Here is a 42005-nt window from a genome sequence, read left to right on the forward strand (position 1 = left end):
GGCTTCCTCATGGCGGTCCAGCTGGTCCATCGCGTGGCGCGCATCGACCACGGTCACCACCGCGTCGAGCATGTAGTTAGCGCCCACTTCTTCGTCCACGAAGAAGGTTTGCGCCACCGGGCCCGGGTTGGCCAGGCCGGTGGTTTCGATGACCACGCGGTCGAAACTGATCTCGCCGGCAGCACGCTTCTGGGCCAGGTTGGTCAGCGCCACGATCAGGTCGCCGCGCACGGTGCAGCAGATGCAGCCGTTGTTCATCTCGACGATCTGCTCGCCGGTGTCGCGTACCAGGATTTCGTTGTCGATGTTTTCCTGGCCGAATTCGTTTTCGATGACGGCAATCTTCAGGCCGTGTTCCTCATGCAAGATGCGGTTGAGGAGGGTGGTCTTGCCTGCGCCGAGGAAGCCGGTAAGGATGGTGCTTGGGATGGGTTCCATGTTCGCTTTGCTGTCGGTTGCGCCCGCATCGGGGTGGAAGAATCGGGCGATTATGCCGGATTTCGTGCAACATCACCATTAACCGTGCAGCGTCTTGACATTGGTCAAGTCCATGCCCGCTACTGCCTGGCGATCTTTACTTGGCTTTTGCGCGCGGGTGGGCTTTGTCGTAGACCGCGGCCAGGTGCTGGAAATCGAGCGCCGTATAGATCTGGGTCGAGGTGATGCTGGCATGCCCGAGCAGCTCTTGTACCGCGCGCAAGTCGCCCGAGGATTGCAGCACGTGCGAGGCGAACGAGTGGCGCAGCACGTGCGGGTGGACGTGCACCGGCGTGCCCGCGCGCAGCGCATGCGCTTTCAGGCGGCTTTGCACGACGCGCGGCGTGACGCGCGTGCCGCGCGCCGACAGGAACAGCGCGGCGCTGCCGTCGCGGGCGGCGGGACGCACGGCCAGCCAGGCGGACAGCGCGCTGCGCGCCGGCCCGCCGACGGGCACGCGCCGCATGCGTCGGCCCTTGCCGGTGACGACCACTTCGCCGGCCTGCAGGTCGAGCCAGCCGAGCGAGGCGGGCGTGCCGTTGCCGCCCTCGGTGTAGACCATGTCCAGCCCAGCGAGTTCCGATACCCGCAGGCCGCTCGAATACAGCAGCTCGAACATCGCGCGCTCGCACAGCTCGGCCGGTTCCGGATGGCCTTTGGCATTGGCTTCCATCAGCTGCACCGCATCGTCGACCGACAGGGCCTTGGGCAGGGTTTTCGGGCGGCGCGGCGCACGCACCCCCTCGGCCGGATTGGCGGACAAGGGCAGCTGGCGCGACAGCCAGTCGTAGAAACCGCGCCAGCCGGACAGCTTGCGCGCAATCGAGCGCGGCGACTGGCCGCCGGCGTGCAGCTTGGCGGCGAAGCGGCGGATGTCGTGGTGGGTGAGCTGCGCCCAGTCCTTGTGGCCGGCGAGCTGGGCCAGTTCCTGCAGGTCGCGGCGGTAGGCCGCGACCGTGTGCGGCGACAGCTGGCGCTGGGTGGCCAGCTCACCCAGGTAGCGTGCGGGCCAGCCCATCTGCTCCTGCGCCGCCGTCATCGCGTGGCTCCGATCAGGCGCGCAGCGGCGCCAGCGCGGTGCTGGCGGTGGTGGCGATGTGGACCAGGAAGTCGGTCGCCATGGTGGCGGTGAAACGGTCGTCGTTCGGTGCGCCCAGTACCAGCAGGCCGAAGGTCTTGCCGTCGACGGCGAGCGGCATCAGGACGGTCGAGCGCACCGCGGCCGGGTCGTCGAGCCAGCGCACTGCTTCGAAGTCGTTGTTCAGGCCGCAGTAGGGCGCGCGCAGGCTGGCCGCGAACAGGCGGGCGTCGTCCGACACGCCGCTGGTGAACCAGGCATCGGCGTGCTCCGGCGCCAGGTTCCACAGGCGCAGCGAGACCTGCGGCACCATGAATTCGGTGCCCAGCGCATCGACCAGGTCGCGCGGCATGGCAGCGCCGCCCGCCGACTTGAGCAGGGCCTGGTTCCAGGCATGGAAGCGGTTGGCGATCGCGTGGTTTTCCTCGGCGCGGCGGGTCAGTTCGGCCAGGCGCAGTTCGAGCTTGCGGTACTTGTCGCGCATCACCTCCATCTGGCGTTCCTGCAGCGACACGGCGCGGCCGGTCAGCGGGCTCGACAGCTTGACTTCGCCCAGCAGGCCGGCGTGCTCTTCGAAGAATTGCGGGTGGTCGATGAGGTATTGGGCGACGTCGTGGGCGTCGAGCGCTGCGCTGGTCATGAATGTGCGTGTGGTGAGTGATGTCCGGCCAACATTCTACCTGAGTCATGCAGTGCCACGGCGGAAAAGCGCCGCCCGCCAAGCACATGGCGGCGGCGTCCGGCACGCGCATGGAACATCTGTTCCATGGAAGTCGTTGCGGGCCGCATCTTGGCAATTCCGGCGCTGGCCGGACCTCCGCGCACCGCCGCATTCACGATAAAGCCGATCCAACAGCGAATGGGGACAGCGCCACTGAAAAAAAGCCCCCATCGGGCCTAAGCCGGATGGGGGCTGGTGCGCATCCCGCTCGGGGATGCGGGATATCAGAAGCGGTGGCGGATGCCGACTTGCAGCGCGCGGCCGTCTTCGCCCGGACGCTTGGTGAAGCCGCCCGGATTGCCGGCGGTGCCCGGTGCGTACTGGCCGTCGTTCTGGTTCTTGATGAAGCCGGCGACGGTGTACAGGTCGGTGCGCTTCGACAGGAAGTGGTCGTAGCCGATCGCGAACAGGTCGGCGTCGCTGTTCGAGGCCAGGCGGTCGTTCTGGTGCGCGTACGAGGCCATGATGCGGCCGCTGCCCAGCTTGTAGTGGGCGCCGACCTGGTAGCTGTTGGCGTCCTGCTGGGTGTTGCGGGTGATGTTGGTCACGAACACGTTGCGCAGGAAGGCCTGGGTGGCTGCCGGCACGCCCTGCTGGGTCAGGACCGGGGTCACGCCGGCATCCCAGCCGCCGATGTAGTCGGCCAGCAGCGCCGAGTTGGTGTTGCGCTGGCTGTGGAAGCCGGCGAAGAACTTCCAGGTGTCGTTCAGGGTGTAGGAGCCGCCCACGGTGGTGGTGCGCAGGCTTGGACGGTTCTGCTGGTCGTAGCCGTGGTTGTAGCCGATGCCGACGTCGAAGCCGTTGGCCTTGTAGGTGATGGCGCCGGCGCGGAACTTGTTGTAGCGGCCGAGGTAGCCCGAACCCTTCGGACCGTACATGACCGAGCCGCCGATGCCGTTCGGCAGGGCGATGCGGTACTGGATGGCTTCCTGCGAGCGGATGTCCGCGCCCAGCGCGGTGAAGCCGGCGGTGCCGCCGGTCACGTGGCCCCAGGTGCCGGCCGTGCCCGATTCGAAGGTGTCGGCCATGTTGAAGACTTCATAGCCCGGGGTATACATGCGGCCCAGCAGGATGGCGCCGACCGGGGTGATCATGCCGACCATCGCGGTGCGGTCGAACAGGGCGCGTTCCTGGTTGACGGCCGGGCCGCCCGGCGGCTGGATCAGCGACTGGAGGCGCGAACGGATCGCGGCCGGGATGGCGTCCATGCCCTTGAGCAGGTAAACGCCCGGATTGTCGTTCATCAGGGTCGGCTGTTGGGTACCGGTGTCGAGCTCGACGCGTGCCTCGAGGTTGAAGATGGCCTTGTAGCCGTTGCCCAGGTCTTCGGTACCCTTGAAACCGATGCGCGAGCCGTCGGCGCCGCCGCTGTAGATCTTGGTCGGGCCACCTTTTTGCCACATCACGCCGGCATCGGCGATGCCGTAGATCTGCACGCTGGTCTGCGCGAAGGCCGAGGTTGCGAAACAGGTGCCGAGCAGCGCGGCCAGGATACTTTTCTTCATTGCGTCTCCAGTTATATGCGAACGAGCGTTTTTTTACGCGCCTTGCCAATATGCCATTGCATCAATGCACTGTACAGACTCCCCATGCAAGACGGGTCAGCACCGTGGTTGGCGTTGCTTAAAAACTACAAAAACAGGGCAAAACAAAGGGCGGGCATGGTTGCCCATGTCCGCCCTGGAAGGCAGGCCCGCAGGCCTGCACTTCGGTGATGCTGATTAGAACGAGTGGTTCACGCCGACGTCGTAATGGTTGACGGTCGACGGCGCGGTGGTCAGGCCTTTCTTGCGCGATGCGTCCACGTACAGGTAGGTACGCTTCGACAGGCTGTACTCGTAGCCCAGCGAGAACTGCTTCACCTTCTGCAGGCCGTCGGTGTCCTTCTGACCGTAACCGGCCAGGAACTTGCCCGGGCCCATGGTGTAGTTGGCGCCCAGCACCCATGCGTTGGTGTTGGCGTTGGCGAAGCGGTTGTGCTCCTGGTCCTGCTTCGAGTACAGGCCCATCAGCTTCAGTTCCGGGGTGGCGGCGAACGAGGCGCCGATCGACCAGACTTTCGATTCGATGGCATTGCGCTCGTAGCCGGCCATGAAGGCTGCCGGACCATTGGTGTAGGTGCCGGTGATCGAGAACGGGTTCGACGACGCTTCGGCGCCCACCGGGTATTGCGGATTGGCTGCGGTGCCGCGGCCGATGACGGCCGGGCCGCCGCCGTTTTCCTTGGTGGCGACCGCTGCGTTCAGCTGGAAGCCGCTGGTGACCGGCGAGTTGTACCACACGCCATTCGAGAAGCGGTTGTTCGAGTAGCCGGTGACGTCCAGCGGCTGCGAGTTGTAGCCGGCGACGGCGAGGTCGGTCCAGAAGCCGGCCGGGCTCGGCGAAGCGTGGAACGGTTCGAAGGCGCCCACGGTCTCGTGGAACGGGGTCAGGCCGCGGCCGATGCGGACGGTACCGAAGTCGCCCTGCAGGCCGACGCGGCTCTGGCCCTGGAACAGCGGACGCTGGGTGCCGTTGCCGCCGATTTCATTGGTGCCGGTGTCCGGCTCGTAGCGCATTTCCAGCTGGAACAGTGCCTTGAGGCCGTTGCCCAGCTCTTCGGTGCCCTTGAAGCCGAGGGTGTTCGAGGCACGCTTGCCGATGTTCAGGGTCTGGCCGCTGCGCTTGATGATGCCTGCGTCGATGGTGCCATAGATCTGAACGGAGGTCTGTGCGTGCGCGGTGCCGGCAGCGAATGCGCCAAGCAGTGCGACGGCCATGAGGGATTGTTTCATTATTCGTATTCCTTTTATTAAGTGAATCTCAGCTATCCCTGGCATTGAGGCCTAAAAGCTGAATGCCCGGATACCTGAACCTTAAATGCTTGACTCGTCAAGATTGTCGGTTTTGTCAATTATGAAGGGCCGAGTTGGTCGAAAGCCAATAAATCGAATCGTGCTGTTGTATTTTTGAAACGCGTGTCAAAAACATGTAACAAATTGCTTCAGGAAAACACGTGGCGTAATTGGCTGGATGGGTTTGCGCCGCCTCAAGGAAGGCGAGAATTGGAATTGAGCGATGCCGACGACGCCGTAGACTCTGCGTCACAGAGAGGTGTACAGCGACGGCGCTTCGGGGGTTCTTGTATATTGGCAACTTTTGAAGGCGCAAGCCCGTGTTGGCGTCGCCGGCTGCCATGCTTCCCTGCGTCGTGGCCGCACCGGCCGATCCACACCAGGACAAGCAACCATGGCAAACCGCGAAGAACTGGCGATCATCCGCAACGCCCGCGCAGGGCAGGCCGCTGCCCAGCTCGAGCTGGGCAAGCTCTACCTGTTCGGGAGCGCCGGCCTGCCGCAGAGCCTGCCAACCGCCCTGCATTGGCTCGAGCGCGCCGCGCGCCAGGAATGCCGGCAAGCCTGGCAACTGATCGGCAACCATATTCCCCTTGCGTTGGCGCGAGCCAACGCAGGCAGCCTCGCGCCGTGGTACGAGCGTGCCTACGACGACGGCAGCGTGCATGCCGGCCTCGTGTTTGCCCAACTGGTGCTGGGCGACGGCAGCGCCGGCGCCACCGCCGAGGCGCCCATGTTCGCCAAGGCCCTGCGCGCCCTCGAAGATGCGGCCCGGGCCGGCTTCCCCGATGCGCAATGGCTGCTGGGGCGCCGCCGCGATACGGCCCCGTTGCGGCCGGCCGCCGGACCGGCCCCGGTCTCGTCCGCGGTCGCGGCCCAGGGCTGGCTGCGGCGCGCGGCCGACGGCGGCGTGGCCGAGGCCCGTTCCGCCGTGCTCGAGCAGGCCTGGGATGCCGGACACTGGGACGACTACCTGGCGCGTGCGCTGCCGCTGGCGCGCGAGGTGGTGCGCACGGCCGGCAGCCAGGACGGCGTGCACCGGCTGGCGCCGGGCGACATCGCGCTGCTGTCGCGCGTGGCGCGCCTGCTCGATGCCGACGTCGAGTCGGGCATCCGCCATGGGGAGGGCAGCGACGCCCTGGCCCGGCACCGGTTGGCGCTTGCGCCCGCCGAGCCGCTGTGCTTCTGGGAGCTCGCAGCGGCCGAGCACGACCGCCATGCCCAGCTGGCGATGGGCTTGCGCTGCGCGCGCATGGACGTGGCCGGCCGCCGCATCGTCGCCGGTGCCGGCGCGGGCGCCGCCAATTTCAAGAAAGCGATCCGCTGGCTGACGCTGGCCGGCGAACAGGGGCTGGCCCAGGCCTGGTACGCGCTGTCGCGCATCTACATCAAGCCCGAGTTTTCTCAGCGCAATGTCGGCGATGCCCAGCGCTACCTCGAGCGCGCGGCCGAGATGGGGTACCGCGACGCCCAGCTCGAATGCGGCCACAACGCCTGGCGCGCGCGCCGCGAGAACGAGAGCAAGGACGTCGCCGCCGTGTACTGGCTGCAAAAGGCGCTAGCCCAGGGCAGCGCCGAGGCGGCGGCGCTGCTGCGCAAGATTGCGCCGCGCCTGTCCTCACCTTCCTATGTCGAGACCGGCAGGCTGCTGGAGGGGAACGACGAGGTGCTGCGCGCCCATCCGCTGCTGCACGCCAGGCTGGAGCTGGCGGCGCTGTTCAGCCTGTCGCGCGCCGAAGCGCTGTTGCTCGACGTCCCGGCCGCCGACCATGGCCACTGCCTGGTGATCGACATCCGCGCCAGCTACGGCCGCAGCAAGCGCCGCCTGGTGCTGGTCGACACGGCGCAGGAACGCCATGCGCTGGACCGTATCGCGCGGCTGTTCGAAGGAATCGATTGCGGGCCGTCTGGGCCGGAAGGCAATTACCGGCAGCGCTTGTACCGCTTACGGACGCTGCTCGGCGCACACGGCAAAGGCGAGGATGAAGGGGACGGCGCCGAGATCGGCCTGGCGGCCTGAGTCAGGCAAGAGCGCTCGCCCGACACACGCTAGGGCGTCCTGAAAGGGCGCCCGTGCCGCTTACTGGCCGACACAGATGATCCTGGTGTCATATTCGTGGGCGTTGCCTTTCTTCTTTGCTGCCCACTGCATGACTTCCTGGGCTTCCGCGACCGTCATGACGGTGGCTTTCTCCTTGTTCCTGATGAAGGAGACGCCTTCGAACTTGCCCTCCTTGCTGCGCATTACGCGGGCGAATACGGGCGGACTCTTGCCTTCGTCGCTGCGCTTGTTTTGCTGGACGAGGTAACGCTGGTCGATGCTTTCCATTGCTGCTCCTTCAGATCTCGATTTCGCCTTCGAACACCGTGACCGCCGGTCCGCTGAGGTACACCGGCTGGCCCACGCCCGCCCATGCGATGCTGAGCTCACCGCCACGCGCCGACACGCGCACCGGCGAATCGAGCAGGCCGCGGCGGATGCCGGCCACCACGGCCGCGCAGGCCCCGGTGCCGCAGGCCAGGGTCTCGCCGGCGCCGCGTTCGAACACGCGCAGCTTGATGTGGTGGCGGTCCACCACCTGCATGAAACCGGCATTCACGCGTTTCGGGAAGCGCGCATGGGTTTCGATCGCCGGGCCCATGGTCTCCACCGGCGCGGCGTCGACGTCCGCGACCACCTGCACCGCGTGTGGATTGCCCATCGAGACCACCGACACGAACACGGTCTTGCCGCCCACCGGCAGCGGCCAGGTGGTGTCTTCTCCTTCGGCCCAGCCGCCCAGGCCGGCGGCGTCGAACGGCACTTCGGCCGGATCGAGCTGGGGGGCGCCCATGTCCACCGTCACGCTGCCGTCACTCTCCAGGCGCGGGGCGATGATGCCCTTCATGGTCTCGACCCGGATGCTTTTCTCGCTCGACAGCGCCTTGTCGCTCACGAAGCGGGCGAAGGCGCGCGCGCCGTTGCCGCATTGTTCGACTTCGCCGCCGTCGCTGTTGAAGATGCGGTAGCGGAAGTCGACGCCGGCGCTCACCGGGCGCTCGACCACCAGGATCTGGTCGGCCCCGATGCCGAAGCGGCGGTCGGCCAGCCGGCGCCACTGTTCAGCGCTCAGGTTGACGTCCTGGTTGATCGCGTCCACGACGATGAAGTCGTTGCCCGCACCGTGCATCTTGGTGAATTTGAGTTTCATGTCTGTTTCACTTTTGCTTGACCGGATCCGAAATGGATCAGCCCAGCCTGATTAGTCGTAGAACGAGGGCTCGCCCGGCGGCCGGGTCTTGAAGCGCTTGTGGGTCCAGAAGTATTCGGCCGGCGCTTCGCGCACGCGCTCCTCGATGAAGGCATTCATGCGGCGGGTCGCTTCGACCATGTCGTCGCCCGGGTAATTTTCCCACGCGGGGTAGAAACGCACACGCCAGCCCTGGTAGTTCGGCAGATAGGTGGCAACCACCGGGATCACCTTGGCGCCGGTGGTCGCCGCGATGCGGCCCAGCGCGGTGAGGGTAGCGGCCGGAATGCCGAAGAAGGGAACGAACTCGGCGTCCTTTTCGCCGAAGTCCATGTCCGGCAGCATGAAGTAGGGCAGGCCGTCGCGCAGTGCGCGCAGGATCGGCTTGATGCCTTCCTTGCGCGTCACCAGGCGTACCGGGCCGTAGCGTTCGCGCCCGTGGCGCAGCAGCTTGTCGAAGGCTTCGTTCTTCTGCGGCACATACATGCTGCACACCGGGATCACGCGCGAGGCCACGCCGGCCACGTCGAGGCAGACGAAGTGCGGGCACAGCAGGATGGTCGGGCCGGCTTCCATCTCGGCCTGCGGCACGCTTGGCTCGACGTGGATATAGCTGCGCACGCGTTCCTCCGGCGCCCACCACAGGATCGAGCGCTCGAAGATGCTGCGCGCGTAGGCGCGGAAATGCTGCTTGGCGATGGCGTGGCGCTCGCCGTCGGATTTCTCGGGCATGCACAGGCGCAGGTTGGTCAGCGTGATGTGGCGCCGCTTGCCCATCACCAGGAACATCAGGCTGCCGACCGCTTCGCCCAGGCGCCCCAGGATGGGCAGCGGCAGGAAGTGCAGCAGCCACATGATGCCGAGCAGGATCCTCATGCCGCGGCCTCGCTTTCCGGGCCGGTCACGCCTTCCGGCTGCTTGTAGCGGTTGTAGCTCCAGAAATACTGCGCCGGGCAGCGCGCGATCAGCTGCTCCATGGCGCGGTTGATGGACGCCGCCTGGTCCGCGGCGCTGCCTTCCAGGCTGCCTTCGAAGGGCACGAAGCGCACCACGTAGCCGCGGCCGCGCGGCAGGCGCTCGGCATACACCAGCAGGATGTCGGCCTTGCCCAGCTGGGCCAGCTTGGCGGGCAGGGTCATGGTGTAGGCGGAGCGGCCGAACCACGGCGCCCATACGCCTTCGCCTTCCTGCGGCACCTGGTCGGGCAGCAGGCCGATCGGCTCGCCGGATTTCAAGGTCTTGGCGAGGATGCGCACGCCGGACAGCGTGGCCGGGGCCAGCTTGAGGTTGTGGCGGGCACGGGCGCCTTCGACCAGGGGTTTCAGCGCGCTCTTCTTCGGCGGGCGGTACATGACGGTCAGCGCGGTCTGCAGCGCGATTTGCTGGGCGGTCATCTCGAAGCAGCCCAGGTGCGGGGTCAGGAACACGATGCCGCGCCCGGCGTCCAGGCGCTTCTGGACCAGCTCCCAGTTCTCGACGCTGGCGTGGCGCGCCACGCGCCTGGGATCGGCGCACCAGACGAAGGCCAGTTCGATGATGGCCTTGCCGGCCTCCGCGACGGCCGCGTTCAGGTGGCGTTCATAGCCGGCCTGCGCCAGGTTGGCGCGCAGGCGGCGGCGGTAGGAGCCGGACAACAAATAGACGAGCCAGCCGAGGGCCGATCCGAGGACATGCAAAAACGGCAATGGAAATACCGATAATGCACGGAATAAAGAAACTAACATGCGATTGACCAGGGTTGAAAGAAGGGGGCTTGGTAGAGCAAAATTCTCGAAGGAAGCGTAAAATACCACTTTATGCAGGATCCGCCGAGTTAATAGACAACTTGCGAAGCGGAATATAAATGTCGCTAAAGCGTCGCAGGCACCCGTTGCTGCGGCACGTACTTAACACAGCAGTAACTGGAGCCACCATGTCCAACGACTACCTCTTCACTTCCGAATCCGTTTCCGAAGGCCACCCCGACAAGGTCGCCGACCAGATTTCCGACAGCATCCTCGACGCCATCCTGGAACAGGATCCGCGCGCGCGCGTCGCTGCCGAAACCCTGTGCAACACCGGCCTGGTGGTGCTGGCGGGTGAAATCACTACCCACGCCAACGTCGACTACATCCAGGTGGCGCGTAACACCATCAAACGCATCGGCTACGACAACACCGACTACGGCATCGACTACAAAGGCTGCGCCGTGCTGGTGGCCTACGACAAGCAGTCGCCGGACATCGCCCAGGGCGTGGACGAAGGCGCGGGCCTGGACCTCGACCAGGGCGCGGGCGACCAGGGCCTGATGTTCGGCTATGCCTGCGACGAGACCCCGGAACTGATGCCTGCCGCCATCTATTATTCGCACCGCCTGGTCGAGCGCCAGTCGCAGCTGCGCAAGGACGGCCGCCTGCCATGGCTGCGTCCGGACGCCAAGTCGCAGGTCACCCTGCGCTACGTCGACGGCCGCCCGGTGGCGGTCGACACCGTGGTGCTGTCGACCCAGCACGCGCCGGAAGTCTCGCACTCGCAGATCGAAGAAGCCGTCATCGAAGAGATCATCAAGCCGGTCCTGCCGCGCGAATGGCTCGAAGGCACCAAGTTCCTGGTCAACCCGACCGGCCGCTTCGTCATCGGCGGCCCGCAGGGCGACTGCGGCCTGACCGGCCGCAAGATCATCGTCGACACCTACGGCGGCGCAGCGCCGCACGGCGGCGGCGCGTTCTCGGGCAAGGATCCGTCCAAGGTCGACCGTTCGGCAGCCTACGCCGCGCGCTACGTCGCCAAGAACATCGTGGCCGCCGGCCTGGCGCGCCAGTGCCAGGTGCAGGTGAGCTACGCGATCGGCGTGGCCCGCCCGATCAACATCACCGTGTACACCGAAGGCACCGGCGTCATCTCCGACGAGAAAATCGCCCAGCTGGTGATGGAACACTTCGACCTGCGCCCGAAAGGCATCGTGCAGATGCTCGACCTGCTGCGCCCGATCTACGCCAAGACCGCGGCCTACGGCCACTTCGGCCGCGAAGAGCCGGAGTTCACCTGGGAGCGCACCGACAAGGCGGCGCTGCTGCGCGCGGAAGCGGGGCTGTCGTAATGAAGTGACTGGTGCGCGCCATATTGGTACGCACGCAAATTGGGTTCCGGTGAAGGCCGGAACCCAGTTCCGTGGCGCAGTGTTTGACACCCCTGCACCACCTGCTCAAGCATCCTGAACAAACAACAGCAGCGGCCACAAGCCGCCGCCCTTCGTGTTAAACTCATGAATTCCGAGGAGCGTTGCGACAAAGATTCCCCTCTTTGCCAGGCTCGGATAATCAGCAACCGCGCTCACGTTACTTTTTTTCAAAACATTGAAAGGAGGGCGTGATGAGCGCCGTACTCAAAGACATCAACGATTTCCACGTAGCAGACATCTCCCTGGCATCCTGGGGCGAGAAGGAAATCCGCATTGCAGAAACCGAAATGCCGGGCCTGATGGCGATCCGCGAGGAATACGCTAGCGCCCAGCCGCTGAAAGGCGCGCGCATTGCCGGTTCGCTGCACATGACCATCCAGACCGCGGTCCTGATCCGCACCCTGGAAGCCCTCGGCGCGCAAGTGCGCTGGGCATCGTGCAACATCTACTCGACCCAGGACCACGCCGCCGCCGCCATCGCGTCGGTCGGTACCCCGGTGTTCGCCGTCAAGGGCGAAACCCTGGACGAGTACTGGGAGTACACCCACCGCATCTTCGAATGGCCGGGCGATGGATCGGCTGCAAGCAACGCCAACATGATCCTGGACGACGGCGGCGACGCGACCCTGCTGCTGCACCTGGGCGTGCGCGCCGAGAAGGACATCTCGGTGCTGGACAAGCCGGGTTCGGAAGAAGAAATCTGCCTGTTCAACTCGATCAAGGGCCGCCTGGCGCGTGACCCGGCCTGGTACTCGAAGCGTCTGCCGTGCATCCTGGGCGTGACCGAAGAAACCACCACTGGCGTGCACCGCCTGTACCAGATGCACCAGGAAGGCAAGCTGGCCTTCCCGGCGATTAACGTCAACGACTCGGTCACCAAGTCGAAGTTCGACAACCTGTACGGCTGCCGCGAATCGCTGGTCGACGGCATCAAGCGCGCGACCGACGTCATGATCGCCGGCAAGATCGCGGTCATCGCCGGCTACGGCGACGTGGGCAAGGGTTCGGCCCAGGCCATGCGCGCGCTGTCGGCGCAAGTGTGGGTCACCGAGATCGACCCGATCTGCGCACTGCAGGCCGCGATGGAAGGCTACCGCGTCGTGACCATGGACTACGCCGCCGAACACGGCGACATCTTCGTCACCTGCACCGGCAACTACCACGTCATCACCGAGCAGCACATGCTCAAGATGAAGGACCAGGCGATCGTCTGCAACATCGGCCACTTCGACAACGAGATCGAAGTCGCGGCGCTCAAGAAGTACGAGTGGGAAAACATCAAGCCGCAGGTCGACCACGTGATCTTCCCGGATGGTAAGCGCATCATCCTGCTGGCCGAAGGCCGCCTGGTGAACCTGGGCTGCGGCACCGGCCACCCGTCCTACGTGATGAGCTCCTCGTTCGCGAACCAGACCATCGCCCAGATCGAACTGTTCGCCAACACCGACAAGTACCCGGTCGGCGTGTACACGCTGCCGAAACACCTGGACGAGAAGGTCGCCCGCCTGCAGCTCAAAAAGCTCAACGCCCAGCTGACCACGCTGACCGAAGAGCAGGCCGCCTACATCTCGGTGAAGAAAGAAGGTCCGTACAAACCGGACCACTACCGTTACTAATCGATAGGTAGTCAATGCGGGCGCTGAGTTTAACCAAAACCAGCGCCCGTTTTTTCAACAGCCGGACGTTCGGTGAAACCGCCACGTCCGCGTACCACGAAAGTCGATGTTCATGCGCCTGCTCATTACCTGGCTGATCAATGCCGTGGCCCTGATGGCCCTGCCGTTCCTGATGTCTTCCGTCGTCGTCACCAATTTCACGACCGCGCTGATCGCCGCGCTCGTGCTGGGACTGGTCAATACCCTGATCCGTCCCGTGCTGGTGCTCCTGACCCTGCCGGTGACGGTGGTCTCGCTCGGGCTGTTCATCCTTGTCATCAACGCCTTCCTGTTCTGGATGGTGTCGCACTGGATCGAAGGTTTTGAAGTTGCCGGTTTCTGGTCGGCCTTCCTGGCGGCGATTTTGTACAGCATCATTTCGTGGGCGCTTTCTAGCTTGCTCCTCAAAGACAATGATGGAAACTCCTAATTTCAGTATCGAGTTCTTCCCCCCGAAGACCGACGAAGGCGCGGAAAAGCTGCGCGTCGTGCGCCAGAAGCTGGCCGACCTGCGCCCCAAGTACTTCTCGGTGACCTTCGGCGCGGGCGGCACCACCCAGCAGGGCACCTTGCAGACGGTGCTCGAGATTCAATCCGAAGGCATGGACGCCGCGCCGCACCTGTCCTGCGTCGGCGGCACCAGGGAATCGCTGCGCGCCATCCTGCAGCAGTTCCAGGATAACGGCATCCGCCGCCTGGTGGCCCTCCGCGGCGACCTGCCGAGCGGCTATGGCGGCGGCGGCGAATTCCGCTACGCCAACGAGCTGGTCGAGTTCATTCGCAAGGAAACCGGCGACTGGTTCCACATCGAAGTGGCGGCCTATCCGGAAATGCACCCGCAGGCGCGTTCGCCGCAGGACGACCTGCAGGCCTTCGCGCGGAAGGTAGCCGCCGGTGCGAACGCCGCGATCACCCAGTATTTCTACAACGCGGACGCCTACTTCGACTTCGTCGACAATGCCCGCAAGCTGGGCGTGGACGTGCCGGTGGTGGCGGGCATCATGCCGATCACCAACTACACGCAGCTGATGCGCTTCTCGGACATGTGCGGCGCCGAGATCCCGCGTTGGGTGCGCAACAAGCTGGCCAGCTTCGGCGACGATTCGGCCTCGATCAAGGCCTTCGGCCTGGACGTGGTCACCAGCCTGTGCGAACGCCTGCTCGCCGGCGGCGCGCCGGGCCTGCACTTCTACAGCATGAACCAGGCTGCGGCCACCACCGCCATCTGGCAGCGTCTGGTGAAGTAGGCTGTTGCTTTCGTAGGATGGGCGGCTACACCCAGGCAGGTGCATCACAGCGTCGTCAATGCCGCCCACGCGTCCCAATCTCGCTGCTGCTGCCCGCGCGACTGTTCTTCCGCTGGCTGAACGCGTGGGCGGCGCCGCAGTCAAGGCTGATCACGTTCACTCGGTGGAGCCGCCCACCCTAGGCTTGAGTGTTCTTCAGGTTTCGAGCGTTATTCCAGTTCGGTAACGATCTCATCGAGCGGGATGTCATATTCCCCGATCTCGAACTCCGCCTGCTGGCACGCATACGCGATGCCCAGCGTCCGCGGACGCGGCGGCGCCGCCAGCGTCCTGTCATAGAAGCCCCCGCCATACCCGAGCCGGTAGCCGCGCGCATCGAAGCCGAGGCAGGGCACCAGCAGCGCATCCGGGCGTTCCACCATCCGCAGTTCCGCCGGTATCGCCACACCGAGGCTGTCCGCCACGGTTGCTTCTCCCGGCACCCACGCGGCGAAACCGAGGGCGGTATCGCGCGCCAGCACGACAGGCAGGGCCAGCCGTACGCCTGCCTCCGCCAATTCCGCGTAGGCTGGACGCAGGTCGGGTTCACCCGCGAGCGGCCAGTACACGCCCAGCGTGGCGTCCGGATTGGCCTGCCACCACGCCAGCACGCGCGCGCCGATGCGGTCGTCCCAGGCGCGCCTGGTGGCGTGGTCGATGGCGCGGCGCCGCTCCTTGAGCGTCCGGCGCAACTGTGGTTTATCCAGCATGGCGCTTGCGCCAGCGTCTGGCAGGGGCCCGGGGGCGCATGGTATTCTTGATTCGCCGGTCATGGTTTGAATGCAGCGTACATTGAGAGTTGTGGATGTTTCAATCGAGATTGACAACCGGCTTGCAGCCGGTCGCCTTTGCCCTTGTCTTTGCATTGTGGACGCTGACATCCAGCGCAGTCCATGCCGAATCCCCGCTCGCATCGGCGCCGGATGCCGGCCAGGCTGCACCCGGCGCCCAGGTCGTCCCGCCGGTGCCGGCAGGCGCTCCGACCGTGCCGGGCGCCGCACCGGCGGTCGCCGACGCCCGCGCCGATGACGATACCTTCCTGCTGCTGCGCGAAGCGGCGCGCCAGAACGACGCCGCGCGCGTCAACGCCCTCGCATCGCGCCTGCCGCCGAACTATCCGCTGGCGTCCTACGTCGACTATTATCGTCTGAAACCCCGGATGCGCGACGCCAGCACCGAGGAGATCCGCGAGCTACTGCGGCGCCACGAGGGCACGGCCGTCGCCGAGCAACTGCGCGCCGAATGGCTGCTCGACCTGGGCCGGCGCCGCGACTGGGCCGGTTTCGAGCGCGAAGCGGGCCAGCTGGCGCGCGGCGACAACCTGCAGATCCGCTGCTACGCCTTGCTGGCGCGCGCCGGCCGCGGCGAGCGGGTGGGGCAGGAGGCCCGGACGCTGCTCGGCAGCCCGCCCGCCTACGGCGAAGCCTGCGCGGCCCTGATCGCGCAGCTGGTCCAGACCGGCCAGTTCAGCGAGGCCGACCTGCTGTGGCAGCTGCGCCTGGCCGGCGAAGCCGACGCTACCGGCCCGGCGCGCCGCATCGCCGTGCTGCTGGGCGCCTCCGACACGCGCGCCGCCCAGGCCGTGGACGTACCCGCCGTGGCGATGGCGCGCGGCATCGGCAAGACCCGCGCCGAGCGCGCCATCTACCTGGTGGCGATCGGCCGCATGGCGCGCACCAGCCTCAAGCTGGCCACGGTCGCGCTCGACAAGAACAGTCCCAAGCTGAGCGCCGAAGAACGCGCGACCGGCTGGGCCAGCATCGCGCATGCCGCCTCGATCGCCCTGTCGCCGGATGCCGCCACCTATTGGCAGCGCGCCAACGGCGTCCAGCTCACCAACGAGCAACTGCAGTGGAAGACCCGGATCGCCCTGCGCCGCGGCGACTGGAAGACCGTACGCGCGACCATCGAGGCCATGCCGCCCCAGCTGCGCGCCGACAATGCCTGGGTCTACTGGATGGCGCGGGCAGACAAGCACGACGGCAAGAATGCAGAAGCCACGGCGGCGCTCGAACGAATTGCAAGTCAGCACAGTTTCTACGGCCAGCTGGCGCTGGACGACCTCGGCCGGCAAGTGGTGGCGCCGCCGCCCGCCCTGCCGATCAGCACCGAAGAGCTGGCATCGGTGAATGCCAACCCGAGCCTGCAGCGCGCGCTGAAGTTCTACAGCCTGCGCCTGCGCGCGGAAGGCAACCGCGAATGGAACTGGGGGCTGCGCGGCATGTCTGACCGTCAGTTGCTGGCCGCCGGCGAGCTTGCACGGCGCAATGACCTGCTCGACCGTACCGTCGAGACCTCCTTGCGCACGCGTACCGAACTCGACTACGCGCAGCGTTTCCCGGCGCCGCACCTGGACGTCCTGCACCCGACCGCGCAGGGCCTGGGCCTCGACAAGGCCTGGGTCTACGGCCTGATCCGCCAGGAGTCGCGCTTCATCAGCGATGCGCGTTCCGGCGTCGGCGCCTCCGGCCTGATGCAGGTGATGCCCGCCACCGGCAAGTGGGTGGCGGCCAAGATTGGGATGGATAACTTCGTGCACGGCATGCTGAACGACCTGCGGACCAACATCACGCTCGGCGCCAATTACATGAACATGGTGCTGGCCAACTTCGACGGCGACGAAATCCTCGCTACGGCGGCCTACAACGCCGGGCCTTCGCGCGCCCGTGCCTGGCGCGGCCAGCTCGAGCAGCCGATGGAAGGGGCGGTGTTCGTCGAATCGATCCCGTTCTCGGAAACCCGCAACTACGTGCGCAACGTGCTGGCCAACGCCACCAACTACGCCGCGGTATTCGAGAACAAGCCGCAGTCGATCCGCACCCGGGTGCGGCCGGTACAGCCACGCGAGCGCGCCGCCATCCTGCCCTGAGCTCGGTTGAGCGCACCGGAGCCCGGCGGGCTCCCTGAAGGAGAACTGCCATGCGCGACAGCAACGTGGTGGTCATCGGCGGTACCGGCTTCATCGGCGGCCACGTGCTGGCGCGCCTGGCGCAAGACGGCGTCGGCACGCGGGTGGCGGCACGCCATTACGAGACCGCCAAGCAACTCACCACCTTGCCCTACCTCGACCTCGAACTGGTCGACATCCACGACGACGCCGCGCTGCGCCGCCTGCTGACGGGGTGCGATGCGGTGATCAACCTGGTCGGCGTGCTGCACGGCGGCCACGGCAGGCCCTACGGCCCGGGTTTCCGGCACCTGCACGTGGAGCTGCCGCGCCGCATCGTCCAGGCTTGCGCCGCGCTCGGGGTGCCGCGCTACTTGCACATGAGCGCGCTCGGCGCCAGCCCCAGCGGCGCCTCGATGGTCCAGCGCTCCAAGGCCGACGGCGAGCTGGCCGCGCGCAGCCAGCCGCAGGTGGCCGCCACGATCTTCCGCCCTTCGGTGGTGTTCGGACCGGGCGACCATTTCCTGAGCCTGTTCGCGCGCATGCAGCGCCACCTGCCGGTGGTGCCGCTGGCCCGTCCGAACGCGCGCTTCCAGCCGGTCTACGTGGAAGACGTGGCCGCCGCCTTTGCGCTGGCGCTGCGCGAACCCCACCTGGGCGGCGCCACCATCGAACTGGGCGGCCCGCAGGTGTACACCCTGGCCGAACTGGTAAGGCTGAGCGGACGCTACGCCGGCCACGAACGCCGCATCCTGGGCTTGCCGGACTGGGCGGCGCGCCTGCAGGCCCGGCTGTTCGAACTGCTGTCGGGCGAGCCGCTCCTCAGCCGGGACAATCTCGATTCCATGAAGACCGATAATGTGGTCGATCCGCAAACACAAGCCTTGACAGCGGACGCGCTGGGAATCAAGCTGACGGCGCTCGAAGCTGCTGCACCGCACTATCTGGCGGCCGAAAGCAGCCTCGATCACTATCGTGAGCACGCCGGGCGCTGATTCCGTTAGGCTTCAGGGCCATCGCCTTCAACCACAGGACACCATGCAGACCATCGAACTCGACCCGACCCTGTCTTCCACCCTCGAGCAAGCCCGCCAGCCGGGCCTGACCCTCGTCATCGGCAACAAGAACGTGTCGTCGTGGTCGATGCGGCCCTGGGTGGCCGCGGTGGCGTTCGGCATCCCGTTCACCGAGATCCGCGTCCTGCTCGACAAGCCCGACACCGCCGCCAACATCGCACGCTATTCGCACGCCGGCCGGGTGCCGGTGCTGCTGGCGGGCGAGATGACGATCTGGGACAGCCTGGCCATCGTCGAATACCTGGCCGAGCAGTTCCCCGACAAGCACATGTGGCCGCAGGACGTCGCCGCGCGTGCGCTGGCGCGCTCGATCGTGGCCGAGATGCATGCGGGCTTCGCTGAGCTGCGCGGCGCGATGTCGATGAACATCCAGGCCAGGCTGCCGGGCCGCGGCCGCACGCCGGGCGCCCAGGCCGATATCGGCCGCATCTGCGAGATCTGGGAAGACTGCCTGTCGCGCTTCGGCCATCACGGCTTCCTGTTCGGCGACTTCTCCATCGCCGATGCCTTCTATGCGCCGGTGGTATGCCGCTTCAAGACCTATGGCGTGGCGCTGGCCCCGGCGCTGCAGGCCTACTGCGAGCGCGTGCTGGCCCACCCGGCGGTGGCGCGCTGGGTCGACGAAGCGATGCGCGAGATCGACCCGACCCCGCAGCACGACCTCGACCTGCCGCAGGAGTAAGGGTGGCCGATACCCTGCGCAGCTACGTGGTGGGCGGCGCCGTGCGCGACGAGCTGCTCGGCCGTCCCGTGGTCGACCGCGACCACGTGGTGGTCGGCGCCACGCCGGAGCAGATGCTGGCACTGGGCTTTCGTCCGGTCGGCAAGGATTTCCCGGTCTTCCTGCATCCCGACACGCACGAGGAATACGCGCTGGCGCGCACCGAGCGCAAGACCGCGCCCGGCTACCACGGCTTCGTGTTCCACACCTCGCCCGACGTCACGCTCGAGGACGACCTGGTGCGGCGCGACCTCACCATCAACGCCATGGCGCGCGCCGACGACGGCAGCATCGTCGACCCCTACGGCGGCCAGGCCGACCTGGAGGGACGCATCTTCCGCCACGTGTCGGGCGCCTTCGCCGAAGACCCGGTGCGCATCCTGCGCCTGGCGCGCTTCGCCGCGCGCTTCCCGGACTTCCGCGTCCACGAGAGCACCAATGCACTGATGCAGCGCATGGTCGACGCCGGGGAGGTCGACGCCCTGGTGCCAGAACGCGTCTGGCAGGAGCTGTCGCGCGGGCTGATGGAGGAACGGCCCTCGCGCATGTTCGCGGTACTGCGCGACTGCGGGGCACTGGTGCGCATCCTCCCTGAACTCGACGCCCTGTGGGGCGTGCCGCAGCCGCCGCTGCACCATCCGGAAGTCGACACCGGCGTGCACGTCATGCTGGTGATCGACTACGCGGCGCAGCAGGGGCTGCCGCTCGAGGTGCGCTTCGCGGCCCTGGTGCACGACCTGGGCAAGGGCGCCACCCCCGACGAACAGTGGCCGGCCCACCACGGCCACGAACACCTCGGCATGAAGCTGGTGACGCAGGTCTGCAAGCGCCTCCGGGTGCCCAACGAATGCCGCGACCTGGCCCAGATGACGGCGCGCGAGCACGGCAACGTGAGCCGCGCCCTGGAACTGCGGGCCAACACCATCGTCACCCTGTTCGAACGCTGCGACGCCTTCCGCAAGCCGGAGCGTTTCGCGCAGATGCTGCTGGCCTCCGAGTGCGATGCGCGCGGGCGCGGGCACGCGGACCACCCGATGCGCTTCCAGGACTACCCGCAGCGGCCCCACCTGCTGCGCGCGCTGGAGGCGGCGCGCGCCGTGAACGCGGGCGAGGTCGCGGCGCGCTTCGCCGAACAGCGCGACAGGATCCCGGAAGCCGTGCACGCGGCGCGGGTCGCGGCAGTCAAGCTGGCCTTGCGCGAGCCGTAGGCGCGATCCGGTCCGGTGGAGCAGATCGCGCTTTCCCGTCCACGCTACGGTGCACGACGGAACGGCCGGGTTTTGCTATGCTCTCCGCATAACAACGACGATGTCATGGAGGAAAAATGGTTGCCGTGCTGGCGCAGCGCGTAGCGAGCTTGAAACCGCGTCGCCGCCTGCAACTTGCCGGCCTGGCCGTGCTGGTGCTGGCCTTGCTGCTCGCCTTTTTCTACATCCGCTCGGAAGGGACCGATCCCGAAGTCCGCAATGACGTGATGCTCAGCCTGCGCGAGCTGCAATCGCTCGACGCCGAATGGGACGCCAACCTCCTGCGCGCCCATATCGGCCGGGCGCCGGCCGCGCCCCAGCTCACCACGCAGCTGCCGCGCATGCGCGAGCTGCTGGCGCGCCTGGCCGCAGCGGTGCCGGAAGCCGCCAGCCCGGCGGTACAGACGGCCTTTACCCAGCTGCGCGACGCCATGCAGCGCAAGGAGCTGCTTGCCACCCAGTTCGGACGCCAGAACCCGCCGCTGCGCGAGGCCCTGACTTACCTGCCGCCGGCGGTGGCCGACCTCAAGACCGAGCTGGGCGGCATCGAAGGGGCGCTGGCCCCGGCGCGCCTGGTGGTGCGGCTGGACGCCTCGCTGAATGCGCTGCTGACCGAGATCCTGCGCTACAACGTGGTCCCGAGCCCGCCGCTGGCGGCGCGCATCGACGAGATCCTGGGCGACATCGCCGCCCAGGAAATCGCTTTCTCGCCGGCCGTGGTCGAGAAGATGGACGCCATCATCAAGGCTTCCCGCGTGATCCTGGAAAAGCGCCCGCTGGAAAACCGGATCGAGGCGCAAATCGCCGCCACCGCCACCGGCGCCGCCCTCGACAACCTGGGACGCGAATTCGACCGCGCCTTCGACGCCGCACTGGCGGTGCGCGAGCGCTACCGCGGCTACCTGGCCGCCTATTCGGTAGTCCTGCTGCTCCTGCTGGCCTATGCCGGCATGCGCCTGCGCCGCAGCTACCGCATCATCGGCGAGGTCAACCATCGCCTGCAGGCCGCCAACGAGAATCTCGAGCACCGCGTTGCCGAGCGCACCGCCGAACTGGAAACGCAGTCCAAGCAGCTCGAACGCCTGGCCCAGCACGACAGCCTGACGGGCCTGATCAACTACCGCCAGCTGACCCGCCTGCTGGAGCGGGCGCTGGCCCGCGCCACCCGTCGCGACTCGGTGGTGGTGATCATGTTCATCGACCTGGACGGCTTCAAGCTGGTGAACGACACCTACGGCCATGCCACCGGCGACCTGGTGCTGCAGATGGTCGCGCGCCGGGTGCAGGAAAAGCTGCGCGCCGAGGATGCGCTGGCGCGCCTGGGCGGCGACGAATTCGTCATCATGCTGGAAGACGTCGCCTCGCGCGAAGGCGCGCTGCGCGTGGCCCAGCTGGCGCTCGACCAGATCAAGTCGGTGACCGAGGCGGACGGCAATCCGGTCTCGATCTCGGCCAGCATCGGCATTTCCAGCGCCCGCGGCCAGGTCGGGGCGGCGCGCGGCTCGGCCGCGCTGCTGGCCGAGGCGGACAAGGCCATGTACGAGGCCAAGCAGGGGGGCAAGGGCGTGTTCGTGGTCAGTCCGGCAAGTCAATGGATCGTCCCGGTGCGAAATGACGCGCAATAGTACAATCCGCTACAATCGCGGTTAATGTTGCACTGCACCAAAGGACGCTAAGATGTTGGACAATTCCCTGGTTCGCTGGCTGAAAGGCCTCGGCGGCAATGCCCGTGGCAAGCCCGGCCGTCCGACCGTGCTCGTCAAGGAACTGGGCGAGCGCGACCGCCGCCGCATCCTGCGCCATTTCCTGGCGCTGGACGACAACGATCGCCTGCTGCGCTTCGGCAGCGTCATTCCGGACGACGCGATCACCAAGTACGTCAGCAAGATCGATTTCAGGCAAGACATCGTGTTCGGCGTGGTGAACCGCGTGTTCCAGCTGGTCGGGGTCGGCCACCTGGCCTTCGCCAAGGCCGACAAGAACAAGCCGACGCAAAAGGAAAGGGTGGCCGAGTTCGGGGTGTCGGTGTCGAAGTCGGCGCGCGGGCAGGGCGTCGGTTCGCGCCTGTTCCAGCGCGCGGCCATCCACTGCCGCAATGCCGACGTCGACACCCTGTACATGCAGTGCCTCACCTCGAACCAGACCATGATGCACATCGCCAAGAAGGCAGGCATGGAGATCAAGCGCGAGTACGGCGAAGCCGACGCCTACCTGCAGCTGCCGCCGCCGAGCCCGGCGAGCGTGATGGCGGAGGCGCTGGAAGAGCAGTGGGCCATGATCGATTACAACGTCAAGGCCAACGCGCGGGCGGCAGTGAAGTGGCTGACGCCGAAGAAGTGATGCTCACCCCGCCACAGGCAGTGCGGTAGTTTCCTTAATACGCTGCAAGGCAAAACTCGACTTCACATCCAGTACCGCCGGATGCTTGAGCAGGGTCCCCATCATGAAGCGCGAGAAGTGGTCCATGTCTTCCACGTGCACGCGCAGCAGGAAATCCATCTCCCCGGTCATCGCATAGCAGGCCACCACCTCCGGCCAGGTGCCGACCGACACCGCGAAATCGTTGCGCGGCGAGGTCGCCGGCAGCCCCGGACCGCCGCGCGCACCGCCCGCCACTTCGCTGTGCTTTTCCAGGCGCACGTTCACATAGGCCAGCAGGCCGAGTCCAATCTTGTCCGGGTCGACCAGGGCCACGTACTGGCGGATCACGCCCGCTTCTTCCAGGCGCTTGATGCGGCGCAGGCAGGGGGATGGAGACAGGTTGACGCGCTCGGCCACGTCCTGGTTCGACAGCCGGCCGTCGGTCTGCAGGACGGCCAGGATCTTGCGGTCGGTCTTGTCGAGCTCGATTTTTGACATGGTTTCCTCGGTAGATTCGCGAACCCAGCAATTTTATTGCGCAAATCCGTCGGCGGGGGGAATTGTTTGGAATTTAATGCCGGATGGGCAGGACTATACTGTGCGCCTGATGGATCAGGCTGGTCAGACCCAGCCCCGCGCGCCCAGATGGCCAACAAGAGCCGTAGCGCGCCACGCATCCCTGGCGACATTTACGGAGACACCGCATGAACGCACCCCTCGAGCGCGCCAACCTGGCGCTGCCCCAGCACGACATCACGCTTGACGACAAGTGGACGCTCGACCGCGGCCGCGCGTTCATGACGGGCACGCAAGCCCTGGTGCGCCTGCCGATGCTGCAGCGCGAGCGCGACCTCAAGGCCGGCCTGAACACCGCCGGCTACATCACGGGCTACCGCGGCTCGCCGGTCACCGCCGTCGACCAGACCGCGATGAAGGCGAAGAAGCACCTCGACGCCCACCACGTGAAGTTCCACCCGGGCATGAACGAAGACCTGGCGGCCACCGCCGTCTGGGGCACCCAGCAGACCAACCTCTATCAAGATGCCAAGTACGACGGCGTGTTCGCCATGTGGTACGGCAAGGGCCCGGGCGTGGACCGCTGCGGCGACGTGTTCAAGCACGGTAACAATGCCGGCTCCTCCAAGCACGGCGGGGTGCTGGTGCTGGCCGGCGACGACCATGCGGCCAAGTCTTCCTCGACCGCACACCAGTCGGACCACATCCTGACCCACTGCGGTATCCCGGTCCTGTACCCGTCGTCGGTGCAGGAATACCTGGACTTCGGCCTGCACGCCTGGGCCATGAGCCGCTATACCGGCCTGTGGGTGTCGATGAAGTGCGTCACCGACATCATCGAATCGGGCGCCGTGGTCGACCTCGACCCGGACCGCGTCCAGATCACGCTGCCGACCGACTTCGAACTGCCGCCGGGCGGCCTGAACATCCGCTGGCCGGACGCCGTGCTGGACCAGGAAGTGCGCATGAGCAACTTCAAATGGTATGCGGCGCTGGCCTATGCGCGCGCCAACAAGCTCAATCGCATCATCTGGGACAGCAAGAAGCCGAAGATCGGCATCATCACCGCCGGCAAGAGCTATGTCGACACGCGCCAGGCGCTGGCCGACCTCGGCATCGACGAACAGGCGGCCGCCGACATCGGCCTGCGCCTGTACAAGGTCGGCATGACCTGGCCGCTCGAATCCGAAGGCGTGCACGAGTTCGCGCGCGGCCTGGACGAGATCCTGGTGGTCGAAGAGAAGCGCCAGGTGATGGAATACGCCCTGAAGGAAGCGCTGTACAACCTGCCGGACGCGGAACGTCCGCGCGTGGTCGGCAAGTTCGACGACACCGGCGAGTGGAGCAACAAGGACCGCATGGGCCACGGCGACTGGCTGCTGCCGGCCACCTACGAGCTGAATCCGGCGCAGATCGCGCGCGCCATCGCCTCGCGCATCTCGCACTACTGCGCCGGCCATCCGGTCGAGCAGCGCGTGAAGGAACGCATTGCCTACCTGGAGAACAAGGAGCTGGTGCTCAAGTCGATCCCGGCCAAGGCGAATCCGGAAACCGACCGCATCCCGTACTTCTGCTCGGGCTGCCCGCACAACAGCTCGACCAAGGTGCCGGAAGGCTCGCGCGCCATGGCCGGCATCGGCTGCCACTACATGGTGCTGTGGATGGACCGCGAAACCTCCACCTTCACCCACATGGGCGCCGAGGGCACCACCTGGATCGGCCAGTCGCCGTTCACCGACGAGAAGCACGTGTTCGTGAACCTGGGCGACGGCACCTATTTCCACTCGGGCATCCTGGCGATCCGTGCGGCGGTGGCCGCGAAGGTCAACATCACCTATAAAATCCTGTACAACGACGCGGTCGCGATGACCGGCGGCCAGAACGTCGACGGCCCGCTCGATCCGGGCATGATCACGCGCCAGATCGCCGCCGAAGGCGTGCGCCCGATCATCGTCGTCACCGACGAACCGGAAAAATACCCGGACGACTACGCCTGGGCCGAAGGCGTCACCGTGCGCCACCGTTCCGAATTGATGGACGTGCAGAAGGAACTGCGCGAGATGCCGGGCGTGTCGGCCGTGATCTACGACCAGACCTGCGCCTCTGAAAAACGCCGCCGCCGGAAAAAAGGCGAGTTCCCCGACCCGGCCAAGCGCGCCGTCATCAACGAAGCCGTGTGCGAAGGCTGCGGCGACTGCTCGGTGCAGTCCAACTGCCTGTCGGTCGAGCCGCTCGAAACCGAGCTGGGCCGCAAGCGCCAGATCAACCAGTCTTCGTGCAACAAGGACTTTTCCTGCGTCTCCGGCTTCTGCCCGAGCTTCGTCACCGTCGAAGGCGGCGGCCTGAAGAAGCCCAGGAAAGCCGCGACCGCCGATGCCGCACCACCTAGCTTGCCGATGCCGCGCATCCCCTCGGTCGAATCGCCCTTCGGCATCCTGATCGCCGGCGTCGGCGGCACCGGCGTCGTCACCGTCGGCCAGATCCTGGCGATGGCGGCCCACGTCGAAGGCAAGGGCGCGCTGGTGCTCGACCAGTCCGGCCTGGCCCAGAAGGGCGGCCCGGTGATGTCGCACGTGCGCCTGGCCGAACACCAGGCCGACCTGCATTCGACCCGCGTCGGCACCGGCAGCGCCGACCTGGTGATCGGCTGCGACCAGATCGTCACCGCCAGCCGCGACGCCTTGAGCCGCATGGGCGAGGGCCGCACCTGGGCCGCCGTGAACTCGACCGGCGCCACCACCGCGGCTTTCGTCAAGAACCCGGACTGGCAATTCCCGGCCGAGGGCTCGAAGGGCGCCATCCTGCAGGCTTGCGGCGCCGATAACGTCGACTTCGTGGATGCCGGAAAAATCGCCACCGCCCTGATGGGCGACGCGATCGCGACCAATATGTTTATGCTGGGCTATGCCTTCCAGAAGGGCCATGTGCCCCTGCAGGAAGCCTCGCTGCTCAAGGCGATCGAACTGAACGGCGTCTCGGTGCCGTTCAACAAGGCCGCCTTCAACTGGGGCCGCAGCGCCGCCCACGACCTGGCCTCGGTGAAGAAGCTGGCGACCCCGGCCCAGGTGATCGAGTTCAAGCGCACCGAGACCCTCGACGACATCGTCAAGCGCCGCGTCGAGCTGCTGACCGCTTACCAGGACGCCGCCTATGCCGCCAGGTACCAGGCCTTCGTGGAGCAGGTGCGCGCCGAGGAAGCAAAGCTGGGCAAGGGAAGCCGCCTGGCCGAAGCCGTGGCGCGCTACTTCTACAAGCTGATGGCCTACAAGGACGAGTACGAAGTCGCCCGCCTGCATACCGATCCGGCCTTCAAGGCGAAGATCGCGGGCATGTTCGAAGGCGACATCAAGCTGAAATTCCACCTGGCGCCGCCGCTGCTGGCCAAGCACGACAAGGAAGGCCGCGCCCTGAAGAAGGAATACGGCGGCTGGATGATGGGCGCCTTCGGCGTGCTGGCCAAGCTCAAGCGCCTGCGCGGCACCCCGTTCGACGTGTTCGGCTACACCGCCGAGCGCCGCACCGAGCGTGCGCTGATCGGGGAATACCGCCAGACCGTGGAGGCCCTGCTGCCGAAGCTGACGAGCGAGAACCTGGCCAAGGCGGTGGCGATCGCCAGCATCCCGGAAGACATCCGCGGCTACGGCCACGTGAAGGAGCGCCACCTGAAGGCGGCCAAGCAGAAGGAAGCGGCCCTGGTCGCGGCCTTCCACCAGCCTTCCGGCGACGGCGTCCGCGTCGCCTGACGAAGGACCGAAACGGCCGGGCAGCCCGGCCGTTTCGGTTTGATGCACACTCCTTAGCATTTCCTGTTGTTCAGCGGACCCAACTGTTACAGTTGGTTGCACTTGGGGCCGGTAGCCACGTCTATAATCGGACGCATGAACCCGCCATATGCACAAGGTCGCAAGACGACCGCCCCCCGCCTGATCGCGTCGCTGCTGACCGCAGCCTTCGTCCTCGCCGGTTGCGGCGGCGGCGGCGGTTCGCCCGGCGTCGCCGCCCGTCCCGACCAGGGAGGGCAGCAGCCGCCGGTGACGCCCACGACCCCGACCACGCCGACGGCGGAAGACCTCGATCCGAACCTGCTGGGCGACGCTTTCGGCACGTACTGGAACATGTGCGCCAAGCCGCGCACCGGCGTGGACAGCAACGGACAGCCCTTCCCGGATCGCCAGGGCACGCTGCTCGACGAGCTGAAGTTCCTGCGCGCCTGGACCAACCAGTACTACCTCTGGTACAACGAGGTTCCGAACACCTACAAGATGGCGGATTTCACCGACCCGGTCGAGTATTTCAAGGTGCTCAAGACCTCGGCACTGACCGAATCCGGCCAGCCGAAGGACAGGTACCACTTCACCTATGCCACCGAGGAGTGGGACAAGCTGCAGAACTCGGGCATCGACCTGGGGTACGGCGTGACCTGGAAGCGCAACAGCGCGACTGTGCCGCGTACCTGGCTGGTGGCGCAGGTGGAGCCGGGCTCGCCGGCGGCCGCCGCCGGCCTGCGCCGCGGCGACATGCTGCTCAGGGTGGACGGCGTCGATTTCGTCAACGGCGGCAGCGCCGACCAGGTCGCCAAGATCAATGCCGGCCTGTTCCCGGAGAGCGCGGGCACGCCGCACCAGTTCACCCTGCAGCGCGGCAGCACCGCCTTCGACGTGACGATGACGGGGGCGGAAGTGCGTGTCGATCCGGTCAAGAACGTGCAGGTGCTCGACACCCCGACCGGCAAGGTCGGCTACCTGAGCTTCGAGACCCACAATGCGGTGTCGGAGAAGGAGCTGGTGGATGCCTTCACGACCTTCAAGCAGGCCGCCGTGAGCGACCTGGTGCTCGACCTGCGCTACAACGGCGGGGGCCTGCTGTACATCGCCAGCGAGCTGTCCTACATGATCGCCGGGCCGGGGCAGACCGCCGGCAAGATCTTCGAGCGCCCGCAGTACAACGACAAGATCGCCCAGCAGCCGGCGATTCCGTTCCGGAGCACGGCCTACGGCTTCAGCTCGCCTAATCCGGTGCGTGCGGGCACGCCCTTGCCCTACCTGGGCCTGAAGCGCGTCACCGTGCTGACCACCCAGGGCACCTGCTCGGCCAGCGAAGCGGTCATCAACGGCCTGCGCGGCGCCGACGTCCAGGTCGACGTCATCGGCAGCACGACCTGCGGCAAGCCCTACGGTTTCACGCCGGTGCCGAACTGCGGCACCACCTATTTCTCGATCGAGTTCAAGGGCGTGAACAACAAGGGCTTCGGCGACTTCTCGGACGGCTTGGCGGCCACCTGCCAGGTGGCCGACGACCTGTCCAAGCCGCTGGGCGATACCAGCGAAGGCTTGCTGGCTGCGGCACTGACCTACCGCGAGACCGGCACCTGCCCGCTGGGCACCCGCGCGCGCCAGGTGCCGATGGAGATCGTGCGTCATCCCGCCAGGGAGATTTCCATTTATACCAGGCCGCGCCCGTGAGCGGCATGCTGTAAAAAGAGCCCGGCCAGCCTGTGCTGCCGGGCTCTTTTCATTGTGGAAACAGGTCTATAATCCTCGGCTTTGCCACCCGATCGATTGCTGGAGTATTCCTGATGATCCGTTCCGCCCTGCTGCTGGCCCTGCTGGCTGCCGTTCCCCTGGCCCATGCCGCTCCCGACCTCACCACCATCTCCGAACGCTCGGGCTTCCAGGCCACCGGCCGCTACGATGAAGTGATCAAGCTGTGCGGCGCGTTCCAGAAGGCCTACCCGAAACAGGTGAAGTGCATCGAGTTCGGCCGCACGCCGGAGAACCGTCCGATGCTGGCCCTGGTCGTCTCGAATACCGGCGCCTTCACGCCGCAGGCGGCCCGGAAGCAGGGGCTGCCGGTGACCCTGATCCAGGGCGGCATCCACGCCGGCGAGATCGACGGCAAGGACGCCGGTTTCCTGGCGCTGCGCGAAACCCTGGACGGCAAGCTGGCCAAGGGCGCCCTCGACAAGCAGGTGCTGGTCTTCGTCCCGGTGTTCAACGTCGACGGCCACGAGCGCTTCGGCAAGTGGAATCGCCCGAACCAGCGCGGCCCGGTCGAGATGGGCTGGCGCGTGACCGCCCAGAACTTCAACCTCAACCGCGACTACGTGAAGGCCGATGCGCCCGAGATGGGGGCAATGCTCAAACTGGTCAACGCCTGGGACCCGCTGACCTATGTCGACCTGCACGTCACCGATGGCGCCAAGTTCCAGCACGATGTGTCGATCCAGGTCGAGCCGGTGTACTCGGGCGACCCGGAATTCCGCAAGGCCGGCCTGGCCCTGCGCGGCAACGTGATCGCCGACATCGCGAAACAGGGCTCGATGCCGCAGTCCTACTACATGTCCTTCGCCAAGACCGACGACCCGCAGTCGGGTTTCGTGGACGGCGTCTCCGACCCGCGCTTCTCGACCGGCTACTTCCCGCTGCGTAACCGCATGGCGCTGCTGGTCGAGACCCATTCTTGGAAGGATTACCCGACCCGCGTGCGCGTGACCCACAACACCGTGATCTCGATCCTGGAACAGGTCGCGAGCAAGGGCAAGCAGTGGCAGCAGGCCGCGCGCGAGGCGGATGCGCGCGCGAGCAGGCTGGCGGGCGAGCCGGTGGCGCTGACCTACCGCACCACCGACAAGACCCAGATGGTCGACTTCCAGGGCTACGAATACACCCGTACCCAGTCCGACGTGTCGGGCATGCTGATGACCCGCTACGACGAAAGCAAGCCGCAGGTGTGGCGCGTGCCGCTGCGCGAGGAAGTGGTGCCGGATCGCGTGGTGACGGCGCCGCGCGCCGGCTACATCGTGCCGGCGGCCTACGCCGAGATCGTGGCGAACAAGCTGGCGCTGCACGGCATCGCCTTCCGCAAGCTGGACAAGGCGATCGCGCAGGCGCCCGTGGAAACCTTCCGCGCCGACAAGGCGACCTTCAGCGCCACTTCCTTCGAATCGCACCAGCGCCTGACTGTGGATGGCGAATGGAAGGTGGAGCCGCGCGCCGTGCTGCCGGGATCGCTGTTCGTGCCGGTCAACCAGCCGAAGGCGCGCCTGGTGGTGGCGATGCTGGAGCCGCAGGCGCCGGACTCGCTGCTGGCCTGGGGCTTGTTCAACAATGCCTACGAGCGCAAGGAGTACATGGAAGAATACGTGGCCGAGGACGTGGCGCGCGAGCAGATGGCCGCCGACCCGGCGCTCGCCGCGGAATTCAAGCGCCGCGTCGAGACCGATCCGGCCTTCGCCAGGAACCCGCACGCGCGCCTGGAATTTTTCGCCAAGCGCCACGCCTCGTGGGACGAGCGCTACAACCTGTACCCGGTGTACCGTACCGGCGTTGCCCCCTGAGCGATCCGCATCCATCCTGGTTTCCGTAGGGTGCACGGCTTTGCCGTGCACGCGTTCAGCTCACGGCCGCTCTGTGGTAACGCATGATATGGCTGGACGCGCGGTCGGCGGAGCCGACCACCCTACAACCCGCACAGGATCCCTAGCAGAGCTGCCCGTCGAACGGGTCGCTGATGGTCTGGTTGACGTAGTCGATGCCGCTCAGCGCGCGAAACTCCGCCATGCTGCGCACCGTGCCCAGGCCGTAGGCGCCGGGCAGGCCGTCGCCCATCAGGAGCCGGTTCAGGCGCAGCCTGGCGCGCTCGATCAGGTAGCTCGAATGGAAGGCGCGCCGGGCGTCGCTCTCGCCGTGCCAGTGGTGGCTGGCGTAGGGCGTGCCCTCGCGCTTGTACAGGTGGTAGAGCGGCGCGGCGAGCGGGTGGAAGATGTCCCAGCCGCGCGTGAAGGCGCGTACCGACAGGCTCTGCTCCTCGCCGTGGAAATACAGCCAGGGGTCGTAGGGAATCTCTTCCACGAAGCTGCCTGCCGCGAACAGGAAGCCGGCCGATACGTGGCAGCCCAGCACCGGCTCGCTGGTGAACAGGTGGCGCGCCATGAAGCGCAGCACGGCGTCGTCCGGGCTGAGCTGCTTTTCCGGATGGGGGCGTAGCACCAGCGCGGTGCGGCCGTCGCCCGGGGTGTAGTGCGGCCTGCCGTCGACCATGTCGAAGCGGTAGGGATAGGTGCTGACGATCGGCTTCTCCGAGCGTTCGCGCAGTTGCGCGTGCAGGTTGCGCAGCTGCTCGTCCCAGCCCGGCTCGAACAGCGTGTGCGAATCGACCTGCAGCAGGAAGGCTTCGCCGTCGTACAGCGAAAAGGCCGTGTTGCGCGCCCAGCTCACGCCCAGCGTGTCCTGCGGGTGCAGGTGCACGTAGCGCACCTGGCGCGCGAAGGGCAGGGCGGCGATCGCGGCGCGCTGGTCCTCGAGGTGCTGGTCGACCACGCCCAGCGCCAGCAGCTCCGGGCGCGCCGCCTTGGCGAGCGCGTCGTTCAGGGTGAAGAACAGCATCGGGTCGAGGTAGGACGCGATGCTGATGAAGATGGTCTGGTGCATCGGGCCCTGGTCAGGGGACGGTAGGCGTGCTCAGCAGCACCGTCCGGACCGTGCCGCCGGCGCCCGGCGTCAACTGGTACAGGCGGTCGTATTCGTCGTCGCCGATGTCGGCGCCGGGCGCACCGCCGAACAGGCGCACCAGTTCCGGCAGGGTATTCGAATGTCCCACCACCAGCACCGGCCCGGACAGCATCCTGACTTTCTCCACCAGCGCCTTCGGCGCGCGCGCATCGTACAGCTGCACTTCCGCGCCGATGCGCTGCGCCAGCGGCTGCGCGGTCTGGCGGGTGCGCTGGGTCGGCGTGCTGAACACGGCCGTGATGCCGGTCTTCGCCAGGATGGCGGCGATGGCCTGGGCGCGCGCCTGGCCTTGCGCCGTCAGCTCCGGATCCTGGCCCACGCTCGCCTTTTCTCCATGGCGCACCAGGTAGATCGCGCTCGGCTCGGCCAGCACCGCGGCAGGCGCGAGCATGGCGAGGCTGAAGGACAGGCAGCGAAACAGGCGGGCGGACAGTGTCATGGAAGGCTCTCGGCGCAGTGGGTGGTTGACGAATGCGCGCAGAATAGCATGCGCCGCCCGGGCGCCGAGCCTGTGTGGCAGCCTTGCCTCAGGCCGCGCAGGTGCGAAAGCCGGCGAAGATGTCGTCGCGCGCGGGCGCGAAGAAATTGCGGAACACCGGCGAGTGCAGGCGTGGCGGGGTGGCGAAGGATGCGCCGCGCAGGCTCTGGCGGCTGCCGAACCAGGGCGCCGAATATTCGCGGTAGCGATCGGCACGGAATCCCGGATGGGGCAGGAAGGGCGAGGCCGTCCACTCCCACAAGCCGCCCCAGGAGAAGCCCGGCTGGCCCGAACGTGCCGCCCATTCCCATTCGTGCTCCAGCGGCAGGCGCCTGCCGGCCCAGCGGCAATATGCCTGCGCCTCATGCAGGCTGAGGTGGCGCACCGGCTCGGCCGGATCGAGCGCGCAGCGGCTGCCGAAGCGCAGCGTGGTCCAGTCCTGGCCCGCAGGCTGCCAGTAGCGCGGCGCCGTGCGCCCGGTCGCGCGCAGCCAGGCCAGGCCCTCGTCGCTCCAGAATGCGGGGCGGGCGTAGCCGCCGGCGCGCATGAAGGCCAGGTAGGCCGCATTCGTCACCAGGCCGGCATCGATGGCGAACGGCGCCACCCGGCAGGGCAGGACGGGGCCCTCGTTGTCGAATGCAAAACCCGGTCCGCCCTCGCCCAACAGGAAGCTGCCGCCATCGAAGCGGAGCTCGCCGGACGGCGCGGCGTTGGCAGGCGGCGCCGGCGCGGGCGCAGCTGCGCCCAGGGTCTGCAGGCTGTACAGCAGGGCTTCGCCGTGCATGTCCTCGTGCGCCAGCGCCAGGCGATAGGGATAGAGCGCGGCATCGTCCTCGCCGGTTTGCGCCAGGCGTGCGCGCATCCGGACGAGCACCTCGCCGCAATAGGCCTTGAGCGCGTCCGGCGCGGGCAGGTCGAGGGTCCAGCGTGCGCCATGGGGCACCGTGTTCGAATCGAACCAGGCGTCGCCTTGCGCCAGCAGCGAAGCGCCGCGCGCCTCGCCGGGCGCGCTGCCGCGGGCGTCGCGCAACACGTACCATTCGGCGAACCAGGCGATATGGCCAAGCTCCCACAGCGGCGGATTCAGGAGGGGAATACGGGGAACGCGCGCCGCCTGGTCGTAGCCGGCGGCGGCAAGCGCATCGAACAGGCCCAGCGTGCGGCGCCGCGCATCCTGCAATGCGGCGTCCAGCGCAGGCGGGCCCATGGTGCGAAACGATGCGTGATCGCTGGTCATGCGGGCATTGTAGCGACAATGCCCGCACCGCATCGCACAAGCCGGGTCAGAGCTGCGTCAGCGAGATCGTGTTCGGCGCCGGCGTCGCGCACGGCTCCTCGTCGAAGGCGATGTCGCCGTTCGGATTCGGCACGCCGTCGGTCTTCAGGTCGACGAAGCCGAACAGCTTGCGGTCCTGCAGGTGCGAAGGTACCACCGTGCTGAGCGACGAGAACACGTTTTCTACGCGGCCCGGATGCTTCTTTTCCCAGTCGCGCAGCATGGCCTTGATCTGCTTGCGCTGCAGGTTTTCCTGCGAGCCGCACAGGTCGCACGGGATGATCGGGAAGCCCTTCACTTCGGCATAGCGCTCGGTGTCGGCTTCCTTCACGTAGGCCAGCGGGCGGATCACCATGTGCTTGCCGTCGTCCGAGACCAGCTTGGCCGGCATGCCCTTCAGCTTCCCGCCGAAGAACATGTTCAGGAAAAAGGTTTCGAGGATGTCGTCGCGGTGGTGGCCCAGGGCGATCTTGTTGCAGCCCAGCTCGTCCGCCACGCGGTACAGGATGCCGCGCCGCAGGCGCGAGCACAGCGAGCAGGTGGTCTTGCCTTCCGGGACCAGGCGCTTGACGATGCTGTAGGTGTCCTGGTTCTCGATGTGGTACGGGATGCCCAGCTTCTCGAGGTAGGCCGGCAGGATCTCGGCCGGGAAGTTCGGCTGCTTCTGGTCGAGGTTGACCGCGACGATGTCGAAATGGATCGGCGCGCGCTCGCGCAGGGTCATCAGGATGTCCAGCAGGGCATAGCTGTCCTTGCCGCCCGACAGGCAGACCATCACCTTGTCGCCGTCCTCGATCATGTTGAAGTCGCCGATCGCCTGGCCGACCAGGCGGCACAGGCGCTTGTGCAGCTTGTTGTTCTCGTAGGCGATCTTGTCCGCCTTCTTGGCGTCCGCGTTCACTTGATCAAAATCCGCTTCGCTCATGCTTCTTCCTTCAGTTGGAACACTTCCACGCCCACGCCCTCGCAGTCGGGGTAGACGTCCGGCTTCATGGTCGACACGCGCGCGGCGCGCACGCGCGGGTGGACCAGCATGGCCTTGACCACGTCGTCGCACAGGGTTTCCTGCAGGTGGATGTGGCCTTTCGAGATGCGCTTGGCGATGGTTTCGCGCATGAAGTCGTAGTCGACCACTTCCGACAGCTGGTCGGCCTTCGGGGTGGACTGCTCGAGCGGGATGTAGAGGTCGACGTTGATCAGGACACGCTGTTCCGCCCGCTTTTCGAAATCGTGCACGCCGATGTTGATCATGACTTCGTAATTGCGCAGGAACAGCCGGCGGCAGTCGCGCAAGCTCGGGTGGATCAGGGCGGATAACATGGGTAGAGCCTTATGAATGGTGTTTAGGTAGGTTCGGTCAGGAACATCACGTCGCGATGCGAGGGCGCCAGGTGCTGGCCGCCGTCGACCAGCAGGGTGGTGCCGGTCAGCGCCCGCGCGCCGGCGGCATACACCACCGCATCGGCGATGTCCTGCGGCGTCGAGGAGCGGCCCAGCGGCGTCATCCGGTGCGCCTTGCTGAAGCCTTCCTCGCTCTGCTCGCCCGACACCATCGTGATGCCGGGCGCCACGCCCACCACGCGCACGGTGGGCGCGAGCGCCTGCGCCAGCATCGTGGTGGCGGCGTGCAGCGCCGCTTTCGACAGCGTGTACGACAGAAAATCCGGGTTGAGATTGTACAGTTTCTGGTCCAGCAGGTTGATCACCACCGACTGCGCATCGGCCGGCGTGGCGGCGTGCAGGGCCTGCGCCAGCAGCAGCGGCGCGGTCAGGTTCGCGCCCATATGCGTGGCGAGCAGGGCCGGCGAAAACGTGGTGGCACTGTCGTATTCGAACAACGATGCATTATTTACCACGCAATTGATCAGGCCAAGTTCCGACGCCACGCGGCCGGGCAGGGCGCGCACCGCGTCCTGGTCCAGCAGGTCGCAGGAGAACAGCGCGGCGCGCCGGCCGAGGGCGCGGATGGCGGCCGCCGTTTCTTGCGCTTCGCGTTCGGAATGGCGGTAGTGTACGGCGATGTCCCAGCCGGCGGCGGCCAGGCCGAGCGCGATCGCGCGCCCCAGGCGGCGGCCGGCGCCGGTCACGAGCGCGACTTTCGGGGCAGTGTGGGCAGATTCCGTCATTGTTAGGGCTGGTGCTGGGTTAAAGATGCCGCCTGTTTGCCGTTTCGCTACAATGCCGGCATGTCCCTGCCCGCACCTACCCCCGACGCCCTCGCTGCGTCCCAATCCCTGCAACAACTTATCGCCGCCGAGATCGAACAACTTGGCGGGGCGATGGCGTTTTCACGGTTCATGGAACTGGCGCTGTACGCGCCCAGGCTCGGGTATTACAGCGGCGGCGCGTCCAAGCTGGGCGCGAGCGGCGACTTCACCACCGCGCCCGAGATCTCGCCCCTGTTCGGGGCTGCCGTGGCGCGCGCGGCAGCCGCTATTATCGCCCAAAGCGCGCCCGACATCATCGAATTCGGCGCCGGCACCGGCAAGCTGGCCCGTGACGTGCTCGCCGCCCTGGGCGGGATGGGCGTGACGGTAGCCTCCTACACCATCATCGAGTTGTCGGGCGAACTGCGCGCGCGCCAGCAGGAAGCCCTGAAGGATTTGCCGCAGGTCCGCTGGCTGGACGCCATGCCCGAGACCTTCAGCGGCGTGGTGCTGGCCAACGAGGTGCTCGACGCCATGCCGGTCGAGCTCGTCATCCGCAAGGGCGGCCGCTGGCAGCGCCAGATGGTCACCGTCGAGAACGGCGAATTCGCCTTCGTGCAGCAGGCACTGCCGCAGGAGCTGGCGCTCCACCTGGCACGCCAGGTTCCCGACGCCGAGCACCTGCCGGACGGCTACCTCACCGAAATCCACCCGGTGGCCGAAGGCTTCATGGCCTCGCTCGCGACCATGATGAAAGGCGGGCGCGGCGCCGCCTTCCTGTTCGACTACGGCTTCCCGGCGCACGAGTACTACCTCGACCAGCGCATGGGCGGCACCCTGATGTGCCACTACCGCCACCATGCCCATCCGGATCCGTTCTACCTGCCGGGCCTGCAGGACATCACCGCCCACGTGGACTTCACCGCGATGGCGCTGGCCGCGCAGGAAGCCGGGCTGCCGGTGCTGGCCTACATGAACCAGGCCTCCTTCCTGCTGGGCTGCGGTATCGGCGAGTTGCTGATGGAAACCGACCCGGCGGATGCGCTGCGTTTCCTGCCGCAATCGAAGGCGGTCCAGAAGCTGGTGTCGCCGGCCGAGATGGGCGAGCTGTTCAAGGTGCTGGTGGTGGGGCAGGACGTCGACTTGCCGATTGCTATCGTGCGGGCGGACCGGTCCCACCGCCTGTAGAATTTTTGACATCTTGCGCTCCGGACACAAATCCGGCTAAGCTGTACAGCCCGGAGCGTCCAGGATCGACGACCGAACAGCGCGCACCTTTGAGAACATGGCCAAGATCCATACCCACTATGACAACCTGAAGGTCGCGCGCGGCGCGCCGGCGGAAGTCATTCGTGCGGCGTACAAGGCCCTCAGCCAGAAATACCATCCCGACAAGAATCCGGGCGACGAAAAGGCCGCCCGCATCATGGCGATCGTCAATACCGCCTACAACACCCTGTCCGATCCGGTGCGCCGCAAGGAGCACGACGAATGGATCGCGTCCGAGGAGTGGGAAGTGGAGTGGCTGGAAAGTAGCGGCGCCGAGGACGGCGGCCATGCCGGCCGCGCGCCGCGTCCCGACGCCTGGGAGCCGCGCGTCCCCGAGGCCCAGGGGCGTCCGCGCCGCGCCCTGATGCGCGATCCGCGCTGGTGGCTGGGCCTGGCGAGCTGCTTCGTGCTCGGTGCGGCCGCCGCCGTGTTCCTGGTGGAACCGCCGCGCGGCAAGCTGCCGGCGGCGCTGGCCTGGGCCGGCAAGCCGGACCCGGTCCCGAGCAGCGCGCCCGCCGACCATGCCGACGAGCTCGGCGCCGACGCGAGTACCGAAGGCTGGGCGCGCCGCTTCGGCGGCGAAGGCAAAGAGCCGCCGCCCGAGATCAAGGCGCTGGCCGTGACCCAGCTGGTGGTGCCGGCGCGCGCGCCCGACTGCGGCAGCGACCTGCAGACCCTGACCGCCCCCAGCGGCGACCCCTGGCCGGCCGAATCCGGCTACCTGCCGGGCTACCCGGTCGGCAACAGCGGCAACGAGATGCAGGTGATGATCGACAACAGCGCGAATGCCTCGCCGATCTTCGTCAAGCTCTACGACCTCGACCGCCGCTCGAACGTGCGCCACGCCTACGTGCAGGCGCGCGCGACCTTCCTGATCGACAAGCTCAGCGCCGGCAAGTACGAAGTCCGCTACCAGAACGTCGTCGTCGGCGACGGCAAGACCGAATGCCTGAACGGCCGCCGCGTCCCCCTGCGCCAGGCTGCCGCTTTCTGAAGAACCCACGCTGTGGTTTTTTTCGCGCAATGACCGAGGATTGCGCTGCGTCTTTACCCGTTTTCACTATTTTGGTTCCCGGCCGTAATATACTGGCCTGATGCAGCCAGCCAATGCAGCGGCTGCGCCACGCCCAACGCAGGCTAGACAAGAACCTCATGAACGAACTGGAAGGCCTCACGGCCCTGATCATCGAACCGCACTCGGGCATGCGCGCCAACATCCACAGCATGCTCAACATGTGTGGCCTGACGCGCATCGAGCACGCCAGTTCGTCGAACCTGGCGGTCAAGCACCTCGGCTTGCGCAGTTTCGACATGATCCTGTGCGAATACGATCTCGAAGGCGGCCAGGACGGCCAGCAGCTGCTCGAGGACGTACGCCACCACAAGCTGATGCCGCTGTCGACCATGTTCTTCATGGTCACCGCCGAGGGCAACCACAGCAAGGTGGTCAGCGCCGCCGAGCTGGCGCCGACCGACTACATCCTCAAGCCCTTCACCGCCGACCGCCTGCTGGACCGGATCGCGCGCGCCCTCGACCGCCGCAGCGCCTTCATGCCGGTGTACACCCTGATGGAGGCGGGCGACCAGCGCGAAGCGATCGCGGCCTGCGTCGAGGGCGAGCGCCTGCACCCGCGCTACGCGATCGACTTCATGCGCCTGCGCGCCGAACTGCACGTGTTCCTGGGCGAGCCGGAGCAGGCCGAGCCGATCTACCGCAAGCTGATCGACATGAAGGCGATCGCCTGGGCGCGCCTGGGCCTGGCCAAGACCCTGTTCCTGCGCCGGCAGTTCGACGAGGCCAAGGGGATGCTGGAAGAGCTGGTCGACAGCAACCGCAACTTCGTCGACGCCTACGACTGGCTGGCGCGCACCCACGCCGCGGTGGGCGAGCTGGCGCAGTCGCAGGCGGTGCTGCATGAGGCGGTGGCGGTGTCGCCGCATGCCGTGCGGCGCCTGCGCACCCTGGGCGAGACCGCCTTCGAGGCCGGGGATACCGAGGCCGCCGAAAAGGCGCTCAAGCAGGTGCTGGCCAAGGCCAAGTATTCCGAGTTCCGCGACCCCGAAGACCACGTCAAGCTGGTGCGCACCCTGGTCAGGAAGGGCGACCCGGTGGCCGCGGCCTCGGTCATCCGCGACCTCGACCGCTCGATGGCCGGGCGCCCGAATACGGTACTGTGCAGCGCGATCTCCTCGGCCCTGCTGCACGAATACACCGGCAACGAAGCGCGCCTGAACGAGTCGCTGGGCGCCGCGCTGGCGGCCTGCCGGGACGCGCCGGCGCTGTCCGGCGAGCTCAAGCTGGAGCTGGCGCGCACCTGCCTCGAGAACAACATGGAAGAGGGCGGCGCCGACCTGGTGCGCGAGGTGATGCGCAACGCCCAGAACGACGCCGCGATGCTGCGCGCGATGAGCGTGCTCGAAGGGGCGGGCTTTCCCGACCTGGCGCGCACGCTGGCGCAGGAAAGCCGCCAGCACGTGGTCGACCTGGTGGCCGACGGCGCGGCGCGCGCCCGCAGCGGCGACTACCAGGGCGCGGTGGGCCTGATGCTGGAAGCGGCGGCCAAGCTGCCGAGCAATCCGGCGGTGGCCTTCAACGCCGCGCTGGCGACCCTGCGCTGCCTCGAGCACGACGGCTGGGACGACAAGCTCGGCCAGCAGGCGGTCGGCCTGATCGGCAACGTGCGCAAGCTCGACCCGGGCAACCCGAAGCTGGGCGCGCTGTCGGCGCTGCACCACCAGCTGCTGAAAAAATACGAGCGCAATGCGCAGGGGCGCCCGCTCAAGCCGGCCAAGGCCGCACCCGCACCCGCACCCGCACCCGCAGGGAAGGCGGCATAAGAAAGATGATCCGGAATGGCTGTGATGCCTGATTCGATGCCGTCGGAAAGCGCGACGCGCCGCGTCCGCGCGGCCCTGATGCACAAGGTGTGCGGCGACGAAGAGATGTTCGCGTTGGGCGCCTCGATCGCCCGGGTGGTCGAGATGGCCTCGAGCGAGGACCAGGGCACCCACGACCTGGCCTATTACGTGGTCTCGGACCCGGCGCTGACCCAGCGCATCCTGCGCCTGTCGAACACCATCCAGTACCGCACCGCGGGCGGCACGCCCGTTACCACCATCTCGCGTGCGATCTCGCTGCTCGGCTTCGACAACGTCAAGACCACCGCGCTGGCGATGCTGCTGGTCGATGCGCTCGACAGTTCCGAGCACGCCGGCAGCGTGCGCGTCGAGCTCGAAGCCGCCCTGTGCGCCAGCCTGGTGGGCCGCGAGATGGCGCGCCACAGCTTCTACCAGGGCGCCGAGGAAGCCGCGATCTGCGCGCTGTTCAAGAACCTGGGCCCGCTGCTGGTGGCCAGCCACGAGCACGACCGCTACCGCGAGATCGGCGCCCTGGTCGCGGGCGGCAAGCACACGGTGGGGCAGGCCTCCCAGATGATCCTCGGGGCAAGCTACGACGCGCTGTCGCAGGCGGTGCTGACCGAATGGAAGATCCCGGACGTGATCGTGCGCGCCCAGGCGTCCCTGGCGTCCGCCACGCTGCGGGTAGCGGGCAATCGCGGCGAGTGGATGCGCCAGGTGGCGGCCTTCGGCCTGGACGTGGCGCGCCTGCTGGGCAAGACCCACGAGCCGGCCGCGACGCCCGAGGCGCAGGCGCTGCTCGGGCGCTATGGCGAGGCGCTCGACCTCGACCGCGAACGCATGGACGCGCTGATGACGGCGGTACAGGAGGGCATGCGCGGCCTGCTGGAGAGCATGAACATGCAGCCCACGCCCAAGAGCGAACCCCAGCCGGGCAGTGGTTTGCCGAACGTACTGCTGCTGGCCACGCTCGACGCCGGCGAAGAAGAGCAGGAGGGCGCCCATCCGAGCGGCAAGCCGAAGAACGCGCGCGACCTGCTGCTGGCCGGCGTCCAGGACGTGACCCAGCTGCGCGCCTCGGGCAGCAAGGTCAACGAGGTGGTGCTGGCGGTGCTCGAGACCCTGTACGGCGCACTCGGCTGCCGCTTTGCCGCCATCTGCCTGAAGGATGCCAAGAGCGGCCAGTACCGGGCCCGCCTCGCGCTGGGCGAGGACAGCGCCGCGCTGCAGGCCGGCTTTGCCTTCCCGCTGGCTTCGCAGCGCGACCTGTTCCACCTGGCGATGGAAAACGACGCCGACCTGATGATCTCGGATGCCGCGAGCCCCAAGATCCGCGACCTGCTGCCCGAATGGCACCGCCGGCTGCTGCCGGACGCGCGCAGTTTCATCGTGCTGCCGCTGGTAGTGGGCAAGGTGCAGCTGGGGCTGTTCTATGCGGACCGCACGCTGACCGCGCCGGAAGGCGTGCCGCCGGACGAAACCGCCCTGATCAAGGCCTTGAAAGGCCAGGTGCTCGCAGCGCTGGCGCCCTGAAAACCGGGGTTTTCGACTTTCCCTGCAATTCCCGCAAAATCACCCTTGTGGTTTTGCATCCCGCCCGTTACAATCACGCCCCGAAGCAACGCTGCTATGCGAAGCAGACAAAGTCTGCAGAAACTTAGTTGACAGTACGTTGAGCTTGCTTCATACTCTGCGGTTCTTCGCGGTGGGGTGGCCGAGTGGTTAAAGGCAGCAGACTGTAAATCTGCCCTCTCTGAGTACGCTGGTTCGAATCCAGCCCCCACCACCAAAAAGAAGAGTCGAAGGAATTGAAAGTTTGTACCTCGCGGGTGTAGCTCAATGGTAGAGCAGAAGCCTTCCAAGCTTACGACGAGGGTTCGATTCCCTTCACCCGCTCCAGTTAGTGCGGTGTTATTTCTAACCGCAAAAATAAGCCCTTGTAGCTCAGTGGTAGAGCACTCCCTTGGTAAGGGAGAGGCCACGTGTTCAATCCACGTCAAGGGCACCAGAATTTTGCACGGCAGTCCGTAGTACTCGTCCGTCAGGTGTGCCTGGTAATTCTCAAAAAAATCGTTAGATCTTAGGAGTCTGAAATGGCAAAGGAAAAATTCGAACGGACCAAGCCGCACGTCAACGTCGGCACCATCGGTCACGTTGACCACGGCAAAACCACCCTGACGGCTGCAATCGCAACCGTTCTGTCGAAGAAGTTCGGCG

The 42005-nt window shown here is 66.8% G+C and carries 36 protein-coding genes, 3 tRNA genes and 1 riboswitch (1 of these 40 running past the window's edge); of the genes, 22 read left to right on the plus strand and 17 right to left on the minus strand.

Annotation, left to right across the window (positions count from 1 at the left end; genetic code table 11):
• From AB3347_RS09145 to AB3347_RS09165, 5 genes are all read right to left on the minus strand, one after another.
• Positions 1–438 carry the 5' end (the start) of a GTP-binding protein gene (locus AB3347_RS09145; RefSeq protein WP_369091469.1) on the minus strand. 633 nt of this gene lie to the left of the window's left edge, so 438 of the gene's 1071 nt are visible here — the first part of the coding sequence; the start codon lies at positions 436–438; its stop codon lies beyond the left edge, outside the window.
• 136 nt (positions 439–574) lie between these two features.
• On the minus strand, positions 575–1516 hold the full coding sequence (xerC, locus tag AB3347_RS09150; protein WP_369091470.1) for a tyrosine recombinase XerC: 942 nt from the start codon (positions 1514–1516) through the stop codon (positions 575–577).
• A 13-nt stretch (positions 1517–1529) separates the two neighbouring features.
• Entirely contained in the window at positions 1530–2195 is a 666-nt protein-coding gene (locus AB3347_RS09155) for a DUF484 family protein (RefSeq protein WP_369091471.1), read from the minus strand.
• Positions 2196–2500: 305 nt separating this feature from the next.
• Positions 2501–3781, minus strand: coding sequence for a porin (locus AB3347_RS09160; protein ID WP_369091472.1), 1281 nt, complete (start codon positions 3779–3781; stop codon positions 2501–2503).
• 216 nt (positions 3782–3997) lie between these two features.
• The gene (locus tag AB3347_RS09165) at positions 3998–5050 is read right to left on the minus strand and encodes a porin (RefSeq protein ID WP_369091473.1); all 1053 of its coding nucleotides are present in this window, start codon (positions 5048–5050) and stop codon (positions 3998–4000) included.
• 454 nt (positions 5051–5504) lie between these two features.
• Here AB3347_RS09165 and AB3347_RS09170 point away from each other — a divergent pair, with 454 nt between their 5' ends.
• A complete protein-coding gene (locus AB3347_RS09170; RefSeq protein ID WP_369091474.1) occupies positions 5505–7130 on the plus strand; it encodes a hypothetical protein in 1626 nt (541 codons plus the stop codon).
• Positions 7131–7190: 60 nt separating this feature from the next.
• Here the strand turns inward: AB3347_RS09170 and AB3347_RS09175 are convergent, their stop codons facing one another.
• Genes AB3347_RS09175 through AB3347_RS09190 form a run of 4 tightly spaced genes read right to left on the minus strand, consistent with a single transcriptional unit; the run spans position 7191 to position 10064 of the window.
• A complete protein-coding gene (locus tag AB3347_RS09175) occupies positions 7191–7439 on the minus strand; it encodes a hypothetical protein (protein ID WP_369091475.1) in 249 nt (82 codons plus the stop codon).
• 10 nt (positions 7440–7449) lie between these two features.
• Positions 7450–8301 carry a diaminopimelate epimerase gene (gene dapF / locus AB3347_RS09180; RefSeq protein WP_369091476.1) on the minus strand — a complete coding sequence of 284 codons (852 nt, stop codon included), beginning with the start codon at positions 8299–8301 and terminating at the stop codon, positions 7450–7452.
• Between the two features lie 51 nt (positions 8302–8352).
• Complete coding sequence (locus AB3347_RS09185) at positions 8353–9216, minus strand: lipid A biosynthesis acyltransferase (protein WP_369091477.1); 864 nt, start codon at positions 9214–9216, stop codon at positions 8353–8355.
• On the minus strand, positions 9213–10064 hold the full coding sequence (locus AB3347_RS09190; protein ID WP_369091478.1) for a lysophospholipid acyltransferase family protein: 852 nt from the start codon (positions 10062–10064) through the stop codon (positions 9213–9215). The genes AB3347_RS09185 and AB3347_RS09190 overlap by 4 nt, the downstream gene beginning before the upstream one ends.
• 188 nt (positions 10065–10252) lie before the next feature.
• Here AB3347_RS09190 and metK point away from each other — a divergent pair, with 188 nt between their 5' ends.
• From metK to metF, 4 genes are all read left to right on the plus strand, one after another.
• Positions 10253–11419, plus strand: coding sequence for a methionine adenosyltransferase (metK, locus tag AB3347_RS09195; RefSeq protein WP_369091479.1), 1167 nt, complete (start codon positions 10253–10255; stop codon positions 11417–11419).
• Positions 11420–11587: 168 nt separating this feature from the next.
• A riboswitch (S-adenosyl-L-homocysteine riboswitch) is annotated at positions 11588–11661 on the plus strand.
• Positions 11662–11688: 27 nt separating this feature from the next.
• On the plus strand, positions 11689–13116 hold the full coding sequence (ahcY, locus tag AB3347_RS09200; protein WP_369091480.1) for an adenosylhomocysteinase: 1428 nt from the start codon (positions 11689–11691) through the stop codon (positions 13114–13116).
• A gap of 112 nt (positions 13117–13228) precedes the next feature.
• Complete coding sequence (locus AB3347_RS09205) at positions 13229–13585, plus strand: phage holin family protein (protein WP_369091515.1); 357 nt, start codon at positions 13229–13231, stop codon at positions 13583–13585.
• The gene (gene metF, locus AB3347_RS09210; RefSeq protein WP_369091481.1) at positions 13572–14402 is read left to right on the plus strand and encodes a methylenetetrahydrofolate reductase [NAD(P)H]; all 831 of its coding nucleotides are present in this window, start codon (positions 13572–13574) and stop codon (positions 14400–14402) included. The genes AB3347_RS09205 and metF overlap by 14 nt, the downstream gene beginning before the upstream one ends.
• Positions 14403–14611: 209 nt before the next feature.
• On the opposite strand, the gene AB3347_RS09215 is transcribed toward metF, so the two are convergent.
• Positions 14612–15151: a 5-formyltetrahydrofolate cyclo-ligase gene (locus AB3347_RS09215; RefSeq protein ID WP_369091482.1), complete on the minus strand. Its 540-nt coding sequence runs from the start codon at positions 15149–15151 to the stop codon at positions 14612–14614.
• Positions 15152–15306: 155 nt separating this feature from the next.
• Here AB3347_RS09215 and AB3347_RS09220 point away from each other — a divergent pair, with 155 nt between their 5' ends.
• From AB3347_RS09220 to AB3347_RS09245, 6 genes are all read left to right on the plus strand, one after another.
• Positions 15307–17310 (plus strand): transglycosylase SLT domain-containing protein, encoded by a 2004-nt coding sequence (locus AB3347_RS09220; RefSeq protein ID WP_369091483.1) that lies wholly within the window; start codon positions 15307–15309, stop codon positions 17308–17310.
• Between the two features lie 50 nt (positions 17311–17360).
• Positions 17361–18323 (plus strand): complex I NDUFA9 subunit family protein, encoded by a 963-nt coding sequence (locus tag AB3347_RS09225; protein ID WP_369091484.1) that lies wholly within the window; start codon positions 17361–17363, stop codon positions 18321–18323.
• Positions 18324–18366: 43 nt separating this feature from the next.
• Entirely contained in the window at positions 18367–19086 is a 720-nt protein-coding gene (locus AB3347_RS09230) for a glutathione S-transferase family protein (protein ID WP_369091485.1), read from the plus strand.
• Between the two features lie 14 nt (positions 19087–19100).
• On the plus strand, positions 19101–20333 hold the full coding sequence (locus tag AB3347_RS09235) for a multifunctional CCA addition/repair protein (RefSeq protein ID WP_369091516.1): 1233 nt from the start codon (positions 19101–19103) through the stop codon (positions 20331–20333).
• 149 nt (positions 20334–20482) lie between these two features.
• A complete protein-coding gene (locus AB3347_RS09240; RefSeq protein WP_369091486.1) occupies positions 20483–21997 on the plus strand; it encodes a diguanylate cyclase in 1515 nt (504 codons plus the stop codon).
• A 52-nt stretch (positions 21998–22049) separates the two neighbouring features.
• On the plus strand, positions 22050–22712 hold the full coding sequence (locus tag AB3347_RS09245) for an N-acetyltransferase family protein (protein WP_369091487.1): 663 nt from the start codon (positions 22050–22052) through the stop codon (positions 22710–22712).
• Positions 22713–22715: 3 nt separating this feature from the next.
• On the opposite strand, the gene AB3347_RS09250 is transcribed toward AB3347_RS09245, so the two are convergent.
• Positions 22716–23231 carry an Lrp/AsnC family transcriptional regulator gene (locus AB3347_RS09250; RefSeq protein WP_369091488.1) on the minus strand — a complete coding sequence of 172 codons (516 nt, stop codon included), beginning with the start codon at positions 23229–23231 and terminating at the stop codon, positions 22716–22718.
• 206 nt (positions 23232–23437) lie between these two features.
• Here AB3347_RS09250 and AB3347_RS09255 point away from each other — a divergent pair, with 206 nt between their 5' ends.
• The 3 genes from AB3347_RS09255 to AB3347_RS09265 all read left to right on the plus strand — a co-directional run bounded on the left by AB3347_RS09255 (position 23438) and on the right by AB3347_RS09265 (position 30585).
• The gene (locus AB3347_RS09255; protein WP_369091489.1) at positions 23438–26992 is read left to right on the plus strand and encodes an indolepyruvate ferredoxin oxidoreductase family protein; all 3555 of its coding nucleotides are present in this window, start codon (positions 23438–23440) and stop codon (positions 26990–26992) included.
• 135 nt (positions 26993–27127) lie between these two features.
• Positions 27128–28711, plus strand: coding sequence for a S41 family peptidase (locus AB3347_RS09260; RefSeq protein WP_369091490.1), 1584 nt, complete (start codon positions 27128–27130; stop codon positions 28709–28711).
• A 113-nt stretch (positions 28712–28824) separates the two neighbouring features.
• Positions 28825–30585 carry a M14 family metallopeptidase gene (locus tag AB3347_RS09265; protein ID WP_369091491.1) on the plus strand — a complete coding sequence of 587 codons (1761 nt, stop codon included), beginning with the start codon at positions 28825–28827 and terminating at the stop codon, positions 30583–30585.
• A 142-nt stretch (positions 30586–30727) separates the two neighbouring features.
• Here AB3347_RS09265 and AB3347_RS09270 read toward each other — a convergent pair whose 3' ends face one another.
• The 6 genes from AB3347_RS09270 to AB3347_RS09295 all read right to left on the minus strand — a co-directional run bounded on the left by AB3347_RS09270 (position 30728) and on the right by AB3347_RS09295 (position 35639).
• A complete protein-coding gene (locus tag AB3347_RS09270; RefSeq protein WP_369091492.1) occupies positions 30728–31678 on the minus strand; it encodes a GlcNAc-transferase family protein in 951 nt (316 codons plus the stop codon).
• 10 nt (positions 31679–31688) lie between these two features.
• The gene (locus tag AB3347_RS09275; RefSeq protein WP_369091493.1) at positions 31689–32198 is read right to left on the minus strand and encodes a phosphoglycerate mutase family protein; all 510 of its coding nucleotides are present in this window, start codon (positions 32196–32198) and stop codon (positions 31689–31691) included.
• Between the two features lie 88 nt (positions 32199–32286).
• A complete protein-coding gene (senA, locus tag AB3347_RS09280) occupies positions 32287–33474 on the minus strand; it encodes a selenoneine synthase SenA (protein ID WP_369091494.1) in 1188 nt (395 codons plus the stop codon).
• A gap of 46 nt (positions 33475–33520) precedes the next feature.
• Positions 33521–34438: a tRNA 2-thiocytidine(32) synthetase TtcA gene (ttcA, locus tag AB3347_RS09285; RefSeq protein ID WP_369091495.1), complete on the minus strand. Its 918-nt coding sequence runs from the start codon at positions 34436–34438 to the stop codon at positions 33521–33523.
• Positions 34435–34833: a dihydroneopterin aldolase gene (locus AB3347_RS09290; protein ID WP_369091496.1), complete on the minus strand. Its 399-nt coding sequence runs from the start codon at positions 34831–34833 to the stop codon at positions 34435–34437. The genes ttcA and AB3347_RS09290 overlap by 4 nt, the downstream gene beginning before the upstream one ends.
• A 23-nt stretch (positions 34834–34856) precedes the next feature.
• Complete coding sequence (locus AB3347_RS09295) at positions 34857–35639, minus strand: SDR family oxidoreductase (RefSeq protein ID WP_369091497.1); 783 nt, start codon at positions 35637–35639, stop codon at positions 34857–34859.
• Between the two features lie 60 nt (positions 35640–35699).
• On the opposite strand from AB3347_RS09295, the gene AB3347_RS09300 reads away from it, so the two are divergent.
• The 8 genes from AB3347_RS09300 to AB3347_RS09335 form a co-directional block, all read left to right on the plus strand.
• Positions 35700–36848 carry a class I SAM-dependent methyltransferase gene (locus tag AB3347_RS09300; protein ID WP_369091498.1) on the plus strand — a complete coding sequence of 383 codons (1149 nt, stop codon included), beginning with the start codon at positions 35700–35702 and terminating at the stop codon, positions 36846–36848.
• Between the two features lie 97 nt (positions 36849–36945).
• Positions 36946–37923, plus strand: a complete 978-nt coding sequence (locus tag AB3347_RS09305) for a DnaJ domain-containing protein (RefSeq protein ID WP_369091499.1) — start codon at positions 36946–36948, stop codon at positions 37921–37923.
• 158 nt (positions 37924–38081) lie between these two features.
• Entirely contained in the window at positions 38082–39767 is a 1686-nt protein-coding gene (locus AB3347_RS09310) for a tetratricopeptide repeat protein (RefSeq protein WP_369091500.1), read from the plus strand.
• 24 nt (positions 39768–39791) lie between these two features.
• The gene (locus AB3347_RS09315) at positions 39792–41321 is read left to right on the plus strand and encodes an HDOD domain-containing protein (protein WP_369091501.1); all 1530 of its coding nucleotides are present in this window, start codon (positions 39792–39794) and stop codon (positions 41319–41321) included.
• 171 nt (positions 41322–41492) lie between these two features.
• Positions 41493–41577 (plus strand) — tRNA-Tyr (locus AB3347_RS09320).
• Positions 41578–41613: 36 nt separating this feature from the next.
• A tRNA-Gly gene (locus AB3347_RS09325) sits at positions 41614–41687 on the plus strand.
• A 34-nt stretch (positions 41688–41721) separates the two neighbouring features.
• A tRNA-Thr gene (locus tag AB3347_RS09330) sits at positions 41722–41796 on the plus strand.
• Positions 41797–41881: 85 nt separating this feature from the next.
• On the plus strand, positions 41882–42005 hold a 124-nt coding region (locus AB3347_RS09335), incomplete at its 3' end, for a GTP-binding protein (RefSeq protein WP_227803300.1).

It is taken from the genome of Massilia sp. X63 (assembly GCF_041023745.1).
Taxonomy (GTDB): domain Bacteria; phylum Pseudomonadota; class Gammaproteobacteria; order Burkholderiales; family Burkholderiaceae_D; genus Telluria.

Coding starts and splice junctions, on each gene's coding strand:
- xerC (WP_369091470.1), bottom strand. CDS start 1,516: ATGACGGCGGCGCAGGAGCAGATGGGCTGGCCCGCACGCTACCTGGGT.
- AB3347_RS09155 (WP_369091471.1), bottom strand. CDS start 2,195: ATGACCAGCGCAGCGCTCGACGCCCACGACGTCGCCCAATACCTCATC.
- AB3347_RS09160 (WP_369091472.1), bottom strand. CDS start 3,781: ATGAAGAAAAGTATCCTGGCCGCGCTGCTCGGCACCTGTTTCGCAACC.
- AB3347_RS09165 (WP_369091473.1), bottom strand. CDS start 5,050: ATGAAACAATCCCTCATGGCCGTCGCACTGCTTGGCGCATTCGCTGCC.
- AB3347_RS09170 (WP_369091474.1), top strand. CDS start 5,505: ATGGCAAACCGCGAAGAACTGGCGATCATCCGCAACGCCCGCGCAGGG.
- AB3347_RS09175 (WP_369091475.1), bottom strand. CDS start 7,439: ATGGAAAGCATCGACCAGCGTTACCTCGTCCAGCAAAACAAGCGCAGC.
- dapF (WP_369091476.1), bottom strand. CDS start 8,301: ATGAAACTCAAATTCACCAAGATGCACGGTGCGGGCAACGACTTCATC.
- AB3347_RS09185 (WP_369091477.1), bottom strand. CDS start 9,216: ATGAGGATCCTGCTCGGCATCATGTGGCTGCTGCACTTCCTGCCGCTG.
- AB3347_RS09190 (WP_369091478.1), bottom strand. CDS start 10,064: ATGTTAGTTTCTTTATTCCGTGCATTATCGGTATTTCCATTGCCGTTT.
- metK (WP_369091479.1), top strand. CDS start 10,253: ATGTCCAACGACTACCTCTTCACTTCCGAATCCGTTTCCGAAGGCCAC.
- AB3347_RS09205 (WP_369091515.1), top strand. CDS start 13,229: ATGCGCCTGCTCATTACCTGGCTGATCAATGCCGTGGCCCTGATGGCC.
- metF (WP_369091481.1), top strand. CDS start 13,572: ATGGAAACTCCTAATTTCAGTATCGAGTTCTTCCCCCCGAAGACCGAC.
- AB3347_RS09215 (WP_369091482.1), bottom strand. CDS start 15,151: ATGCTGGATAAACCACAGTTGCGCCGGACGCTCAAGGAGCGGCGCCGC.
- AB3347_RS09225 (WP_369091484.1), top strand. CDS start 17,361: ATGCGCGACAGCAACGTGGTGGTCATCGGCGGTACCGGCTTCATCGGC.
- AB3347_RS09230 (WP_369091485.1), top strand. CDS start 18,367: ATGCAGACCATCGAACTCGACCCGACCCTGTCTTCCACCCTCGAGCAA.
- AB3347_RS09245 (WP_369091487.1), top strand. CDS start 22,050: ATGTTGGACAATTCCCTGGTTCGCTGGCTGAAAGGCCTCGGCGGCAAT.
- AB3347_RS09250 (WP_369091488.1), bottom strand. CDS start 23,231: ATGTCAAAAATCGAGCTCGACAAGACCGACCGCAAGATCCTGGCCGTC.
- AB3347_RS09255 (WP_369091489.1), top strand. CDS start 23,438: ATGAACGCACCCCTCGAGCGCGCCAACCTGGCGCTGCCCCAGCACGAC.
- AB3347_RS09260 (WP_369091490.1), top strand. CDS start 27,128: ATGAACCCGCCATATGCACAAGGTCGCAAGACGACCGCCCCCCGCCTG.
- AB3347_RS09265 (WP_369091491.1), top strand. CDS start 28,825: ATGATCCGTTCCGCCCTGCTGCTGGCCCTGCTGGCTGCCGTTCCCCTG.
- AB3347_RS09270 (WP_369091492.1), bottom strand. CDS start 31,678: ATGCACCAGACCATCTTCATCAGCATCGCGTCCTACCTCGACCCGATG.
- AB3347_RS09275 (WP_369091493.1), bottom strand. CDS start 32,198: ATGACACTGTCCGCCCGCCTGTTTCGCTGCCTGTCCTTCAGCCTCGCC.
- senA (WP_369091494.1), bottom strand. CDS start 33,474: ATGACCAGCGATCACGCATCGTTTCGCACCATGGGCCCGCCTGCGCTG.
- ttcA (WP_369091495.1), bottom strand. CDS start 34,438: ATGAGCGAAGCGGATTTTGATCAAGTGAACGCGGACGCCAAGAAGGCG.
- AB3347_RS09290 (WP_369091496.1), bottom strand. CDS start 34,833: ATGTTATCCGCCCTGATCCACCCGAGCTTGCGCGACTGCCGCCGGCTG.
- AB3347_RS09295 (WP_369091497.1), bottom strand. CDS start 35,639: ATGACGGAATCTGCCCACACTGCCCCGAAAGTCGCGCTCGTGACCGGC.
- AB3347_RS09300 (WP_369091498.1), top strand. CDS start 35,700: ATGTCCCTGCCCGCACCTACCCCCGACGCCCTCGCTGCGTCCCAATCC.
- AB3347_RS09305 (WP_369091499.1), top strand. CDS start 36,946: ATGGCCAAGATCCATACCCACTATGACAACCTGAAGGTCGCGCGCGGC.
- AB3347_RS09310 (WP_369091500.1), top strand. CDS start 38,082: ATGAACGAACTGGAAGGCCTCACGGCCCTGATCATCGAACCGCACTCG.
- AB3347_RS09315 (WP_369091501.1), top strand. CDS start 39,792: ATGCCTGATTCGATGCCGTCGGAAAGCGCGACGCGCCGCGTCCGCGCG.